The organism is Streptomyces sp. NPDC111606 (assembly GCF_055656945.1).
Genome location: NZ_JBVKBY010000025.1, coordinates 1 through 53,057, shown reverse-complemented (window position 1 = coordinate 53,057; position 53,057 = coordinate 1). Strand labels below are relative to the sequence as shown.

40 protein-coding genes and 3 pseudogenes are annotated in these 53,057 nt (G+C 68.0%); 19 read left to right on the top strand and 24 right to left on the bottom strand.

Going from position 1 to position 53,057, the window contains the following annotated elements:
• Positions 1 to 91: 91 nt before the first annotated feature.
• A complete protein-coding gene (locus ACZ7M7_RS44115; RefSeq protein ID WP_472127401.1) occupies positions 92 to 502 on the bottom strand; it encodes a VOC family protein in 411 nt (136 codons plus the stop codon).
• Between the two features lie 175 nt (positions 503 to 677).
• Between ACZ7M7_RS44115 and ACZ7M7_RS44110 the strand changes: the two genes are divergently transcribed.
• Positions 678 to 1,262: a GNAT family N-acetyltransferase gene (locus tag ACZ7M7_RS44110; protein WP_472127399.1), complete on the top strand. Its 585-nt coding sequence runs from the start codon at positions 678 to 680 to the stop codon at positions 1,260 to 1,262.
• A 194-nt stretch (positions 1,263 to 1,456) separates the two neighbouring features.
• Here the strand turns inward: ACZ7M7_RS44110 and ACZ7M7_RS44105 are convergent, their stop codons facing one another.
• From ACZ7M7_RS44105 to ACZ7M7_RS44095, 3 genes and pseudogenes are all read right to left on the bottom strand, one after another.
• The gene (locus ACZ7M7_RS44105; protein WP_472127397.1) at positions 1,457 to 1,744 is read right to left on the bottom strand and encodes a hypothetical protein; all 288 of its coding nucleotides are present in this window, start codon (positions 1,742 to 1,744) and stop codon (positions 1,457 to 1,459) included.
• A 61-nt stretch (positions 1,745 to 1,805) separates the two neighbouring features.
• Entirely contained in the window at positions 1,806 to 2,252 is a 447-nt protein-coding gene (locus tag ACZ7M7_RS44100; protein WP_472127396.1) for an ATP-binding protein, read from the bottom strand.
• A gap of 220 nt (positions 2,253 to 2,472) precedes the next feature.
• Positions 2,473 to 2,607, bottom strand: a pseudogene (locus tag ACZ7M7_RS44095) (CsbD family protein); the annotation flags it as partial.
• A gap of 97 nt (positions 2,608 to 2,704) precedes the next feature.
• Between ACZ7M7_RS44095 and ACZ7M7_RS44090 the strand changes: the two are divergent.
• Complete coding sequence (locus ACZ7M7_RS44090) at positions 2,705 to 2,875, top strand: hydrophobic protein (protein WP_383614707.1); 171 nt, start codon at positions 2,705 to 2,707, stop codon at positions 2,873 to 2,875.
• Between the two features lie 58 nt (positions 2,876 to 2,933).
• Here the strand turns inward: ACZ7M7_RS44090 and ACZ7M7_RS44085 are convergent.
• Positions 2,934 to 3,597, bottom strand: a pseudogene (locus tag ACZ7M7_RS44085) (GNAT family N-acetyltransferase).
• Positions 3,590 to 3,949, bottom strand: coding sequence for a hypothetical protein (locus ACZ7M7_RS44080; RefSeq protein ID WP_472127394.1), 360 nt, complete (start codon positions 3,947 to 3,949; stop codon positions 3,590 to 3,592). The pseudogene ACZ7M7_RS44085 and the gene ACZ7M7_RS44080 overlap by 8 nt, the downstream one beginning before the upstream one ends.
• A 343-nt stretch (positions 3,950 to 4,292) precedes the next feature.
• Here ACZ7M7_RS44080 and ACZ7M7_RS44075 point away from each other — a divergent pair, with 343 nt between their 5' ends.
• On the top strand, positions 4,293 to 5,801 hold the full coding sequence (locus ACZ7M7_RS44075; protein WP_472127392.1) for a DUF4246 domain-containing protein: 1,509 nt from the start codon (positions 4,293 to 4,295) through the stop codon (positions 5,799 to 5,801).
• 272 nt (positions 5,802 to 6,073) lie between these two features.
• On the opposite strand, the gene ACZ7M7_RS44070 is transcribed toward ACZ7M7_RS44075, so the two are convergent.
• Together ACZ7M7_RS44070 and ACZ7M7_RS44065 are read right to left on the bottom strand one after the other, a co-directional pair.
• Positions 6,074 to 7,003: an ADP-ribosylglycohydrolase family protein gene (locus ACZ7M7_RS44070; protein ID WP_472127390.1), complete on the bottom strand. Its 930-nt coding sequence runs from the start codon at positions 7,001 to 7,003 to the stop codon at positions 6,074 to 6,076.
• A gap of 69 nt (positions 7,004 to 7,072) precedes the next feature.
• Positions 7,073 to 9,823: an AAA family ATPase gene (locus ACZ7M7_RS44065; RefSeq protein ID WP_472127388.1), complete on the bottom strand. Its 2,751-nt coding sequence runs from the start codon at positions 9,821 to 9,823 to the stop codon at positions 7,073 to 7,075.
• Positions 9,824 to 10,441: 618 nt separating this feature from the next.
• Here ACZ7M7_RS44065 and ACZ7M7_RS44060 point away from each other — a divergent pair.
• Together ACZ7M7_RS44060 and ACZ7M7_RS44055 are read left to right on the top strand one after the other, a co-directional pair.
• Positions 10,442 to 11,410: a GlxA family transcriptional regulator gene (locus ACZ7M7_RS44060; protein WP_451175660.1), complete on the top strand. Its 969-nt coding sequence runs from the start codon at positions 10,442 to 10,444 to the stop codon at positions 11,408 to 11,410.
• 382 nt (positions 11,411 to 11,792) lie between these two features.
• Positions 11,793 to 14,753: an AfsR/SARP family transcriptional regulator gene (locus tag ACZ7M7_RS44055; protein ID WP_472127386.1), complete on the top strand. Its 2,961-nt coding sequence runs from the start codon at positions 11,793 to 11,795 to the stop codon at positions 14,751 to 14,753.
• Between the two features lie 532 nt (positions 14,754 to 15,285).
• Here ACZ7M7_RS44055 and ACZ7M7_RS44050 read toward each other — a convergent pair.
• Complete coding sequence (locus tag ACZ7M7_RS44050; RefSeq protein WP_472127384.1) at positions 15,286 to 15,429, bottom strand: hypothetical protein; 144 nt, start codon at positions 15,427 to 15,429, stop codon at positions 15,286 to 15,288.
• A gap of 412 nt (positions 15,430 to 15,841) precedes the next feature.
• On the opposite strand from ACZ7M7_RS44050, the gene ACZ7M7_RS44045 reads away from it, so the two are divergent.
• The 8 genes from ACZ7M7_RS44045 (at position 15,842) to ACZ7M7_RS44010 (ending at position 23,257) form a co-directional block, all read left to right on the top strand.
• Positions 15,842 to 16,624 (top strand): class I SAM-dependent methyltransferase, encoded by a 783-nt coding sequence (locus ACZ7M7_RS44045; protein WP_451175669.1) that lies wholly within the window; start codon positions 15,842 to 15,844, stop codon positions 16,622 to 16,624.
• A 12-nt stretch (positions 16,625 to 16,636) separates the two neighbouring features.
• Entirely contained in the window at positions 16,637 to 17,350 is a 714-nt protein-coding gene (locus tag ACZ7M7_RS44040; protein ID WP_427844509.1) for a 7-carboxy-7-deazaguanine synthase QueE, read from the top strand.
• A 35-nt stretch (positions 17,351 to 17,385) separates the two neighbouring features.
• Positions 17,386 to 17,748, top strand: a complete 363-nt coding sequence (locus ACZ7M7_RS44035) for a 6-pyruvoyl trahydropterin synthase family protein (protein WP_472127381.1) — start codon at positions 17,386 to 17,388, stop codon at positions 17,746 to 17,748.
• Between the two features lie 37 nt (positions 17,749 to 17,785).
• Positions 17,786 to 18,376 carry a GTP cyclohydrolase I gene (folE, locus tag ACZ7M7_RS44030; protein ID WP_365064283.1) on the top strand — a complete coding sequence of 197 codons (591 nt, stop codon included), beginning with the start codon at positions 17,786 to 17,788 and terminating at the stop codon, positions 18,374 to 18,376.
• Between the two features lie 213 nt (positions 18,377 to 18,589).
• Complete coding sequence (locus tag ACZ7M7_RS44025) at positions 18,590 to 19,570, top strand: aspartyl/asparaginyl beta-hydroxylase domain-containing protein (protein WP_472127379.1); 981 nt, start codon at positions 18,590 to 18,592, stop codon at positions 19,568 to 19,570.
• 32 nt (positions 19,571 to 19,602) lie between these two features.
• Positions 19,603 to 20,292, top strand: a complete 690-nt coding sequence (gene queC / locus ACZ7M7_RS44020) for a 7-cyano-7-deazaguanine synthase QueC (RefSeq protein WP_472127377.1) — start codon at positions 19,603 to 19,605, stop codon at positions 20,290 to 20,292.
• A complete protein-coding gene (locus tag ACZ7M7_RS44015) occupies positions 20,289 to 21,314 on the top strand; it encodes an isopenicillin N synthase family dioxygenase (protein ID WP_383630487.1) in 1,026 nt (341 codons plus the stop codon). The genes queC and ACZ7M7_RS44015 overlap by 4 nt, the downstream gene beginning before the upstream one ends.
• A gap of 110 nt (positions 21,315 to 21,424) precedes the next feature.
• Positions 21,425 to 23,257, top strand: coding sequence for an AfsR/SARP family transcriptional regulator (locus tag ACZ7M7_RS44010; RefSeq protein ID WP_472127376.1), 1,833 nt, complete (start codon positions 21,425 to 21,427; stop codon positions 23,255 to 23,257).
• A 37-nt stretch (positions 23,258 to 23,294) separates the two neighbouring features.
• Here the strand turns inward: ACZ7M7_RS44010 and ACZ7M7_RS44005 are convergent, their stop codons facing one another.
• Together ACZ7M7_RS44005 and ACZ7M7_RS44000 are read right to left on the bottom strand one after the other, a co-directional pair.
• Positions 23,295 to 24,476 carry a GNAT family N-acetyltransferase gene (locus ACZ7M7_RS44005; RefSeq protein ID WP_472127374.1) on the bottom strand — a complete coding sequence of 394 codons (1,182 nt, stop codon included), beginning with the start codon at positions 24,474 to 24,476 and terminating at the stop codon, positions 23,295 to 23,297.
• A 291-nt stretch (positions 24,477 to 24,767) separates the two neighbouring features.
• Complete coding sequence (locus tag ACZ7M7_RS44000; RefSeq protein WP_472127372.1) at positions 24,768 to 25,916, bottom strand: GNAT family N-acetyltransferase; 1,149 nt, start codon at positions 25,914 to 25,916, stop codon at positions 24,768 to 24,770.
• Between the two features lie 345 nt (positions 25,917 to 26,261).
• Between ACZ7M7_RS44000 and ACZ7M7_RS43995 the strand changes: the two genes are divergently transcribed.
• Positions 26,262 to 27,665 (top strand): hypothetical protein, encoded by a 1,404-nt coding sequence (locus tag ACZ7M7_RS43995; RefSeq protein ID WP_472127371.1) that lies wholly within the window; start codon positions 26,262 to 26,264, stop codon positions 27,663 to 27,665.
• Between the two features lie 9 nt (positions 27,666 to 27,674).
• Positions 27,675 to 29,045: an MFS transporter gene (locus ACZ7M7_RS43990; RefSeq protein ID WP_472127370.1), complete on the top strand. Its 1,371-nt coding sequence runs from the start codon at positions 27,675 to 27,677 to the stop codon at positions 29,043 to 29,045.
• A 5-nt stretch (positions 29,046 to 29,050) separates the two neighbouring features.
• On the opposite strand, the gene ACZ7M7_RS43985 is transcribed toward ACZ7M7_RS43990, so the two are convergent.
• The 8 genes from ACZ7M7_RS43985 to sbnA form a co-directional block, all read right to left on the bottom strand.
• Positions 29,051 to 29,824: a class I SAM-dependent methyltransferase gene (locus ACZ7M7_RS43985; protein ID WP_472127368.1), complete on the bottom strand. Its 774-nt coding sequence runs from the start codon at positions 29,822 to 29,824 to the stop codon at positions 29,051 to 29,053.
• A 267-nt stretch (positions 29,825 to 30,091) separates the two neighbouring features.
• Positions 30,092 to 30,811, bottom strand: coding sequence for an alpha/beta fold hydrolase (locus ACZ7M7_RS43980; protein ID WP_472127405.1), 720 nt, complete (start codon positions 30,809 to 30,811; stop codon positions 30,092 to 30,094).
• Positions 30,812 to 30,903: 92 nt separating this feature from the next.
• Complete coding sequence (locus ACZ7M7_RS43975) at positions 30,904 to 34,161, bottom strand: amino acid adenylation domain-containing protein (RefSeq protein WP_472127366.1); 3,258 nt, start codon at positions 34,159 to 34,161, stop codon at positions 30,904 to 30,906.
• A gap of 116 nt (positions 34,162 to 34,277) precedes the next feature.
• Entirely contained in the window at positions 34,278 to 39,251 is a 4,974-nt protein-coding gene (locus ACZ7M7_RS43970; RefSeq protein WP_472127365.1) for an amino acid adenylation domain-containing protein, read from the bottom strand.
• A 13-nt stretch (positions 39,252 to 39,264) separates the two neighbouring features.
• The gene (locus tag ACZ7M7_RS43965) at positions 39,265 to 40,005 is read right to left on the bottom strand and encodes a thioesterase II family protein (RefSeq protein ID WP_472127363.1); all 741 of its coding nucleotides are present in this window, start codon (positions 40,003 to 40,005) and stop codon (positions 39,265 to 39,267) included.
• The gene (locus tag ACZ7M7_RS43960; protein ID WP_472127362.1) at positions 40,002 to 40,214 is read right to left on the bottom strand and encodes an MbtH family protein; all 213 of its coding nucleotides are present in this window, start codon (positions 40,212 to 40,214) and stop codon (positions 40,002 to 40,004) included. Before ACZ7M7_RS43960 ends, ACZ7M7_RS43965 begins: the two co-directional genes overlap by 4 nt.
• A 3-nt stretch (positions 40,215 to 40,217) precedes the next feature.
• Entirely contained in the window at positions 40,218 to 41,213 is a 996-nt protein-coding gene (gene sbnB, locus ACZ7M7_RS43955) for a 2,3-diaminopropionate biosynthesis protein SbnB (protein ID WP_472127403.1), read from the bottom strand.
• A 37-nt stretch (positions 41,214 to 41,250) separates the two neighbouring features.
• On the bottom strand, positions 41,251 to 42,321 hold the full coding sequence (sbnA, locus tag ACZ7M7_RS43950) for a 2,3-diaminopropionate biosynthesis protein SbnA (protein WP_472127360.1): 1,071 nt from the start codon (positions 42,319 to 42,321) through the stop codon (positions 41,251 to 41,253).
• Between the two features lie 450 nt (positions 42,322 to 42,771).
• On the opposite strand from sbnA, the pseudogene ACZ7M7_RS43945 reads away from it, so the two are divergent.
• Positions 42,772 to 43,480: pseudogene (locus tag ACZ7M7_RS43945) on the top strand (phosphotransferase family protein).
• A gap of 964 nt (positions 43,481 to 44,444) precedes the next feature.
• Here ACZ7M7_RS43945 and ACZ7M7_RS43940 read toward each other — a convergent pair.
• Positions 44,445 to 45,875, bottom strand: coding sequence for a serine hydrolase domain-containing protein (locus ACZ7M7_RS43940; RefSeq protein ID WP_472127358.1), 1,431 nt, complete (start codon positions 45,873 to 45,875; stop codon positions 44,445 to 44,447).
• A 112-nt stretch (positions 45,876 to 45,987) separates the two neighbouring features.
• Between ACZ7M7_RS43940 and ACZ7M7_RS43935 the strand changes: the two genes are divergently transcribed.
• Positions 45,988 to 46,796, top strand: a protein-coding gene (locus tag ACZ7M7_RS43935) for an IS5 family transposase (RefSeq protein ID WP_472127356.1) whose coding sequence is annotated in 2 segments (ribosomal slippage) — positions 45,988 to 46,327 and positions 46,327 to 46,796 — 810 coding nt in all. Because the reading frame shifts where the segments join, the coding sequence is not laid out codon by codon here.
• 5 nt (positions 46,797 to 46,801) lie between these two features.
• Here the strand turns inward: ACZ7M7_RS43935 and ACZ7M7_RS43930 are convergent.
• Together ACZ7M7_RS43930 and ACZ7M7_RS43925 are read right to left on the bottom strand one after the other, a co-directional pair.
• Positions 46,802 to 47,410: an AAA family ATPase gene (locus tag ACZ7M7_RS43930; protein ID WP_472127354.1), complete on the bottom strand. Its 609-nt coding sequence runs from the start codon at positions 47,408 to 47,410 to the stop codon at positions 46,802 to 46,804.
• A gap of 1,069 nt (positions 47,411 to 48,479) precedes the next feature.
• Positions 48,480 to 48,986, bottom strand: a complete 507-nt coding sequence (locus tag ACZ7M7_RS43925) for a hypothetical protein (protein WP_472127353.1) — start codon at positions 48,984 to 48,986, stop codon at positions 48,480 to 48,482.
• Between the two features lie 164 nt (positions 48,987 to 49,150).
• Here ACZ7M7_RS43925 and ACZ7M7_RS43920 point away from each other — a divergent pair, with 164 nt between their 5' ends.
• The gene (locus ACZ7M7_RS43920) at positions 49,151 to 49,975 is read left to right on the top strand and encodes a hypothetical protein (RefSeq protein WP_472127351.1); all 825 of its coding nucleotides are present in this window, start codon (positions 49,151 to 49,153) and stop codon (positions 49,973 to 49,975) included.
• 150 nt (positions 49,976 to 50,125) lie between these two features.
• Here the strand turns inward: ACZ7M7_RS43920 and ACZ7M7_RS43915 are convergent, their stop codons facing one another.
• Positions 50,126 to 51,058, bottom strand: a complete 933-nt coding sequence (locus tag ACZ7M7_RS43915; protein WP_472127349.1) for a hypothetical protein — start codon at positions 51,056 to 51,058, stop codon at positions 50,126 to 50,128.
• 39 nt (positions 51,059 to 51,097) lie between these two features.
• Complete coding sequence (locus ACZ7M7_RS43910) at positions 51,098 to 51,982, bottom strand: PIN domain-containing protein (protein ID WP_472127347.1); 885 nt, start codon at positions 51,980 to 51,982, stop codon at positions 51,098 to 51,100.
• Positions 51,983 to 52,526: 544 nt separating this feature from the next.
• Between ACZ7M7_RS43910 and ACZ7M7_RS43905 the strand changes: the two genes are divergently transcribed.
• Positions 52,527 to 52,757: a hypothetical protein gene (locus ACZ7M7_RS43905; RefSeq protein ID WP_472127345.1), complete on the top strand. Its 231-nt coding sequence runs from the start codon at positions 52,527 to 52,529 to the stop codon at positions 52,755 to 52,757.
• The last annotated feature ends 300 nt before the right edge of the window (positions 52,758 to 53,057 follow it).

Genomic DNA, 53,057 nt, shown 5'->3' with positions numbered 1-53,057 from the left:
GACGCACTCCAAGACTTGCTGAGGTGCTGGACCGGCACCTGCAGCACCTGCGGCCGCCCCCTCGCCAGAAGCAGAACCTAACGAAGCACTACTAGTCGCGCTTGGGCCAGATCGGTCCCTGGTCGGTCCAGATGACGCCCTTGTTGCGGCACAGGCAGAAGGGGTGGCCGATCGGGTCGGTGTAGACCTGCCAGCCGTAGCCGTCGGGGCCGATGAAGTCCTGCCTCAGCGTCGCGCCGAGGTCGAGGACGCGGCGCTGCTCGGACTCGATCTCGTCCACTTCGAAGTCGAGGTGGAACTGCTTGGGGTGCTCGCTGTCGGGCCACTGCGGAGCGCGGTAGTCGTCCACCCGGATGAATGCCAGCTCGATCTCGCCGAACTGGATGCCGGCCCAGTTCTCGGAGCTGCCTTCCTTGATCGGACGGCCCGTCACCTCGGAGTAGAAAGCCGCCAGCTTCATCGTGTCCGGGCAGTCGACAATGAAATCGGTGAGTCGCAGCATCCCGCGATCTTGTCACAAGCTCACACCCGACTTCTGGACAGGCCCTAAGCAACTCCGCTGAGGTGTGGGAACAGAAAATTCCTGAGGGCTTCGCCCCCAGACCCCGTTCACCAGGGGCGGCCCGGCATCGGATATTCGGTGTTCTGTCGGCCCATGGGGACTCAAGATGGTGCGCATGACTTTGGCCACCCCCATATTGCACACCGCTCGCCTGCGACTGCGCCCCTTCACCGAAGCCGACGCGGACCCCCTGTTCGCGCTGCACAGCAGCGCCCACGTGCTGCGTTATTGGGACTCCCCGCCGTGGACCGAGCGGGCCCGGGCCGATCGCTTCATCGCGATGTGCCGGAAGTTGGAGGATGAAGGGACCGGGGCGCGGGTGGCCATCGACCGTGCTTCTGACGGGGCCTTCGTCGGCTGGTGCGGTCTGACCGGATGGAACCCGGACTACCGCAGCGCGTCGTTGGGCTACGTCCTCGGCGATGCGATGTGGGGCCACGGCTACGCGACGGAGGCCGCGCACGCCCTGCTGCAGTGGGCATTCGACACACTGGACCTGAATCGAGTTCAGGCCGAGACCGATACGCGCAACGTGGCATCTGCCCGGGTCCTGGAGAAGATCGGATTCGTGCGTGAAGGAACGTTGCGGGAAGACTGCGTCGTGAACGGCGAGGTATCCGACTCGTGGGTGTTCGGGCTGATCAGGCGAGAGTGGCGGCCGTCGGCCGTGCCGATTCCAACCCGTGAAGAGCGGCGTTAGTCCGTTTCCGGTAGAGGCCGCGTCCTGGTTGAGTGAGGAAGTCTTGACGGGTGAGGCGTCCAAGGCGGCTGCGGGTGACGTTGATGGCCGGGTCGTCGGTGGGCATGCTGAGGTGTCCGTGTAGATCGCGGACCCGGAGCGCCTGATCGGAGTGGGTGTGTTGAAGGCGTTCAGGATGACCTGGTAGGCGGTGGTCAACTCGGGCGGTTCGGATTCGATCCCTGTCGGGGCGAGTCCCACAGTGGCCTTCCGGTCGTGACGAGTTCCGTCAGACGCGCCTCGGTCTCGGCCTGAGTGGCATTCAAGTGCTGCATCTGGTCGCGCAGTTCGCTGGCACCCGGCGCCGCCGCGGCCTCGTCCTGCCGGGCCTGGAGATCTGCCAGCGTTCGACGACGCCACGCGGTCGCCACACCGCCCTGGAACGTACGCGGCGAAGAACGGGGCAGGCGGTGATCGTCGGCCCGGGCCGACGCCCCGGGCATGCGGGCACGCTCACGCCTATCGACGGACCAGCGGGGGCGCTTCTGTTACCGCAGATGTGCACTAGTTGGCGAGCTTGCGCAGGTAGAAGTGAGCGGCGACTTGCTTGCCGGTGTCCAGGGCGATCGTGTGCAGCCGGTCGCACAGCCGGGTCACCAGGCGCAGGCCGTGCCCTCCGACGTGGCGGGCGTCGTGCGTTCGCAGTTCGGGCGGGCGCGGGGAAGTGTCGCTTACGGTGATGCGCAGCAAGGCGGCGTCGGGTGTGACTTCGAGCGTCAGGCGACCCGGGCCGGGTGCGTGGCGCAACGCATTGGTGAGCAGTTCGCTGACGATGAGTTGGGCGTCCTGGCCAGACTGGTGGTCGGGGTCGTAGCCGGCCCGGGTCAGCAGCGAGCGTACGGCCGCGCGGGCTTCGGCCAGCGATGTGTCCGTGTGCCAGGCGGTGCTGTATCGCAGGGGCGTCGCAGGGTCTCGTTCGTCCGCTGCCCGATTGTCTAGCGGGGTGACCATAGAGCTCTTCCCGTGGGTCGTTCCTTGTCGTTATCGAGGTTGTAGCTATCGCCTAATTACGCGTACCCGCTGTCGCCTTGTTCATGACGCGCCCTCGGTAAACGGGCGCGATGCCGACTAGGTCTTCGGAACCTTCCGACGACGCGGTTGCTTGCTGCATTGAGAAGGGCCTTCCTGGATTGTTTCCGGAAAGCCCCTTCTGCATGGGAAGGGGCGTACGTCAGGGCTTGAAGGCGTCCTTGGCCCTATCTTTGGCCTTATGGGCGTCGCCCGTGCTCTTCTCTGCCTGCCCCTCGGCGGCCATGCGGTCGTTGCCGATGGCGTTTCCCAGGGCCTCCTTAATCTTGCCCTTGGCCTACACTCGTGCCCCGGCCTCCCCTTCATAAACGAGGCGCTACGCGGGAATGAGCGGTGAATGTCGGGGCAGTCGGAGGGGCAGGAGGTCGTTAACTATGGTTCCTCTGCTTCTTGTTCTGCTTCTCGCGGTAATCCTTTTCGGCGCCGGCTTCGCCGTCAAGATCCTCTGGTGGGTGGCCCTTGCCATCCTGGTGGTGTGGCTGCTCGGCTTCGTCATGCGCTCCACCAGCGCCGGCGGTGGCCGCGGCCGCTGGTATCGATGGTGACCTGACTTCGTGCACACCCCTTCGTGGGACCGGCCGTCTTGACGGCCGGTCTCTACGGTTATGCCAGACGAACGCGGGAACGGGGCGCATCAGCCCAGGGCGAATGCCGTCGGCCTCGACCAGCTCTTCCCTCTTCTTCCTGACAGCCACGCCGCACCCAGCCCTGACCACCAGAGCGCAGCGCACTCAAACGAAATGAGAAAGGTGCGGGGTCTCCTGCGAGTCGCAGCAGCGGCTTGCCCGCCTTGTGACCGACGACCCCGTAACCGGCGTTGAGGTAGTAGGCGTTCAGGGCGGCGTTGCCGGCCAGGCAGTCCAGACGCACGAATTCCCGCCCGCCGCGGCAACGCGGCTCTCCGCAGCCCGTAGCAGAAACGGCCCCATCCCCGGCTGGGCGCTGCTGCGGTCCCCCATCAGTCGACGCACAAAGCCCGCCACCGGCGGCTGCGGTCCCCAGGCGTCCCTGTCCTCCCGCCACAGCTCCCATGCCCGTCCATGCGGCCGTCGGCCTGGGCGAGCCAGACCTCGCCACTCGCCATGGTCTGGCGGAAATGATCCTCGTTCAGCTGGCCGGGCTGCCACTGGCCAGTGATGCCCCGGGCGGGCATCCACCGGGCAGCGTCGTCGCGCAGACGAACGAGACTGGCGAGCGGAAAGCCCGCTCCTGCGACGCGCAACGAGACTGATCCTTCGTCAGCAGTGGTAACTGTCAGGTCACTCAGCGAGCAGCACGCCGAAAACCCAGAAGAAGAGCAGCGGCACGCTGGTCACCACTCCCATCATGACGAAACGCCCGCGAGCCCTGCGCCGGCGCGCGACCAGCGCCACCATGAACCCCGCAACCGGCGCTGCCACCGCACTGATCACCGCAGTCAGCGCGAACACGAGGCCGAACTGGTCCCGCACCACCGGAAACCCCAGCCTATGGGCGATCGGGGGAGTCACCAGGATGAAAGGCGCGGTCACCCACCACCATGACAACACTGTGATCACCCGATCCACCGGAGAGCGCGCGTGCTCATCCGGAGGCACATCACTGGAACGTTGGTCCGGAGCGGCAGTGGCAGGTGGCATGCTCAAATCATAGGTAGCCCTGGAATGCGGCAGCGGGCAGCGAGCACGAGATCTGGAACATGCCTCCAGCCGACCGGCTCCGGACGCAGATGGGCTCGAACCCACATCGGCTCGGGGCTCACCTCGTGTGGCCGGTGGTTAATCGGCGGTGGCCTGCCTCTCGCGCCAATGCTGACGAGGAGCCCGGGTTTGGACAGGTGTGTTTCCTGGATCGGGTCCATGCCTGTCAGCACCTGGCTCCAGGCCCTCCCTGGCTGCCGGGCCATCGATGACAGGAGCTGCTGTGTCAGTGCGCTGACGTATCCTTCCGGCTGCTGTACACCGACTGGGAGGATCAAGAGAGTTGACTGGCCTGTCTGCTTTCCCGCTGCCTTTTCATGCTTCCCGTTCCATAGCGTTCGCGACACCGCGAACGCTGCGGGAGCTTCAGATGATGCAGTGCAGCGCCCACATTCGGGCGAAGCCGGGGTGGTTCGACAAGATGAACGACGCCGAGATCGTCGCCAGGTGGACCAAAGAAGCGGTCGCCCAGGGTCTTACCGAAGCCCAGGTTCGTTACGTGCTTGCCGAACTCGCGCATTACGCCGCACTGCGGGACGAACGAACCGGTGTCGAGGTCTCCGCCGTCGACGGGGTGTGGCAGTCGGACACGCTGGTCGACAACGAGCTCAGAACCCGGCTGCGCGAAGCGGTTCGGGTTCTGGAAGAGGTCCCCGAAGCGGAACGTGACTGGCATCCCGGATCTGATGGACAGGTGCTGGATCTGGTTCATCCCTCACTGTTCTGCCTTGTGCGCGCGGTGAGTGGCGCGCCCGAGCGGGCTTGGCAGAACCCGACGGACCGCTATTCGCGGTACGAATTCTCGGAGAAATTCCAGTGGTTGCCCACTGACGTCGACGTCAGTGACGACGGCGATGTCGTCTTCCGTTCGTACGTCAACAACGTCCACCCCGAATCGCATCGTGAACTGGTCTCCGTCCTACCGGACTTGTTCGCGCGCGTGCGCCCGTTGCTGGAGAACGTGCTCACCGACCTGCGCCATCCACGGCTCCTGCGGATCGAGGCCGATCCCTACGGATGGTACGACTCGAAGCCGGAGTACCCGGACAAATCGACCTACAGTGATGATGGTGCCTATTACGAAGCTGTCCATGCTTGGGGAGAGGCGCAGGACGACTGGTGGGAAAACCGCCGCCCGGTCATCCCGGACGCCCCGGCTTTCACCTCGCCCGAGTTGCCCGATGACTCTGCCCGAGTCGACCTGCGCGGCCGCCGCCTTCAGGTAATTGTCAAGCTGGCCACCATTCATCTCACCCCGGACAAGCCCGAGTACCCCGGCGGTTCCTGGCATGTCGAGGGGATGATGAACGAACGGATCGTCTCGACCGGCATCTACTACTGGGACAGCGAGAACATCACCGAAAGCCGGCTGAGTTTCAGGGCGGCTCTCGACGACCCGGCCTATGAACAGAACGACGACAACGGTCTGCGTGAGGTCTACGGCCTGGAGGACGAGGACGAACTGAATCAGACGCTGGGATCGTCATCGACCCCAGCGGGCCGCTGCCTGGCGTTCCCGAACATCCTGCAACACCGCGTCGGCTCGTTCCGCCTCGCGGACCCGACCCGCCCGGGACATCGTAAAATTCTCGCGTTCTTTCTGGTAGACCCGTCGGAAAAGATCGTTTCGACCTCGGATGTGCCACCGCAACAGCCATGGTCGCCCACCTCGACCATGACGCTGGAACAGGCCGAGAGCTACCGCGAACAACTCATGCAGGAACGGAAGTTCTTCGTCGACGAGCACAACGAGCAGCTCTACGAACGAGAGTTCTCCCTCTGCGAGCACTGAGGAGCTTCGCCGCACGCCGCGCTCTCTGACCCGCACCGCCCCCGGTCAGAGATGAGCCGCTGATGTCCGGGGCGGGGAGAGCGCCGGGCGGGGGTCCGTGTACGCGACGGGCTGATGAACAGGGTGGTGTCGGCGGCGCAGCCGGGCGCGTAGCGGTTCAGCGCACCGGTTGATCGCCGCCGACGCGCACGCCGAGTACAGGGGTGGGGTTCTCGGCGAGGCGCAGCCCTCGGCGGTGCCGGACCGCGTCTCGTATGCCATCAAGACCCGGTTCAGCCTCCGAGGCAGTGTGCGAGGTGGAGCAGGTCCGTCAGGTGCAGCACCCGCCCATCGAATCCTGGGAGGGGTATGTGGAGCGGCTGGGTCCAGTGGGCGGGGATCGCATCCAGTCCGTAGTACGCCCCCGCGAGGCCTCCGGTCACCGCGGCGACGGTGTCCGTGTCACCGCCGAGGTCGATTGCCGCACGTACGGCGTCTTCGAAGCTGGTGGTGCTGCGCAAAGCCCAGACGGCGGAGCCGAGACAGGGCCAGACGGCCCCGTTGAACTCCGTGGCCTGATCGGGGTGCCAGTCGGGCGCGAGGACGGTGGTGTAGCGGGCGCGGTGGTCGGGGTGGACGAGGGCCACGACGTCCGGGAGCGCGGTGAGGGGGTCGGTGTCCTCGAAGGTGACGCGGATGAGTTCGTGGAAGATCGCGGTGCCTTCCCATGCCGCGCGGTCCCCGTGGGTGAGGGCAGCGATACGGCGGGCCGCGTCCATGGTGGCTTCCTGGCCGGCGGCCGCGAAGTGGACCGCGGAGGTCGATGCCCGCATCAAGGAGCCATTTCCCGCTGCCCGTTGGTTGACCTGGAAGTGGATCGCGGCGGCGAGGTCCCAGGGCATGCCGTTGGTCAGGACGTCCTCGGTCTGCAGGCCGATGTCTTTCGGTTCTGATGCTGCCCACCGCTGGAAGCGGGTGAAGATGTCCGGCAGATCCAGTCCGCTCTGTTCCAGCAGGGACTCAGCGATCAGGATGGCCATCTGTGTGTCGTCAGTCGCCTCGCCGGGGTCCCAGCCACCGCCTCCACACATCTCGCTACCGGCACCAGGCGTGGGAAACCGTGCGGAGAAAGCTCCCTGGGGGCCGAACTCGAAGGGGCCGCCCAGCGCGTCGCCCACCGCTGAGCCGACGATCGCGCCGGCGGCCCGCTGAATCCGCTGCATCGGCGCAGGTTATCTGTGCCGCGCCGACGGCCGCGCGGCCCTATTCCTTTTCGGTGATGGCGCTGGCCTTTACACCACGTCGCCCCCGGACAGGGCCGCGCTCAGCGCGCTGCGCCGGTGGATGCCCAACTTGCGGTAGCAGTGCGTCAGGTGGGTCTCCACGGTACGGCGGGCCAGATGCAGCAGATCCGCGATCTCCGCGTTGGTGCGTCCTCCTACGGCCAGTTCGGCGATACGGCGCTCGCTGTCGGTGAGCGAAGCAGCACCGGTTCGCGTCGTCGGACGACGCGCGCCGCCCGCCCGCAGCGCCTCCTCCGCCAGAGCCCGTAGCCGTATCGCGCCAAGGCGTTCGGCCAGCCTGGCCGCCTCACGCAGGACGTCGCGGGCGCGGGACGACTCGCCCGACGCGGTCAGCTGACGGCCCAGTGCCAGCAGCGCCGCCACGAGTTCCGGTCCTGCCGGGCCGCCGCGCAGTAGCCGTACCGCCTCCTGGGTGAGGTCCATGCCCCGGCGCCCGCCGGTCGCGGTGCCGAGGACCCGCAGTGCCCGGCCCACCGTGCGGGGCGTGTTCCACACTCGGGCCAGGCGCAGCTCCTCCTCGGCCAGGGCGAGCGCCTCGCGTGGGACACCCAGGGCCAGATGGCACTCGGCGGCGGCCGTGCGCCAGGGGGTGACGACCGGGCTGAACTCCTCCCGTGCCGACTGGCGGCGCCCGCACTCCAGGAAGTCGTGCAGGGCTCCCGCCAGGTCACCGTTCGCGGCGCGCTGTTCCCCGCGCGCGTACAGGAATCGGTTCAGCTCCGAGGACTCCGGCGCCGTCCGCAAGTCGAAGCCGTCGGCGAGGCGTTCGGCCTCGGCGAGGCGGCCCGTCTCCACGAGTGCCGACAGGGCATGGGCATGGGCGTGGGTCGGGCCCGCGGCGGCGGGCGGCGGGTCGGCCAGTAGGTGCGTGTAGTCGGCCCGTGCCGCGACGATGTCCATACGGGCATTGAGCAGCGCCTCGTGCATGGGGTGCAGGATGTCGGGCCGTTGCCCGGTCAGACCGCGCTCCACCAGCCGTTCGGCCTCGTCGAGTTCGTCGGCCCACTGTGCGACCACGGCGGCCGTCCCCAGCAGGTACGGCTCGGACAGCGGGTCGGCCGGTTCCGACAGCAGCCCGCGCAGGCGCAACATCGCTTCCGTCGCCGAGCTCCGACCTGCCGTGACCGCGTATTTCACCAGGAACGCGTGACCGGCCGTGCTGATCGTCTCCGGCGAGTGCTCGGCCACCTCGGCCAGCCGCTTGTACGCCTCCTGCCGCACCAGTTGTTCCTTGTCGGACAGTTGTAAGAACGCCTGCCGCAGGATGCGTATCAGGTCGGGACGGTCGGCGAGCGAGTCGTACAGCGAGCGCAGCACCTCGACCCCCTCGCGAGTCCGGCCACGGCCGGTCAGCGCCGTCCCCAGGGCGACCGCGGCGCGCACCCGTTCCTGCGGTGGCCCGGGCAGCCGCAGCGCCTCGGTGAGCCTGAGGATCGCGGCCGAGGAGCCGGGCACCGCGTACTCCAGTGAGCCCAGATCGGTCAGCAGGCGTTGTCTGTCCTCATCGCAGAGGGGTTCGTCCAGAGCGCGGCGCAGGAAGGCCACCGCGTCCTCGATCTGCCCCTCACGCAACGCCAGTGAAGCGGCGTCCTGAAGCACCGGCAGTGTCCAGGGCGCGCCCACCACGTCGGTGAGCAGCAGTTGACGGGCGACCAGCTCGCTACAGACACCGCGGTGCAGCATCGCCTCGGCGGTCGTCCGGTGCGCGGCACGCCGCCGGTCCGCGGGCACGCCGGTGAGCACCGCGTCCCGCAGCAGCGGATGGGCGTAGCGGGCGCGGCCCATGGCGTCGAGGCACAGGAGTCCGAGGCCGGTCATCGCGGTGATCCAGCCCGCGACGCGGGCTGGGTCGGCGCCGGAGAGTTCGGCGAGGAGCGACGGGATGTGGAGGACGGGGACCCCTCGGCTGAGGGCGGGTCCGTGGTCCCAGCCCTCGTCCAGGATCGCCAGCGTCCGCGCTACCTCCGCGGTACCCGGCCCGGCACAGTCGAGCCACCACTGCACGGCCGCCGGAAACCCGCCCGGATACAACGCCGCCGAGGTGTCCGGCACGACCGGGTGAGTGCCGTCGGAGAGATCGTCCAGCAGGGCCCGCAGCAGCAGCGGGTTGCGCGCGCCTGCCCGTACGCAGTCCTCGATCCAGGAGTCGTCGGCGTCCGGGAAGGCCGAACGCACCTCTGCGGCGGCCGAGTTGTCGGACAGCGGGGTCAGGGTGTGGGTGGTGACCAGGGCAGGGGAGAGGCTGTGGGCGAGGCCCGGTGCGGGCGGGTCGACGTCGTACTGGCTGCGCTCGGTGGCCGCCAGGACGATCGGCACCTGGTCCATGAGCCGTGCGGACTCCACCAGCCAGCGGCGGGACGCCGGGTCAGCCAGGTGCACATCGTCCACGGTGACCAGCACCGGCGACTGCTCCGCGTAAGAGCGCAGCACCCGTCGCAGCTCGGCGCCGATCGCCCGTTCATCGCCGCCCCGGGCAGGAGCGAGGAACTCGGATGCGGGGCACAGGAGTTGACGGACCGTGACGAAGGGGATCCCGGAGTCGCCGGCGGAGCAGCGAGCGCGCAGCACCTGCATGCCGTGGGCGGCGGCTTCCTCGGCGGCGGCCTCCAGGACCGTGGTGCGGCCCGTGCCGGTGGCACCGCGCACGAGAACCAGACGACCGGTTCCCGCATGAGCGCGCTCGGTTGCGGCGGCCAGCAGCTGTGCTGCTTCCCGTAGTGCACATGCCGGTCGGGACATCCCTGCCTCCTCGTGAGGACGTGAGCGTCCTCACTCACGAGGACGGAGTGCGCCGGACATCGGTGGCGTGACCCCCACCGTGAGAAGAACCACCATGATCGCGCACGTGTGCGAGGGAACCGGGATGTCGCTTCCGCCATCACGTTCCCACTGTCGTGGTTCCGGGCCGGACGATCTCGTGGTCCGTGTCGTGGTGGTCCACGATTGCGCTGGTCACGAGGGTCACATGAGGGTGAACAGCCTCCACCCGCCTCTGACCCACAGAAGTGGCGGGGGCCGCGGACAGGAGACAGGATGCTCAGCTCAATCCGGACGCCACAGGCCGGTACCGCAGACGGCGCCGCCGTGCCGTCGGGGCAGGTTCCCGTGGCGGTGCACGCCCGCGTGCTGAAACCGCGTCAGCCGAGGTGCTGGTTACGTCGGTCGTACCACGCGACGGCGTGGACGAAGCTCCCCGAGGACGAACACCGTCTCGCCGTCGCGGTGTTGGTCGAGCGGGAACCGGAAGTGCGACCACCCGCCGTGCCACCGCGGGCGAAACCTGGCGCCAAGCCCATGGCGGAGATCGTCATGTTTGTGTCCTTGCTGCCAAATGGCACGGCGGGCCAGGATGATCAGGTGACTCAACGGCGCGTCGTCTTCCTTGTCTATCCGCGGTTTCAGGTGCTGGACCTGGCGGGACCGCATGAGGTGTTCGGGCAGGCGGAAAAGTGGGTGCCCGAGGGTGAGGGCTATTCCGTAGAGATCGTCGCAGGCCGGGCCGGATCGGTGCCCGCCTGGCACGGGATCGATGTCACGGCCGGCAGCAGCGTCCAGGACTGTGACGGACCACTGGACACGCTGGTGGTCGTCGGTGGACCGGGCGATCGGGAGGTGGTGGATGACGAAGAGCTCGTCGGCTGGCTCAAGGCTGCGGCCGGGCGCGCCCGGCGGGTCGCTTCCGTGTGTACGGGCGCGTTCCTACTTGCACGCGCCGGACTGCTCGACGGACGGCGCGCGGTGACACACTGGGCGGCCTGCGAGCGGCTGGCCCGCGACCACCCGGACGTCACGGTCACCCCGGACCAGATCTTCGTACACGATGGCGCGGTGTGGACCTCCGCCGGAATCACGGCCGGGATGGACCTGGCGCTCGCCATGGTCGAGGAGGACCACGGGCCCGAGGTCTCCCGGGCCGTCGCGCGGATGCTGGTGATGTTCGTCCAACGCCCGGGCGGACAAGCCCAGTTCAGCACCCAGCTCGCGGCGCAGCGGCCCACGCGTGAACCGCTGCGGGACGTTCAGGCATGGGTCACCGACCACATCGCCGACGACCTGACCGTCCGGGTGCTCGCCGAACGGGCCAATATGAGTGAGCGCAACTTCACCCGGGTCTTCCGCGCCGAGACCGGACTCACCCCGGCGGCCTACGTGGAGACCGTCCGCCTCGAGGCTGCCCGCGCTCTCCTGGAGACGACGGACACCACCATCGACGCGATCGCTCGAGCCTGCGGCTTCGGCTTCGCCGAGACCCTGCACCGCCGCTTCAAGCGGACCCTGGGCGTCACACCGGGCCAGTATCGCCACCACTTTTCCAGAGCCGGGTGAAGGAGCGGCCGGCCTGGCCCTCGCGGTGAGAAGCCCGAGTGTCACCGGCATGTCTCCTTCGGCGCCTGCGGGCACCGCGGGTTGTGGAGCGACGTCAGCCCTCCGCCGACCGGACGCCGACCCGGCCGGTGGGGCTGCACTCCAACGCCCGGACCTGGCACGGACAGCGCATGCAGCGCACGTGCCGGTCACCGAGGCGGTACACCCACGCCCCTTCGGTCTCACGCAGCCGCGCACACCGCACCCTCCTTCCCGCCGAGCTAGTGAAGGTGCTCGGCGACGGGGCAACCACTACGGATGAGCAGCCAGGTCGGCATGAGTTCCGTCCAACTTTGCAAGCCGGCCCACATCGCCTGGCTCATACGACAGAAGCAGGTCATGCATGGCAGTCTCGTTAGGCCACGACGGCAGCGGCGTAGCGGCAGCTCCTTTTCGGGTGCTCGGGCCACTTGAGGTGAGCGGCGAGCTGGGGGCCGTATCCGTGGCCCCGGGGCGTCAAGAGATCGTCCTCGGGGCGCTGGTGCTCGACCTGAACCGGGTGGTGGAGACGACCCGTCTGGTGGATGTCATCTGGGCTCACGATCCACCGAAGACCGCACGCGCCCAAGTGCAGATCTGCATCTCCCGGCTCCGAAAGGCACTTTCGGCCGGGGGAGTCGACGCCACCATCGAGACCCGCGCACGCGGGTACGTCCTGAGGGCACCGGAGGATTCCACCGACGTCGGCAATTTCCGTCGCCTGGTGGCCGAGGCGAATGCCCTGGCCCGTGATGGTCTGAAGATGCCTGCGGTGGAGGCGCTTCGCTCGGCGATAGGCCTGTGGCGGGGTCGGTGTTTGGCCGGACTACCCAGCGAAGTCCTGGCCGGTACGGCGGCGCAGTGGGACGAGAGCCGCCTGGAGGCGGTGGAGACCTGCATGCGGCTGTTGCTTGAGCTGGGCCGTCACGAGCACCTGGTTTGCGAGCTGATGCAGCTGGTCGCCGAGCATCCTCTGCGTGAGCGGCTGCGGGGGCACCTCATGGTGGCGTTGTACCGTTCGGGTCGACAGGCGGAGGCGCTGGATGCCTACCACCAGGGCCGCCTGATGCTCACCGAAGAACTGGGCCTGGACCCAGGAAGGGAACTGCGCGACCTGGCGCAGGCAATCCTGACCGACGACGCCGAGCTGGCACTGGCCGAGCAGGCTGAACCGGCCGAGGCGGCCGAACCACGGTCTTTCGTGGAGACGTCGCTCCCTGAGGCGGTGCATGAGCGTATTGCCGATCCCGACCCGGTCGTCACCCCAAGGCAACTTCCCGCCGACATCAGCGACCTCGTAGCCGACGACACCACCGTTTCAGCGGTCTGCGACGTCGTCACCGGGGGACAGGAACTGGGGCAACTGAACGTGGTCCTGGTGCTGGGCAGACCTGGAGTCGGCAAAAGCACGTTGGCCAGGCACGTGGCGCACCGACTCGCAGCCGAGTACTTCCCGGACGGACAGCTCTACTGCGACCTTCGAGGGCCGGGCGGCCAACCGGTGGGCCCCGCCGAGGCGTTGGGGCGGTTCCTCCGGGCGCTGGGCGTACCGGGCCATGCCATACCCGATGCGCTTGATGAGCGCGCGGAGATGTACCGCAGTCTGCTGGCCCATCGCCGGATCCTGGTGTTGCTGGACGACGCGGTGAGCGAGTCGCAGGTGATGCCGCTGCTGCCCGGTACCGGCAGCAGCGGCGTGCTGGTCACCAGCCGCGGCCAGCTCACGGCGTTGCCGGGCACATGCCGGTTCGACTTGGAGCCGCTGAGCCCGGAACTGGCCGTCCAGCTCCTGGGGCGGATCATTGGAGAGGGCCGTGTGGAGAGCGAGTGGGAGGCAGCGCGGGCCCTTGTTCACTTGGTGGGCGGGCTGCCCCTCGCACTGCGCATCATCGGCGCGCGCCTGGCCGCGCGCCCGCACTGGTCACTGACCTCCATGTGGCAGCGGCTTGAGAACGAGCAGCGCTGGTTGGACGAACTGACACACGGCGAGCTGTCGATACGGGCAAGTCTTTCGCTCAGCTACGACGGCCTGGCGGCGGCCGACCGTCGCCTGTTGTGCCTGCTCAGCCTGGTCGAAGGGACGGAGATTCCGAGCTGGCTGGGTGCCGCCCTCATCGACGACCGCACGCAGCACGCCACTGACCTGCTGGAACCGCTCATCGACATGCGGCTCCTCGACATCACCGCCACGGACCAGGGCGGGGGGTTCCGATGCGGCCTGTCGCAGATCGTGCGGATGTTCGCGCATGAACGACTGCCCGCGGAGATTTGGGAGGCGGAACGCGTCGGGGCGGTGCAGCGTGTGATCGGTGGCTGGATGGCACTTGCGGAGAGGGCGCACAAAGAGATCTATGGCGGTACGTACACCATCGTGGCGGGCCGGGGCGAGCGGTGGCATCCGCCGGAGGACCACGTCAAGCGGTGCCTGAGCGACCCGCTCGGGTGGCTGGAGAGCGAGCAGACCAACCTGTTGAACGCGGTCGAGTTGGCGGCCCGTTCCGGGCTGGACGAGCTGTGCTGGGAGCTGGCCACGACTCTGGTGACGCTCTTCGAGGCCCGCGGTTGTACCGAGCTGTGGGAGCGCACACATCAGGTGGCGCTGACCGCCGTACAGGAAGCCGGCAACGAACGGGGCCATGCGGCGGTACTCGGCTCGTTGGGGACCCTGCACCTGTACCGGGGCGAGTATGAGGCGGCAGCCCCTTACCTCAGCGCTGCTCTGGAGATATTCGAGCGGCTCGGTGAGGTGCGTGGTCAGGCGCTGTGTCTGCGTGACCTGGCGCGCATCGAGCGGCACTATGGTGACGACGATCGGGCACTGGTCTTCTACAAGTGCGCCGAGCTCAACTTCGTGGGGGCGCAGGACGTCATTGGCCGGGCGTACGTGCTTGGCGAGATGGCGCATATCACGATGAGGCGAGCGGACTTCACGCGAACCCGTTCGTATCTCGATGAGGCTCTCGGGATCTGCCGGGCAGCCGGCTTCGACCGGGGCCAAGCCCTCGCATTGCGACGGCTTGGCCAGATGCTGATGCACCAGGAGCAGTACGAGGCGGCGGAACGGACCCTGCTTGAGGTCCTCGCCATGGTCGGAGCGAGCGGTGATCTTGTCGGAGAGGGGTATGTGCTTCACGACCTCGGACGGGTCAATGCCCACCTGCGTCGCGTGGATCAGGCGGTCCAGTACTACTCGCGGTCGGCCAGGATTCGGGAGCGGCTCTTGGACCACAGCGGGGCCGCTGCGGTTCGGGCCGACATCGTTGTCGCGCTTGGTAGTGCGACAGGACCATTGCGTGAGCGACATCTGTCCGGGTTCGTCAGGTGAGGCCGAGGGCCTGTAGGCGCCGGTGGCAGTGGTGGACGGCGGCCACGATGTTGGTCGGCCGTCCTGGCACAAGACGATGATGGCGAGGTTGCGCGGAAGGTGCGGTTGGTCGCGTACGTGGTGCAGGAGGTTCTCGATGCCTCGGTGGCCTCTGGTCCAGGTGGCGAGCTCGGCGCCGGTGGCATCGAAGACCGTCACGCTGGTGATCAGGTAGCGCGCTCGACGGTCAGTTGCCCGGTGCTCATCTCGCGCCGCCACCGCACGACTTGGACCATCGCGGCCGGCGACCGGACTGGTCCAGTACTTGTCGCGGGGCATTCGTGATCCGCAGGAGGATCGCGATGAGTGAGCGGGCCCCGGTCAGTAGCGCCGCGATGGCCGCGCACAACGACGCGCCGGGTTCCCTCTGCTCGCACCGGACGTGACGTCACGTCACGCATGAACCGGCGAACCGGACCGACCTCGACCACGCAATGGCCCTGGGTAGGGGCGATGATGTCGGTCGGCTGACCCCAGGGTGCATGCCTGTCTGTCACGTCCACGGCGTGTTGCCGGATGTTTCGGCGGCCGGCGTCATGGCGACCGGGCCCTGCCTCACGCCGTGCTGGTGTCCAAGAGCGCCCAGGTCCAGCACGACGGCGCTCTCCGCGGCAGCCAACTGCTTCTTGATGGTCATCTCAGTGTTCCCTCTCTCCATAACCTGCGTAAGGGCGTTGCTGAAGCCAGCGTGAGCCAGGTGCTTATTGCGGCCACATGCTCACGCTATCGCCGCCCTATCTCGGCCTCGTCCCACCGTGGATGCGCGGTGATGCCGGGCCGATAGGGCGACACCGGAGATTGGGTTCTGCCGACCTCGGCGCCCCTTCGGGGGATAACCCTCAAGGAGTGGTCCGAATGACCGAAGCGACCCGGGACGCAGTCACGCCCGCCGCGTTCGGCGTCCCGGAAACCAAAGCGCAGCGAACCAAAAAGGAACCCGCCACAGCAGCGGTAGACCACGTCAGGGCTTTCCTACGGAAGGGGAAGGAACCGGCGCGTGCGCTCCAGGGCCTCCCTTTGACCCTGGCTCAGGGGAAGGTGCACGGTCGATGACGATGGACGCGGAGTTCTACTCCCGGGTGGCCGAGCGGTTCGGCGGGTACTTCAGCGATGCGCGGAGCACCGACGTATTCGCCGACGGCCGCCCGGACGCCGTCTTCGATGAACTGGTGAATGCGCTGGGAACGTCGGACGCCCGACTGCTGGATGTCGGCTGCGCCGACGGGCGTAGTCTGCTGCGCATCTCTCGTGCGTACGGCGCCGTAACCGGTATAGATCTGTCGCCGTCGATGCTGGAATGCGCCGCGCGCTATCTGGCGGAGTCAGGTCTGTCGCATGTCACGTTCGAGCTGTGCGATGCCGCCCACACCGGCCTGCCTGATGGGTACGCCGATGTGGTCACTTCCCGTCGAGGCCCGCTGATAGCCCGTGAGTTCGAGCGGGTGCTGCGCCCAGGTGGGGTCGTGGTGTACATGGGGATCGGCGAGCAGGATGCGCGCGAGCTGAAGGAAACGTTCGGCCGCGGCCAGAACTTCGAAAGCTGGAACGCCAAGCCCTTGTCGGAGGAGATTGCTCAAGAACTCTCCGACGCAGGCTTCGTTGTGACGCGAAACCAAGCGTTCCGGTTCGAGGAGTTCTACCACTCGGCGAGCGATCTGGATACGTTTTTGCATCAAGTGCCGATCGTCGAGAACTACGATTCTGAGGCGGACAAGGAGGCATTCGATGGATATGTCACCGCGGTGACCGCCAGTCAGGGCATCCGGCTGAGTCGGCATTGGTTCGTACTGCAGGCGCAGAAGCCGGCTCGCGTCGATTCGTCCCACTCATAGGAACGGTGCACCATGGCGCAGGAGCTCGTAGTCAACGAAATCTTCGGTCCTACCGTCCAGGGCGAAGGTCAGTCCCTGGGACGCAGGTGCGCGTTCCTGCGACTCGGCGGGTGCAACCTGTCGTGCTCGTGGTGCGATACGCCATATACGTGGGACTGGACCGGAGCCGGGGACAGCGGCGTCGCGCACGATCCGCGCAAGGAGCTGCACCGCCGCCCCGTCGAAGATGTCGTCGCTGAGTTGCTCGAATTCAACACCGGTCTGATCGTGATCTCCGGTGGTGAGCCCCTGGGGCAACAGGAGCGACTGATTCCGCTGGTGAAAGCGCTGACGGAACGCGGTAGAGAGATTGAGATCGAGACGAACGGGACGCACGCTGCGCACCCCGAACTCATTGCCGCCGGCGTCAGGTTCAATGTCTCGCCGAAGCTTTCGCACTCTGGTGACACCTTGCAGCGCAGGATCGTCCCTGATGCACTGACAAGCCTCTCGGCAGTGCCTGGAAGCACGTTCAAGTTCGTCTGCCAGAACATTCGCGATCTCGACGAGGTGGCGGAAATAGTTGCCGCCTTCAACCTGGCCTCTGTGTGGATCATGCCGATCGGGCGTTCCGCCGACGATGTCACAAAACACATGACCGAGTTGGCTGATGCAGTGGTGGAGCGCGGCTGGAATCTCACAACCAGACTGCACACCCTGCTATGGGGCGACAAGCGTGCCGTTTGAGTAACGGCAAATGCAAGAAGAGGGGATGCACATCGATGGCATTTCGCATCACGAAGAAGTTTGAATTCTCGGCCAGTCATCAGCTCTCTGGCCTGGCTCCTGAACACCAGTGTGCCCGAATGCACGGGCACAACTATGTGATCGAGCTGGAGCTTGAAGCGGATGACAAGGCTCTGTTGCCCGTAGGCTTCGTTCGAGACTACGGAGATTTGTCCGCATTCAAGGTCTGGCTCGACAAACACCTTGATCATCGGCACCTGAACGATGTGATGGACGAAAATCCGACGGCTGAGAATATGGCGGTCTGGGTTTACAGGACTTGGTCGATGGAGTTCTCCGAGTTGACCTGCGTGCGCGTCTCGGAAACTCCCAAAACGTGGGCCGAGTACCGGCCGTGAGGCCCGAAACATCAGAGCCCGGACGAAAGGTGGCCGCATGTCGGTGACGAAAATAGACCTTGATGGTGACCCCTCGGCGTCGAGGACGACTGAGGACCCGCTGGTCGAGCTCGCCCGCCAACTCCTGAAGGAGATCGGCGAGGACCCGAATCGCGACGGACTGCGCGACACACCTGCGCGGTTCGCCCGCTGGTGGCGCGAGTTCATCAACTACGACCCGGGCTCACTGGGAACGCTTTTCGAGTCCGTCGGCACGAGCCAGATGGTGGTCGTCTCGGACATTCGAGTCTGGTCGCTCTGTGAACATCACCTTCTGCCGTTCAACTGCTCTGTGACCATCGCGTACCGCCCGACGGGGCAGCTGCTCGGCCTGTCGAAGTTCGCCAGGGTCGCCCATCAGTACGCGCACAAGCTGCAGGTCCAGGAGCGCCTCGTGGACCAGATCGCGCTCGAGATCAGCACCCTCAGCGGCACCCCGGACGTGGCGGTCATAGCGAAGGGCGAGCACCTTTGCATGTCGATGCGCGGCATCAAGGCTCCTGCGCAGATGACATCGACCGCATACCGCGGGGAGTTCGGCACGGATGCAGGGCTTCGGGGCGAGCTGTTCGACCTGCTCCGGGCGTGACGAGCCATCCGCCTCCGAAAGCCAAAGCAGTGAGCGATCCAGGCGGTGCGGCGACGGGATCGCACAGCTCGTGAGCGCTGCAGGGCTGTCGCGAACTCCTGGCCCTGCCGGGTGCCGGCGGGGCCGTCGCGGTCCCACTGCTGGGACCGGTCGATCGCGGCCGACGAGGTCAACTCACCTGCGATCCGGCCCGCTCGACATGAAAGGACAACGATGGACGTAAATGATTCTTCGACGCCTGCGGAAGCGGTCCGGCTGCTTCCCGTGCTGGACGCCGACCGGCTGGTGGCCGACCTCATGACCGCGCGTGACCACCTGTGGAATGAGCAGAGCTCGTACACCAACGGGCGAGTGTCCCGGTGGGCCGGACAGGACTGGCGCTGCCTCTCGGTGCGCAGCCCCGGTGGTGACAAGACACGCACCGACCCCGGGGGCCCAGGCGGGGCGGAGTTCGCCGACACCGAGTGGCTCGACCACATGCCGTACGTGCGGGAGGTCCTGCGCTCGATTCCCGGGCCCCTCTACGCAGCCCGATTCATGGACCTTGGACCCGGCGTCGTCGGATACCCCCATTCCGATCCCAAGTTCGCCCCGGACTGGGGTATGGCCCGGCTGCACATTCCGGTCATCACCCACGAGGAAGCGTCGCTGGACCTTGATGGTGGGATCTATCGCTGGCAGCCCGGCGAGTTCTGGTTCGGCGACTTCAGCCGCAAGCACCAGATCCAGAACCTCGGTCCCGAGCATCGGGTCCACCTCGTCGTGGATGTGCTCGTCACACCGGAGCTCGCACAACTGTTCCCGGACGGCTGGGCGGACTACTTCAACGGCTCGGATGTGCTCTACAACCGCCCGACGGTGGCCACCACCGACCAAGAACGGGAAGCTGCGCGGTGCACGTTCGACGCGCCGGCGCACCTGCTGGAGATAGAGGTGCTCGGTTCGCTCACCGGCCCGCAGCCGCAGGCCACCTTCAGCATCGTGGACACCGGCACGGGCCTTGCCATTCGATCTCCCGAGGACCACCTCTTCCCGTTGGTGGCACTCGGCGGACACGAGTATCGCCTGGTCGGGTGGAGCGAGGAGCGAACCGTCACCACGAGGCTGGACGGTCCGCGGCCTGAAGTCGAACTGACCTACCGCAAGGGCCACCGATCGACCCGGCTGGTCGTCCCGGCCACGCCGGCGCCGTGACGGACGCCCGCACGTCCGCCGGGAGGCGTCGTATGCCGAAAACTGTCGCAATCGTGTCCGGGGGTCTGGACTCGGTCACCATGGCCTACCACCTCCAGGCGCAAGGACACACACTCCACCTGCTGTCCGTGAACTACGGCCAGCGTCATCTCGTCGAGCACGAGTTCGCCGAGAAGGCGGCCCGATCGCTCGGGGTGCCGCACGACGTCGTCGATCTCAGCCCCGTCGGCAAGCTCCTCAGTGGCTCGTCGCTCACCGACCCGACCGTCGACGTGCCGGATCACCAGAGTGAGTCGTCCGGCGGGAGCCCGAACGTCGTACCCAACCGCAATGCCCTTCTGCTGTCCGTCGCCTTCGCGGTCGCCGTCGCCGAGAAGGCGCAAGCGGTGGCCGTCGGCGTGGTCGACGACCTGCAGGCCGCGCCCGACAGCAATGCCGCGTTCATCGATTCCTTCCTCGCCATGGAGCGGATCGCGACCCGTGGATACGCGCACCCCGACCTGACCCTGACAGCGCCGCTGGTGAGGCTGCGCAAGAGCGACGTGGTGTCGCTCGGTGAGGAACTCGGCGTCCCCTGGACCGAGACCTGGAGCTGCTTCCGTGGCGACGCGCTGCAGTGCGGCCGGTGCGCCGCCTGCAGGGAGCGGCAGGAAGCGTTCCGGGACGCCGGCGTGACCGACCCGACGAACTACCAGACCAGCGATTCGAAGGAGCTGCGATGACCGACACCTTTCCCGTGCTCGACCTGCGTGACGCCGCCGGCTCGGAAGAAACCCGGGCAGCGTTCCTGAACCGGTTGCGCAAGGCCATCCACGAAATCGGCTTCTTCCAGCTCGTCGGCCACGGCATCGAGGACGCCGACGACATGCTCGAGCTGGCCCGTCGGTTCTTCGCCCTGCCCGAGGCCGATCGGCTCGCGCTGAACATCCTCGACTCGCCGCTGTTCCGCGGCTATTCCGAACTCGGCCGCGAACACACCAAGGGCATCCCCGACCAGCGCCAGCAGCTGGACATCGGCCCGGAACAGCCCGCGAGGACGTCCGCGCCCGACGATCCCGCCTACCGGTGTCTGATCGGCCCGAACGAGTGGCCCGGGGCGATGCCCGAGCTGCGCCCGGCCATCGAGTCATGGATCGCCCGGCTGACCGATCTGTCCCATCGACTGCTACGGCTGATGCTCGAGTCGCTCGACGCCCCCGCCGGGTTCCTGGACGACGTGGTCGATCCGGATCCGCAGATCCACCTCAAGCTCCTGCACTACCCCGGTCCGGCGCACGCGAGCGAGGACACCGGCGAGGGCCAGGGGACCGGCATACACAACGACCTCGGGCTGCTCACCCTGCTCGTCCAGGACGGCAACGGCGGCCTCCAGGTCGCGGTCGAGGACGGCAAGTTCGCCGACGTGCCGGTGATCCCGGGGGCGTTCGTGGTCAACCTGGGAGAGCTGCTGGAGGTGGCGACGAGGGGCTACGTGCGTGCCACCCTCCATCGGGTGGTCCGGCCCGCCCCGGGCGTCAACCGTTACTCCATTCCCTTCTTCTACAACCCTCGGCTGGACGCCACGATGCAGCCATTGCCCAGCCCGTATGTCGAGGGCGCCGGGGGAGTCATCGACGTCGCCGACAACCCGTTGTTCGCCCTCTACGGCGACAACGTCATGAAGGGGCTGATCCGCTCCTTCCCCGACATCGTTGCCCGGCACCACCCGAACCTGGCCGCGGTAGCCGGGTCCAGGAGTTCCTGACACCGGGCGGCCGCGCACATGCTCACCGCCCGGCTCGAACGGTCGGGCCCGGCGGTGGCATCGCGGCCCGTCCGACGGGGACCGAACGAACATGAGACAGGGCGAATTTCATGAGAATCAACCTTCTCGGGCCGCTCCAGGCCTACGGGGACGATCACCGCGTCGAGATGGCGCCTGCCGCCCAGAAAGTACGGCAGACGCTGGCCATGCTCGTGCTGAACGCGGGCCGGGTGGTGCCCTTCGAGCAACTCATGGACGAGCTGTGGAACGACAACCCGCCGGCCAGCGCGCACACCGCGCTGCAGACGTATGTGTACCAGCTCAGGAAGCGGTTCTCCCTCGGCAACCCGAGAAGCGGCGGCGCGGTACGGGCGGCCGGGCCGCTGCTCGGCACGGTCGACGGCGGCTACCAACTGTCGCTGCCCGCCGACCACGTGGACGTCTTCCGGTGCGAGCCGTTGCTCGCCCGTGCCCGGGCGGAGTTCCATGACGAGGACTTCGCCCGGGCCCGTGACACGGCCGCCGCGGCACTGCACCTGTGGCGGGACGATGCCCTGGTGGACGTACGCAAGGGGCCCACGCTGAACGCCGAGGCGGTCCGCCTGAAGGAGTTGCGTACCAGCGCACACCACCTACGGATCGAATCCGACCTGCACCTCGGCCGGCACCACGAGGTGCTCGGCGAACTCGCCTCGATGGCCGGGCGGGAACCGACGGACGAGCGGGCCCAGGGCAATCTGATGACGGCCCTCTACCGCATGGACCGGCGGGCGGAAGCGCTCCAGGTCTACCGGCGGACACGCGAGCGGATCGCCACCGAGCTCGGTCTCGACCCATCGCCCCAACTCCAGGCCCTGCACACGGCTGTGCTCACGTCGGACGAGGCGCTGCTACGTCCTGGCGGGCGCCTCACGGCCGTGACCGCCGCCACCCGGGCGCCCTGCCATCTGCCCGCCCCGCGCGAGCGGCTGACCGGACGTGCCGGCCAGTTGGCGCGCCTCACGGCGGTGCTGGCCGGCCGGGCGCGGGAGGACCGGCCGCTCGTGATCGTGGGGGGCGCCCCCGGCACGGGGAAGAGCGAGCTGTGCCTGCACGCCGCGCATCAGGTGAGCGGTCACTACCCGGACGGACGGCTCTACGCACGTCTCCGTGACGGCGCCGGCCGGCAGGTGCGGCCCGCCGAGATCCTTCGCTCGTTCCTGCGTGGACTCGGCGCGACGGAGGAGCAGTTGCGACTGGGCACGACCGACCTGAGCCTGCTGTTCCGTACCTGGACCGCCGACCTGCGCGTCCTGGTGGTGCTCGACGACGTGTGCGACGTACGTGACTTGACGCCGCTTTTGCCGTCCGGCGCCGGCTGCGGCGTGGTGATCGGCAGCCGACGGCGGCTGTTCGTGTCCACGTCGGCTGTCCACGTCGAACTTGCCGGACTGCCCTTCGACGACTGTCTGCACCTGCTGGCATCCTCCCTGCCGGGACACCCGATCGCCACGGACCGGGAGGGGCTGCGACGGCTGGCCGGGATGTGCCGGGGGCTGCCAGGCGCGCTCTTCGCGGTCGCTTCGCAGTTGCGCCGCCGCCCGCACTGGACGGCCGGGCAGGCCACTGCCTGGGTCCTCGGGTCCGGGGGCGCCGACAGCGACCCGCTGGGCGTCCGGGCCGGATTCGACCGGACGCTCGCGACGCTGCCCGCCGAGTCGCGGTCCCTGGCGTACGCGCTGGTGTCTCCCGGCGTCCCCGATCGGCTCACGCCGGCGCTTGCCGCCGCGGCCCTGGGGATCGGTGACCAGCGAGCCGAGGACCTGCTGGAGGAGTTGGCGGAGAGCTACCTGCTGCGCGCCCGGCACCCGTGTGTGAACGGCCGGTTCTCCTACGAATGGGAGCCAGGCGTACGTCCGTTCGCGGTGCGGCCGAGCAGCGCGCCGGTGATGTGCTCCGCCTGACGGTCACACGCCAAGAAGTGACCGTGCCCGTACCAGGTCAGTCCAGTAGCCACTCGGCCGTGTTGATGCCACCCACCACGTACTTGTTGTGCTTGGCCAGGAAATCCGCCGATCGGGTCCGGTTGTACTCGCGCACAGCACTGTCCCGCGCCTCCAAAGGCCGGTCCACACCGACGAACACGCTGTAGAGCGGGGTGGGCTGGCCCCCTCGGCGCATCTTGGCCTCATAGGTGTTAATGCCCAGGTGGATGCTGGAGACCTTGCGGCCCACACCGGCAGCAATCTGGTGGTAGAACATCAAGTTGTAGTAGTCGTCGGCGTTGGGCACCGAGTAGTCGAACCCGGCAGCGCGGGCGTACAGCATGTCGCCCTGCCGGTAGCGCAGCACGAAACCGACAGTCTTTCCGTTCTCCCTGCAGAGCAGCACAGAGCTTTCATCGCCGAGGAAACGGCTCTGCCGATCGAAGATGGATACCGCGCGCTCCTCGTCGTATGCGGTGTGCCCGTACTTCTGCATGAGCGCGCTGTTCAGCGGCGCGATCTCCTTGACCACCTCTGGCAGCGGCAGCTCGGTCACCTCTCGCCCGCTCTCCCGGAATCTGCGCAGCTCGCGGCGAACGCGCTGCCCCCGGCCGGCGGGCAGCCAGTCGACGTACTCGTCGAAGTCCGCCCACAGGCCGATCGGCATCCTGGTCTCAACGTTGTGCAGGAGCATTACTGCTCCGTCCGAGGAGTGAGCCCTCGCCAACTCGCGTGCGGCCTCCAGCGGTAGGTAGCAGTAGGCCAGCACGCTCGAGTCCGCTTGCTCGGCCAACCGCAACGCTTCCGCGGTGAGTTGGCTGAGAGCCAACTCCCGCTGCTCGGCTGAGGCATTGATGTGCCCGGGCACCTGTCCGCGAAACTCGGACCAGCCCGCCGCGATGGATATCGGCCTCGTGTTCAGATGTGCTGCTCGCTCGTCACTCATCACCTCGCGCAGCAGGTCCCCAGGGGTGTAGAGATCGTGCGGTGCGGTGGTGAAGCCGTACACCTCGAGACCCGCAACCGGGGTGCCGTCGCTGGCGCGTGCCAGCAGGTAGCGGGCGTGCGCTTCGGGTGGTAGTGCCTCCTCGCGCACTCCCACGAATCCGCTGGTGGAATAGATGTTGGAACCGACCGTGAGCGTGTCCCAGTCAACGGCAGGCAACTCCGCGAAGGAGTCGTAGGCCGAGACAGACATAGGTATCTCCTGTGGCGAGGGGGATGGGGCGGGCGGCGAGTGCTGGGATGGACCTGTGGGCGCCGGCGCCAGTCAGTGACTTCAGGTTGCTGCCACCGGTGTGTACGAGTGCGAGCGTGGAACCCCGGATGGAGGGTTCGGGCAAGCCAACGCCCACAGTCGGCCTCGGCCTGAGGCGTCACTGAATGGGACGATAGGAGCTGCGCCTCAAGCGCGGTTCAAGTCGGCTTACAGCGAGAACCCATGCCGGTTCGGCTACCGGTCCGTGCACAGACCGGCCGGCAGTTGGGCTCAGCAGTACGGTTCCCAGAGCTCATACTCCAGGGCGTCGGAAACCGCGGGCGAGGAGTCGCGCAGGCGGGTGAGCAGGGCGCGGTTGTGCTCGTGGATCTCCTCGTCGTACCCGGCCAGCGGGCTGTCCTCGGACAGGTCCAGCAGCCACAGCGGCCGGAGCTTCGCACCGCGCAGTGCCTTTCCTTCCGCGGTCTCGGTGCCCGCATGAATCCGGCGCACTCCCGGGAGCCGCGCCGCCATGTAGTAGGTGAGGTTGAAGTACTCGGCGGCCGAGGCGAGTCGGTCGTGGTCGAGGCCGAGCCCTCGCAGGTACACGGTGTCGCCCCAGCGGTAGTACAGGCAGAAGCCGACCGCCGGTTCGCCGGGGCGCGAGCACAGCACCACTTCGGCGCGCGAACCGGCGAGTTCACCCTGCTGGCGGAAGGACTCGGCCATCGGGGCCACGTCGACGGTTCTTCCGTAGCGCAGCAGTGAACGGGCCAACAGCCGGGCGACGTCCTGCCAGGACTCGGCGAGCGTCCGGTGCTCCACCTCGTATCCGGCCTTCTCGAACTTCCTTATCTCGCTGCGGATACGGCGGGCCCGGTGCGCCGACAATGACTCCAGCCAGGCGTGGTAGCCGCCGGGCGGGATCTCGATCCAGGCGTCGGTCGTCAGCGCGACCGGGGCGGTCCGCACCCCCGCCGCGCGCAGTGCCCCCACGTCCTCGGTGGTGAGGTACATCGCCACGCGGGCGATCTTCGAGTCCTCGTGCAGGGGTGAGCGCAACGCGCGGACCGCGTCGAGCACCTCGGCGGCGGCCTCGGTCCGATCGGCTCCCTCGCCGGCCAGCAGGTGCGCCAGGTAGCCGCGGCGCTGTCCGATGAGCAGGCCGCCCGGCTCGGGCGCCGGCAGGCCGCGCGCGGCAAGCAGGTCGTGCCACCGCAGGTCTGGGGTGGGCTCGTCGGTCACCGCCGCCACGGGGATCGCGGCCCGGCCGCCGCCCGGGGTCTCCACGTGCAATCCGCCGGAGACCGCCCCGGGTTCGAGGGCGCACACTCGCAGCCACAGCGCCGACGAGTAGAACCTGTCGCCGGCGAGGCGGTCCCACTCGGTGTCCCCGAGCCCGCCGATGGCGTCGGTGAAAGTGTCCGTCGTGGCGGGCATTGAGCCTCCCATAATCTCTGCCTGACCATGCCCGCGAGTCCGCCTGCGCGATCCGATGCTGAGTGTGCCGAACATTGGCCGGCCGGCCATGGCGCCCGCGGCGGGGTGGCCGGGCCTACCGCGGCGTACGGACTCGCCGCGGGCCCGGCTCGCATTGCGTTCCCCCGTGGCTGCAGAACTGTTCTTCTTCCGGTGTTCGATCATTCCAGTCTTAACACAGATGTTCAGTGTCCGCGGGGGCCGTTAGCCGACAATTGAGCCGCAATTGAGTCGCACCGCGAACCGGGGTGAAATGGTGACCCCTGCGGGCCGAGGAGCCCAGTCACCATCGAGCAGGGAGACTTCATGTCGGCGGAGCGGGTAGTAGCCCAGTACAACGAGGACTTCCGCAAACCGGACAGTGACTTGCGTACGGTCGCCCAGCACATCAAGGACTTCCCGACGCTCGCATCTTGGCATGGCGAGAATTTGGCCAGACCCCTCTTTGTCGCTGAGCGCGAAATTCGCGAGTTCGCCGATGACCTGCAGCACCTCGTCGACATACTCTTTTCCTTGCCGGACCGCATGTTCGGCGGGGATCTGGACGCATTCCGGTCGGTGCTCGGCATCAGCGACGGCGGCTGGGAAGCGATACGGCGGTTCGGTGACCTACTGCCGCCGTACTATGGCCGGGCCGACATGTACCACGACGGCACGTCATTCAAACTGCTCGAGACCAATCTGGGGAGCGAGACCGGCGGTTGGGGCCTCGCGAGTGAAATGTCCGGGGCGGCGATGGAGGTAGACGCCTTCGCCGACTTCGCGCGCCGGAACCGGCTCGGTTACGTGCATCCCGTTCGCTCCGTGGTGGACGCGCTGCGCCACTTCGGAGCCCGAGTGGCACCCGGGCGCGACCCGGTGGTGGCCCTGCTGGAATGGCGCGGCGGTCTGACGGACTACGGCGAACTCTGGCTCAACTTCCAGTCCTCACTGCGCCGGGCGGGCCTCGACATCCTGGTGGCCGAGATCTCCGACGTGCACGAACGCGGCGGGGCGCTCTACCTCGGGGACACGAAGATCGACGTGGTCTACCGCTCCTTCGTCCCGGACCAAATCGCCGAGGAACCCGACGGCTGGGCCCTGGTCGCCCCCCTGCTTCGTGCGCACCGGGCGGGCGGGACGCTGCTGTGGACCCCGCTTTCCAGCACCATGTTCGCCAACAAGGCCTGTATGGCGCTGCTTTCGGACCCGGCGCGGCGGCGCGACCTCAGCGAGGACCAGTGCCGGCTCATCGACAGGGTGCTGCCCTGGACCCGGCTGATCAACACTGTCGCGCTCAAGACCGACACCGACCTCGTCGACGAATGCCTGGAGCGGCGCGAGCAGTTGATCCTGAAGGTCAACGCACGCGGGGGCGGAGTCGGCGCCGTGGTGGGCTGGGAAACCGACGACGCCACTTGGCGGCGGGCTCTGGAGAACTCCGCCGTCGAAGGATGTGTCGTACAACAGCGAGTGATCCCTCGGCCTGAGCTTGTGGTGGACCCGGTATCCGGGAAAACCGAGGAATGGCATGCGGTCTATGGCATGTTCTACACCCCGCGTGGTTGTGCAGGAGCAGACGCCAGGGTGGTACCGGCCGGTTCGGGCGGGATCATCACCGGCACGTCACATGCCAAGGCGCGCTACGCAACCGTCTTCCATCAGAGCGAGCTGTCCGCCTGGGGCGAGGTGCCTGCCGTGGGCGAATTGCCCGCCGACGCGGCGAAGTAAAGAAACTTCATGGTGCCGCAGCAGACCCCCGCGCATTCGGCGTGGCGGCGGATTCAGACGGCTTGGGGTCTGCCGGACCTCGCCGGAAAAGGCCGATTCGTCACGGCCAATCTGATCGACAGCCTGGGAAACGGGTTGGTGATGGCGTTCACCGTCGTCTTCTTCGTGAAGACGACGTCGCTGTCACTGGTCGCCGTCGGAGCCGCGCTGACCGTCGGCCACCTGCTCGCCCTGCCCGTTCCGCCGTTGATCGGGCCCCTGTTGGACAAGTACGGTCCGCGCACCGTGGTCGCTGTGGGCAACTGGGTTTCGGTGGCCGGATTCATCGGATTCCTGTTTTCGCACGCGTCCTGGCAGATCGTGCTGTGGCAGTTCGTGGTGCAACTGGGTGCCACCGCCTTCTGGATGGGCAACAGCCCGCTCATCGTGCTGGTCGCCCCCAGCGACCAGCGGGCCCGCTGGTTCGGCTTCGTTCGTGCCCTGCGCAATGTGGGCATCGGTTTCGGCGGCGCCGCGTCCGCGGTGGCTCTGAGCATCGGAACCGTCGCCGGGCTGCGGGCGGTCATGGTGATCAACGCGGTCTCCTTCGCCGTCGCAGGCTGGCTCGTGATGACCTTCCGGGGCGCGGACACGAGCGAGGCGGCCGACGCCGGGCACGCAGAGCCGAAGCCGGCTGAGCCGGAGCAGGTGCAGGTGCAGGGCGAACGCGCCGGACAGCCCTGGGGCGGCTATCGCACCGTGCTGAAGGACACCCGGTATCTGCGGCTGGTCGCGACGAACCTCGCCTTCGCCTTCTCCTCCGCGGTGATCACGGTGCTGCTCGCCGCCTACGTGGCGGACAACCTCGAAGTCGGCTCCTGGTTCGTCGGCGCGCTCGTCGTACTGAACACGGCAATGGTCGCGCTGCTCCAGACGCTCGCCAGCCGGTGGATCGAGGCCCGCAGGCCGGTGACGGTTCTGGTGCTGGCCCTGCTGTTGAACGCGGCGGCGTTCGTCGTCTTCGGCACGCTCCTCGTGCTGCCCGGCTGGGCGGTGATCGCTGGGCTGCTGATCGCGATGGTGCTCTACACCGTGGCCGAGATCCTCGGCTCGCCGCCGACCAGCGAACTGAGCGTGGTGATGGCGCCCGAGCATCTGCGGGGCCGCTATCTGGGCGTCTACCAGATGTCCTGGTCGGTCGGCGGTGCCCTCGCCCCGGCGCTGCTCACAGCGCTGCTGGAGGGCGGTGCGGCGCTGCCCTGGGTGTTCCTCACCGCGATCAGTGTGCTGGCCGTACCGCTCGTGCTCGGGCTCGACGGGCGGGCCGCGGCCACGAGCAAGGCCGCACCGGTCGGGGACGCCGCCCCCGCTGAGCAGCTCGGCGGCGACGCCGTCGGCTGAGAGCGCTAGCTCGTTGCCCCGCTGGCCGCCTCACCACCCGGGAGGCGGTAGACCGAGACGTGGGATGCCGAGTCGGCGGTGAACGGACCGCCTTGCCAGTCCGCGTGCCTGGATTCGAGTTCGAACCCGGCGAGCTGCGCCATGAGGTCGAGTTCCGATGGCCAGATGTAGCGGTGTGGGCTTTGGAACAGCCTTGCAGTCCGTTTGCCTTCTTCGAAGTCGAAGTGGTGCGAGACAACGTGCTGGGTGAGCACGTCATAGGTGTCCAAACTGATGTGGCCGGACTCGGACTGGCAGACCACGGCCTTCTTGTCCGGCGGTAGCTTGTGGACGTCGGGCACCCATAGTTCGATCACGAACCGGCCACCGAGTGCGAGGTGGCGGGCTGCATTGCGAAAGCACTCGACCTGCTCGGGTTGGGTCTGCAGCACGGAGATCGCGTTGAAGACCAGGTAGACGAGCTGGAAGGAACCCGCGCCGGGAGCGGTGGTGGTGGCCATGTCGCCCAGGACCACGGGAATCGCTTCCTCGTCGGCTTTCGTGCGCAACTGCTCGACCATGGGTCGACTCAGCTCGATGCCAGTAACCGCAACGCCCTTCGCGACGAGCGGGATGGCCACCCGACCCGTGCCGATGGCGAACTCCAACGCTTTTCCATTGCCCGCGAGTTCAGCGAGGGTGGCCACGGTCGGCCCAAGGACGTCAGGTGCGAACATGCCGGTACCGGGCGTGTCATAGCTCTCGGCCGCGTCAGCATCCCAGATCTCTTCCTGCCGCATGCTTCACATGATTTAGGAGGGATGGGGCAGGCGTCGACGCTTTTCCACCCACGGGTCTTCACGATCACGCGCTACACCGCCCGGATCCTGGCCCTGCGCGCACGGCCCAGACCCAGCCGCCGCTCTCTCAGCTGTCAGAACGGACGGTGTCCGCCCTCGGCCGGATTGATCCAGGAGCGGTAGTGCCCGAGCCGTCCGGCGATGTCCGACGCATCGTCGGCACGGCTACTCCTCGGTCACCGCGGTCGTGCCTCCCCGTGCCGCTTCTCAAGCCCGCAGTGCCTGTTCGAGCTTGTCGATCAGGCGGGCGAACTCCTGGGGATGGCTGACATGGGCGGCATGTCGTGCGTCCTGGATCTCCACGAACTGCCCGTGCGGTATCAGGTCGGCGAGTCGTCGAGCGACCTCACGGTGATGGGGGGCGGACAGGGAGCCGGCGGCGACGACGGTGGGCGTGTGGACTTCCAGCGGGTCGAAGAACGGCACACTGAAGGTCGGATCCGCCATCTCGGCCAACAGCGAAGCGCCGTCGGCAGCGAGATCCGCCGGCTGCGCACGAGCGAGCACCAAGCGACCTGTCCGGCCGAGGATTTCGGTGAGCATCGCGCGAGCCGCCTGCTCGGGTCCTCCGTCGGCCGCGCCGCGGCTGACCGTTTCCTCCCAAGGGTCGGAGGCAGGCCACCAAGGCAGCCAACGCACCGGAGGTTCGAACGCGACGACGCCCACCGTCGACTCCGGCATGCGGGCAGCGGCGGCCAACGCCACCAGCGCGCCGTAGCTGTGGCCTACCACCACGGCTGGTGCGTCCAGCTCTGCCAGGACTGCACAGAGATCGTCGACATGCGTCTCCATGGACACGTTCGGACCGCCCATCGATCGTGAACGGCCCCACCCGCGCCGGTCGTAGCCGACAACCGGACGCCCCTGGAGGTAGTCCACAACCCGCCGGAAGCCGATGCTGCGGTCCATGGAACCGTGCACGAACACCACCGGACCAGCCGCCGCAGGGTCAGCGCCGCCCACCTTGCTGACGGCAGGCCTGACCCGCAGCCCACTCGGTTCCGCGCCCGAATACCCGCTCACCGCGCTTCCTTCCGTTGGCCCACCAACCGCACTACACCGGCCAGCGTGGGGTCTGCGAGCAGTTCCTCCACTCGGATCTCCATGTCATAGCGCTCTTCGGCGGACACCATGAACTCGGCCATGGCCAGCGAGTCTCCGCCTGCCGAGAAGAAGTCGGTGTCCACCTTGACGGCCGCCTGCGGCAAGCCCAGGCAGGACGAGAAGAGACGGGCAAGCTCCCACGTGATGTGTGAGGGCTCGTGGGTGCCTTGGGTGCGGTCTTCGGTGGGCTGAGAGACTCCGCAAGGGGACGCCGCGGCCGGCCCGCCCCCGTCCGGTTCGATCGCCTGGGAGCTTGCCCGCTCCGGCGCATCATGCCCCGCCTTGCCATTGCGGGTGATGGGCAGCCGTTCGGCGAGGGTGAACGTCGCGGGGACCATCCCGGTGTGCAGGTGCGCCGCGAGGTACGTACGTGCATCGGCCTCACGCCAGGGACCAGGCGCTGAGGGCACGACGATGGCCGTCAGCCGACCGTCGCGTTCCGTGACGAGGCACGCGTCCACCCCTGGCGCCCTTTCCAGGATGCGTTCCACTTCGTCCAACTCCACCCGCTGCCCTCGGATCTTGACCTGCCGGTCGCGACGGCCCACGTACTCCAGGACCCCGTCCGCGCGCCACACGCACACATCACCGGTCCGGTACAGCAGTCGTCCCGGCTCGTCGGCAAACACGTCCGGCACGAAGGAGTCGGCCATACGCTCCGGGCGGCCGAGGTATCTACCGACGCCCACCCCTCCGATGTACAGCTCGCCGGGGCAGCCGACGGGCAGCAGCTGCCTGTCGTCGTCGAGCACATAGACACGTTTTCCATGAACCGGCCGCCCGATCGGCGGAGCTTCGTCGTCCGAGCACTCGTGCCAGGTGGACCAGATCGCGGCCTCCGCGGGCCCGTAGAGGTTGAGCAACCGGCGTCCCGGCACCCGCCATCGGCGCACAAGATCGCCGCGCAACCGCTCGCCGGCGAACGCAGCGATCCGCAGGTCTGGTAGCTCCAAATGCGGAATCGCAGCCCACACCGAGGGCGTCATGGTTGCGATGGTCACCCGCCGTTCGCGCAACAGGCGCGCCAGGGACGGGCCCGGCATGAGCTCCTCAGTGCTCGCCAGAACGAGGGGCGCTCCGCACAGCAGCGCCAGCATGATCTCAAATACGCAGCCGTCGAAGTTCAGGGACAGAAACTGCAAGACCCTGTCCTGGGGACGCACCTGGAACACACGTCGCTGGGCAATGTGTAGATTCGCCAGCGACTCATGGCTGTTGATGATGGCTTTCGGCTGCCCCGTGGTGCCGCTGGTGAACACGACGTACGCGGTGTTGCCCGGCATGACACCTGTGATCGGCGGTTCGGCTGCCGGAGTGTCCCTGTCCAACAGGGTGACGGCCGCGGAGACATCGAGCCCTTCGATCCGGTCGGAGGTCAAGTCATCGGTGAGGACCACCCGCACGTGGGCCTGCTCGAGCATCGTCTTGAAGCGTTCGGTGGGGCACGCGGCGTCCGCCAACAGGAAGGCGCCGCCCGCCTTGGCGACCGCCAGGAGCGCCACGACGAGGTCCACGGATCGTCGCATGGTGATGGCGACGACAGACTCGGGTTCGATACCGAGCGCGCGCAGGCGGTGTGCATTGCCGTTCGCGAGCGCGTCGATCCTGGCGTACGAGTAGGGCACGCCTTGGTCTTCGACCGCCGTGGCGTCCGGTGTCAGACGGGCTCGTTCCTCGAACAGCAGATGCCAGCAGACCGAGGCGGAGGTGCCGGCCAGGGCGCTGGTGTCGTTCCATTCCGTGATCAGCTGGTGCCGTTCGAGTTCGGTGAGCGTCTTCGGCTCCTGGGGGACATCCTGCGCCCTGGCCGGTGGGTCGATGCCGGGTGCGTTCTCCCTGGGGTCGCGTTGCACCGTCATCCCGGCGTGGGCCCGGGACCGCGTGTTGCCATGCGGCCCCCACTGGACGGCGTCTGACGGCCCGTCGAGCGGTGTGAACTCCTGGTACTGCTCGATGAAGCCCTGAATCGCCCATCCGGCCAGTCGTTCCGCGAAGGGCGCGCCGAGGCAGTAGTGCGCTCCCGCTCCGAAGCCCAGGTGACGCCCCTCCCTGCGGCCTATGTCGAAGACGAGCGGTTCCGTGAACTTCCGCGGGTCGAGGTTGGCAGCACCAAGGAGCACGATCACACTCGCTCCGGCCTTGAGCTGCGTTCCCCCGACCTCGACATCGCGCAGCACATGGCGTCCCACGTACTGACTCGACCCGTCGATGCGCATCAGCTCGTCCACCGCGGAGCCGATGAGGGACGGCTCGGCGCGCAGTCGCTTGAGCTGCTCGGGCTGCTCGGCGAGCAGCAGTAGGCCGGTGGATACCAGGTGAGTGAGGGTCTGATATCCGCCGGCGAGCAAAACCATGGCGTTGGCCGCGACCAACTGCAGTAGTTCCTCGGGCGGTTCTCCCGAGGGAACCGAGCCAGAGCTGAAGTCGCCCTGCAGGCCGGTCGCGAGGGCGGAGAGGAGGTCGTCACCAGGCGTGGCCAGACGCTCGGCCGTCAGCCGGCGGAGCCCAGCGAGTGCCTCGTCGATAACCGGAACGATCTCGATGTCCGTCCGGCTGGGAAACGTGGACACACTGCTCAGCAGCCGCTCGTAGGCATCCGCCCACCGGGTCAGTTCGTCGCCCCGACCGTCCATGCCCAGCAGATACGTCATCAGGCGCGTCGGCAACTGCTCGGCGAAGTCCGTTACAACGTCGACGGTCCCGTGGTCGGGCAGCGAGCGCAGCAACTCGGCGACCATGTCCCGCATCGCGGGATCGTGCCGTCGCACGCTCGCCCGGGTGAACTGTCCGCGCAGCGCGTCCCGGATTCTGGTGTGCTCTGGCGGATCGCTGAACAGGAACTGCGCCGAAAGCATTTCTGCGGTCGGCAGGAAATGTTCCATGCCGCGCTGCTGCAGATCTCCGGGGGCATGATGACGGGCAGAGGAGAAGACCCGGCCGTTGGAAAGGATCTCGGCCGCTTCGGAATAGCCGGAGCAGACCCAGACACCCCCTACTTCGTCGTAGAAGATCGACGGGAGCTCCGCAATCGCGTTCCAGTACAGTTGCGGATCGGCAATGACGTCAGCACGCCGAAGATTGTGGACTCCGTGTCGCACACGGTCATAGCCAGAAACAGGTGCGGGACTCCTGGAAACCACTATCTTTCCCGGTTCGTCTTCGCCGGCGGTCATCTTGTCACGTCCCTCGTATCTGCGTGTTCATTGCGTCAGTTCGATACAGGTCGTAGAGCCCGTATCCGCAGGGCGCCGGTGCTCGAAAAGGACGACGCTTGTGCTGTCGGTGCTGCTCATCGCTGTGTGTCCGCCTCCAGGGCCTCGGCGAGGCCCGCGACGGTGGGGTTTCTGAACACCAGAACAGGTGGGACCCGGCGCCCGAGTCGCTCGCTGAGCCGGCCCGCGACCGTGGTGATGGTCAACGAGGTACCGCCGACGTCGAAGAAGTCGTCCTGCGGCCCAAAGTCGTCGTCGACGCCCAAACACTCCCGCCACACATCGGCGACGAGGAGCTGCTGCTTGGTGACGGCCCGGCGGGTGGCGGGGGCCGGGGCGGGCACAGGGCGCGGGTCGGGCAGGGCGGTGCGGTCGACCTTGCCGTTCGGGGTGAGGGGGATCTCGTCGATCACGGTGTAGCTCTGCGGCAGCATGTACGGCGGCAGTTGCTCCGCCAGGTAGGCGCGCAGTTCCGCCGGGTCCGGGGTGGGCCGTTCGGTGTGCTCGAGGATCAGGTAGGCCGCCAGCTGGTCCACATCGGTGCTGGTTCGGCGCACGGCCACCACGCAGTCCGCCAAGGCCGGGTGGCTCTGGAGCGCGGACTCGATCTCGCCGAGCTCGATGCGGAAACCGCGCACCTTGACCTGGTGGTCGTTGCGGCCGAGGAAGACCAGATTTCCGTCGGGCAGCAGCCGGACCACGTCGCCCGTGGCGTACATACGGGCGCCGGGCTCCGCGGCGTACGGGTCGGGCAGATACGCCCCGGCCGTGCGGGCCGGCCTGCCGAGATAACCGCGGCCGACCGCGCTGCCGCCGACGTATAGCTCGCCGCGACAGCCCGGGACTACCGGGCGCAGGCGCGGGTCCAGCACGTAGAGGTGCGCGTTGTCGGTGGCCCGCCCGAACGGGACGCTCGGGCGGTGGCTGTGCCGGTCGAGCAGCTCCTCGGTGATCGGGCAGAACGCCGAGGTGACGGTCGCTTCGGTGGGCCCGTACTCGTTGAAGACCTGGCATCCCGGGGCGGTGGAGGACAGGATGCGGCGGGCCACATCGTGCGGCACGGCCTCGGCACCGGTGAACACCAGGCGTACGGTGCCGAGTCGGGGAGCGGGATCCGTGCCGGATTCCAGCAGGATCCGCATCTGCGAGGGCGTCGCGTTGAGCGTGGTGATGCCGCGCTCGGCGACCTCTCGCAGGAACTCCTCGGGGTCGTAGGCGGCGGTGGGGCTCGCCAGGTGCAGTTCGGCGCCGGAGACCAGGCACTGGAAGATCTCCCAGACCGAGTTGTCGAATGCCACCGAGTGGTTGAGCAGGGCGCGGTCCTGCCCGGTGAGCCGGCACAGCCGCTGGTTCCACTCCAGGAACCCGGTGATGTTGGCGTGGGTGATCGCGACGCCCTTGGGGTTGCCGGTCGAGCCGGACGTGTAGATCACGTAGGCGAGGTGGTGCGGTTGCGCCTCCTCGGTCGGCCCGGGCTCCGTCCCGGGTTCCTGGTCCACTGACACAAGACGCACGCCGTCGCCGAACAGGGCCGAGGCGGGGTGCTCCGGGTCCGCGACGACCAGGCGTACGCCCGAGTCGGCCAGCAGGTACCGCAGCCGGTCAGTCGGGTAGCCGGGGTCGAGCGGGACGTAGGCACCGCCCGCCTTGAGCACGCCCAGCAGGGCGACCACCAGTTCCACCGAGCGTTCCAGGCAGACGGCGACCAGGCTTTCGGGGCGCACGCCCTGGGCCCGCAGCTCCCGGGCCAGGGCCGAGGCCCGCGCGTCGGTTTCGGTGAACGTCAGCGACCGGCCGTCGCCCACGACGCAGATCGCGTTCGGGGTGGTCCGCACCTGGCGGTCCCACAGGCGGACCAGGGTGGTCGGTTCGGGCAGCGGCTCGGCCAGGTTGCCGATGGAGAGGGCACGAAGCTCATCGGCCGAGACGATCTCCAGCTCGGACAGTCGGGCCGTGGCGCCGGACACCATCTGCTCGATCACCCGCAGGAAGTGCCGGCCGAGGCCCCGGACGAAGTCCGCGTCGAACAGGTCAGTGGCGTACTCGATGGAGATGCTGAGGTCACCGGCCCCGGCGGCGTGGTCCGTCACGTCGAAGGCGAGGTCGAAGCGGGCAGTGCCGAGCCGTCCTTCCAGCTCCTTGCGGTCGGACAGCTCGGTGACGTGACCGGCCCTCGGCTCCTCGTGCAGGGCGAACAGCACCTGGAAGAGCGGGTTGCGGCTCAGGTCGCGCTCCGGGCTCAGCTCCGCCACGAGCTTCTCGAAGGGCAGCTCCTGGTGCGCGTACGCCTGCCGCGCGACCTCGCGGACGCGGCCCAGCAGCTCGTGCCAGGTCGGGTCACCGGACAGGTCGGTGCGCAGGACGACGGTGTTCACGAAGTAGCCCACCACATCGTCCAGTTCCGGGCGCGGCCGACCGCCTGTCAGGGTGCCGACGGCGACATCGCTCTCGTCGGCGTACCGGCCGAGCAGCACCTGCAACGGGGTCAGCAGCCCCATGAACAGGGTGACACCCTCGGCCCGGCACAGCGTGCGCAGCCCGTGCGCCAAGTCGGCCGGGATGCACAGCAGTTCGCGACGGCCGCGGTGGCTTGCGACGGCCGGCCGGGGTCGGCTGGTCGGCAGCTCCAGGACGGGCACGCCGGACAGCCGGGTGCGCCAGTGGTCGAGCAGCCGCTCCAGCTCGGCGCCGGTGAGTCGCTCGCGCTGCCAGGCCGCGTAGTCGGCGTACGTCACCGGCAGTGGTGCCGCGGCGGGGCGACGGCCGGCGATGAGCTCCGTGTATAGCTCGCCCAGTTCCCGCACCATCAGGTCCACCGATGTGCCGTCGCAGGCTATGTGATGAAGCGTCAGCAACGTAATGTCACGACTCGGGGTGCGCAGCACATCCGCGCGCAGCAGCGGTGGGCGGTCGAGGGCGAAGGGGGCGCGGATCCGCTCGGTCACCAGCGCGTCCAGGTCCTCTTCGGCGACCTCGGTGCAGCGCAGCGGCACCGGTCCAGGCTCGCGCAGTTCGGGACGGACCCGGCCGTCGACGTCGACGAGGGCCGTACGCAGCGCCGGGTGCCGTTGCACCAGCGCGGACAGGCAGTCCTCCAGCAACGTCAGGTCCACGCGACCGCCGGGCATGCCCAGGGCGACCGGCAGGTGGTAGGCGGGCACCGCGTCGTTCAGCTGCTCGAAGAACCAGATCCGCTCCTGGCCGAAGGAGAGTTCGGCGGTCGCCGCCGCGGGGATCGGCTCGTCGTCCGCGGGCGCCAGGCCGTCCAGGGCGGCGGTGAGTGCGGCGGGCGTCGGATGCGCGAAGACCGACTGGGCGTCGACCGGCAGGCCGAGCTCCGCACGCAGCCGGGCCACGACCCGTACCGCGGCGAGCGACTGGCCGCCCAGGCCGAAGAAGTCGTCGTACGGGGACACGTCGTCGAGCCCGAGCACCTCGGCCCACACGCGGCACACCGCCGCGGTGTGCGGCGGCAGCGAGGCGGCGTCGGGCATCGGCCCGCGCGCCCGGACCGGACTGTGCGGGATCCGCTGCACGGCGCCGCGGTCGGTCTTGCCCGCGGGGGTGCGGGGCAGCGCGTCGAGCACTGCGTAGCCCTGGGCCACCATGTGGGCGGGAAGATGCTGAGCGAGGTGGTCACGGACCTGGCGGGGCAGGTCCTCGGATACGTGCCGCTCCTCGGATACGTTCCGCGCGTCGTGCGCGGGCACGAGGTACGCCACCAACTGGTCGCCGCCGGCTGCCTCGCGGTCGACGACCACCACCGCGTCCGTGACGAGGGGGTGGCTGCGTACACAGGCCTCGATCTCGCCGAGCTCGATGCGGAAACCGCGCACCTTGACCTGGTGGTCGTTGCGTCCCAGCACCTCCAGCATGCCGTCGGCGGACCAGCGGGCGAGGTCCCCGGTCCGGTACAGCCGCCCGGCGGGGTCCCCGAACGGGTCGGGCACGAACCGGTCGGCGGTCAGCGCGGGACGGTTGAGGTAGCCGCGCGCCACACCCGCGCCGCCGATCCACAGCTCGCCGCTGACTCCTGGGCCGGCCTCCCGCCCATCCTCGTCGACGACGTGCAGTCGGGTGTTGGACAGGGACGTGCCGACCGTGACCCGGTCGGCCACGGCGTCGATACGGGCGGCGGTGGCCCACACCGTCGCCTCGGTCGGCCCGTACAGGTTCCACAGGGTGCCGCCGGTGGCGAGGAGATCGCGGGCCAGCGGCGGATCGAGAGGCTCACCGCCCGACAGCAGTACCCGGCCGTGCCCCTCCGTCCAGCCGGACGCCAGCAGCATCCGCCAGGTGGTGGGAGTCGCCTGTACGACGCTCACACCCGCCTCGGCGATGGTGGCGGCCAACAGCTCGGGGTCGGTGTTGGCGGCGCGCGGCGCCATCACCACCGTCGCTCCCCGGGTCAGCGGCAGGAACAGCTCAAGGATCGAGATGTCGAATGACAGCGGGGTCAGCGCGAGGACCCGGTCGTCCGCCCCGAGGCCGGGGCGTTCGGCCACACTCCGCAGGAACGAGGCGAGCGCCGCGTGGTCGACGGCCACGCCCTTGGGCAGGCCGGTCGAACCGGAGGTGTAGATGACGTAAGCCAGGTGGTGCGGGCGTGCCACCGGGGCCACCGGTGCGGCAGGTTCCGCGCGAAAGTCCTCACGTTCCGCGGGAACGTCCTCGACCAGCAGGACGTCGGCCACGCCGGACGCCAGAGCCTGCGCGCGGTGGTCCGCATCGCACAGCAACAGCCCGGCCCCCGAGTCGGTGGTCATGTGCCGCAGCCGGTCGGCCGGGTAGCCCGGGTCGAGCGGCAGGTACGCGGCGCCCGACTTCAGGATGCCGAGCAGGGCCACGACCATCTCGACCGAGCGCCCGAGACAGACGCCGACCAGGTCCTCCGGTCCGATGCCGCGTGCCCGCAGCTCGGCCGCGAGTGCCGTGGCCCGCCGGTCCACGTCGGCGTAGGTGACGCGGTGTGCTCCCGCGACGACGGCGACCGCGTCGGGTGTCGCGGCTGCCTGCTGCTCCCACAGTGCGACGAGGGTGGTCGGCGCCATGAACGATCCTTTCTCAGCCCCGTGCGGGGAAGGTGCGCGTAATCGTCTCTGCCAGCTGTCGTTCCGCGCCGCGCACATACAGGTGGGGGGCGCCCGGGAACAGGCGCAGTTCGAAGTCGGCAGAGGTGTGCTTGCGCCAGTCGGCGAGCTCCGTCCCGTCGACGCTGTGGTCGTCCGAGCCGGCCAGAACGGTCAGGGGACAGGGCAGGGGCGCCTCGGCCCGGTGCGTGTACGTCTCGCACAGCGTCAGGTCCGCACGCAGTAGCGGCAGCAGCAGCTCCTGCAACTCGGGATCCACGCCGTCGAATTCGGCTGTGGCGAGCAGCTTGTCGTCGGGCAGGGTGTGCCGCGGGTCGCGGTCCGGCAGACCGGGGGCGCGCATGCCCGACAGGAACAGGCGGTCGGGTAGGGGCGTGCCGAGTGCACGTAGCCGCCGGGCCGCCTCGAAGGCGATGAGGGAACCCATGCTGTGCCCGAAGAAGGCGTACGGCAGTTCCGTGTGGTCCGCGATGAGCGGCGCGAGCGCGCCCACGGCCTCGTCCAGGGACGTCAGGGCCGGTTCGGCGAACCGGGCTTCCCGGCCGGGCAACTGGACCGTACAGACTTCGACGGTGTCCGGCAGGTAGGCCGCCAGCCGGTAGGCGGAGGCGCCGGCTCCGGCATGCGGGAAGACGAACAGGCGCCGCTGCGCGCTGAGTTCACGGCTGCCGAGCCCGCGCATCCAGGTCGCCGCGAGGTCAGTGGCCGTCATCATGACGCTCGCACGGAGAGCGGGGTCAGGTCGGTCCACACCTGCTCGATGTGGTCCAGGCACTCCTGGCGGGTGCCCTGCGTGCCGGTGGCGGTCCAGCCGGCGGGCAGGGCACGGTCGGCGAACCAGACCGAGTACTGCTCCTCATGGTTCACCACCACGGCGTACCGGTCCCCGGCGTTGGCGCGGTGCGTGGCGGGGGAGGCGCTCACGTGTCAGACCCCCACCCCGGTGAAGAAGTCGCTCTCGTGGTGGCCCCGGCCCGCGGCGACGACCCGGTCGTGCACCCACTTGCCCACGGCGAGGTCGAGTACGCCGAGTCCGAACGGCGAGAAGATCGCCGGCCGTCCGTGGTCCCGGCGCAGCCGTCCGCGCAGCAGGTCGCCGAGAGTGCCATCGATGAAGTCCCGGTTACCGGTGCGCTGTTCGGTCAGGTGCAGCGAGGTGCGCTCGCGTACGGCGTGGTCGACGTCGTCGGTGAAGTTCTGGGCGGCGAGGATCATCTCGGGGGCGAGGTCGCGCAGGGACAGGTGGAGGACCACCGGGTTGTGGGCCAGCAGCCGGGGGTCGCGCAGGTGCGGTTCGCCGGCCACGGTGGTCAGCAACACCAGGTCGCAGTCGGTGAACGCGTCCTCCACCGTCTCGGCGACCACGATCTCGGCGTCGGTGTGCTCGGCCATGACGGCACCGAAGCGGTCCGCGGCCGCCGGGTCGAGGTCGAAGAGCCGGAAGCCGTCGATCTTCCAGTCGAGGTCACGCAGGAACCGCCATACGTGCTGAGCGATCAGACCCGTGCCCACGATGCCGACACGGCGGGCGCGGCGCGCGCCGAGCAGCGTCTGCGCGCCCAGCACCGCGGAGGCCGCGGTCCGCGTCGCCGAGACGATCGAGGACTCCATGCAGGCGAACGGGTAGCCGGTGACGCAGTCGTTGAGGATCAGCGTGGCCGAGGCGCGGGGTATCCCGTGCTGCGTGTTGTCCGGAAAACTGGCGATCCACTTGTTGCCGGCGACCTCGAACTCGCCTCCCAGATAGGCGGGCAGGGAGATGATGCGCGACCGGTTCTGGTGCGGGAAGCGCAGGAACGAGCTGTGCGGGTTCGAGCTCTGTCCGGCGTCGTGCGCGAGGTAGGCGGCACGGACGACCTCGAGGAGCTCCGGACGATGACGGTCCGTCTCGGCGGCGACGTCGCCCGCGCCGATCACGGTCATGGGCGGTGGGGCCAGGGTGGACACGGGTGGTTCTCCTTCAGTTGACGGCCAGGGCTTCGATACCGGCGGGCTGTACCGCTTCCGCGCGCACCTGCTGGACCCACGCGGGGTCGTAGACGGTCTGGGCGTAGGCATGGCCGCGGTCGGCTGCGATGAAGGCGACCCGGGGACGACGTGCACCGGGACGGAGTGCGCCGGGACGGTGACGAGCGAAGTAGTCCTGGACGGCGGCATAGGTGCTGCCGGTCGAACCGCCCGCGTACAAGCTGTACTTGGCGACCAGGTCGCCGCAGGCCTCGACGGCGCGCACCTCGGAGACGATCTCGACGTGATCGATCAGCGCCTCACCACACAGCGGCGGCACGATGCTGGAGCCGATGCCGGGGATCCGCCGCTTCTTCGGCGGGCCTCCGAAGATCACCGATCCCTCGGTGTCGACAGCGACGACCACACAGCCCGGGTATGCCTCCTTGACCCGGTGGGAGAGCCCGGCGATCGTGCCGCCCGTGCCCACGCCGACGAAGAGGTAGTCGAGCGGGCCGGCCTGCGCGATCAACTCGCCCGCGGTGAAGTGGTAATGCGCGTCGCGGGCGTCAGGATTGGCGTACTGGTTGGGCCAATAGGCCGAGTCGAGGTCGACCAGGAGTTCCTGCACCCGGGACAGCCGGGACTTCAGGTAGTTGTCCGACGCATCACGGATGGAAACCTTCTCCACTCGTTCGCACAGCAGCCGGAGTTGGGCCTCGGTGGCCTCGTTGCAGTTCGGATCGATGACCGGGACGAACGAGATGCCGAGCATTCGGCAGTAGAAAGCCAGGGCCAGCGCGAAATTGCCGGACGACGACTCGACCACCGTGGTGTCGCGCGCTATCTCCCCGCGACCGATTGCCTGTTCCAGAATCCACAGTGCCGAACGGTCTTTGGTGCTTCCGGCGGGATTGCAGAATTCCAGCTTGGCGACGAGGTCGCACTGCTCGTCCGCCAGGGGAATCAGCGGGGTTTCCGTGAGGCCTCTGCGGAGCTGCTTTGTCCGTTCCATCAGAGATTGATTAGCGCGCCTGTGGAGCATGGGGCCGAGTTTGGCACGGGGCCGGTTGAGGCGGCTCAACTGTGACTCAAGTGCGGTGTAGTACCAGTCTGTCAGGGGTGAAGGGGAGGCTGTTCAACCGTCCACGACGCAGGGTTGAACAGCCCTGCGCCCGTCACTTCACAGGGTGTCGGAGATCAGGGCGATTGTGTTGGAGGAATCATCGATGACGCTGTCGCCCCGTGGCTCCACGGTGAGCCCCGCTTTTGTCTCCCTGGAATGGGCTTCCCCGTGAGCCCAGGGCCCAGCATTGTTTCCATCCGGTGGGGCCCGTAGCTGCGCGCGACGTCGCTGATCTGGCGGGCGCAGGGGCGCCGATTCTTTTAGGGCTTGTAACAAAGTGGTGGGCTTGACCTGGTCAGAGGTCGGTGTCGTACACGAGGCTGCCGGGTAGCGGGACGCGGTCGGCCGGGTCATCGCACGCGACAAATCTGGCGACGTCGGCGAGCATCCCCGGGATACTGGTCGCCCATGGATGAGGTCAAAGTCGTCGTCGCCCATTCCGAGCGCGCGACTCTGCGCGTCGGTGACGTGTTCTTGAAGGTGGACGCCGATCAGGCGCGCATCGACGTCGAGGTCGAGGCGATGTCCCTCGCGCCGGTCCCGACCCCGGAGGTCCTGTGGCGCAAGCCACCCGTGCTCGCGATAGCCGCACTCCCGGGGACGACGCTTGGGCGCCTCGGCGGGCCGTCGACCGGGTCGTCGGCGGCGTGGGCAGCGGCGGGCGCCGCCATCCGGAAGCTGCACGAAGCGCCCCTGCCGCCCCTACCGGGCCGGGCCGGCAGGAGCATCGTCGCGCTGGCGGCGGAACTCGACGACGAGTGCGAGTTGCTCGTGACGAACGGTCTCCTGCCCGCTGACCTGGTCACCCGCAACCGCCAGGTCGCCGAGGCCGCGCTCCGGCCGTGGACTCCGGCGTTCACACACGGCGACCTGCAGATCGCGCACGTCTTCGTCGACGGCGACGAGGTCACCGGCATCATCGACTGGTCCGAGGCGGGCCAGGGTGATGCCCTGTACGACCTCGCCACCTGCCGGCTATGGCACCGACATCGACCTCGACGTGATCCACGCGTGGTGGTCGTTGCGAAGCCTGCTGGCAGTTCGCTGGCTGCTCGAGCACGGCTTTGACCCGTTCGCGCCGGGTTGTGAGGTCCACGTGCTGAGATCCCGGATGTGAGGCTCCGTTGGGAACCGTGGTGGTGTGGTCGATGACATCGCTGGAGTCTGGGAGGTTCTCCCCACGTGAGAAACGCTCAGAACTGTGCGATCTGACGGGTGACTTCAATGACCTGCGCGCACGCGGTCAGGGGTATCTGGAAGTTCGGTTGCCGGACAAATCATTTCCTCAATTGGCCCTGAGCTTCAGAGGTAATCAAGCGATCGTCCATCTCTTCACTAAACGAAGAGTGAGTGTCTCTTCTCGGCGGGGATGGATCGGTGCCATCAGAGACAACAGTCGAGGCCCCAGTGATGGATGAACCCACAGAGTTCACAGGTGACTTCGTCCTAAGCCTCGACCGTGCATGGGATGCTGTGCAAAGTTTTGTTCGAACCGGGACCTTTGAGGAGTTGGGGGAGTGGTTCGAGTTGTAGGAACGGCACGGCCTCCATCTCCGGATCCATGACGAAGACTGGGCCTATCCCGCGCCCGCATCACTAGACTGAAAGAAATGTAGACAGCGGTCCTGGGCGCTCGGATTCAATCGAGTACCCAGGACCGCTGTCTGGTGTTCAAAGCCATCTTCTACAGCCGAAAGAGCAGGAAGATGATCATATTCTGAGGATCGAGTTCGTAGGCGGCGGGTGGCACGCCATGACTTGACCGACCCGCGTCGATCGCTCCGCTGTCGGCACAGACGCTGTAGACGCTGCCCTGGACCGCGAACGCCGTGCGACGCCGCCACGCCCTGTGTACTCAGCTCAGACGTGCTGCATCCAGATATTGGGCTCCGTATAACTGATCGTTTCAGAATGAAGTTCTGAGGCGGCGGAGGCAGATGACAGTACAGGCCAGTTCGAGCAGGCCCCCTGCCGGAGGTCGGCGCGCTCCTAGCGGATGCGGAGGCGTTTGAACTGGTGCAGCCAGGCGAAGGCGCGCGCTCGACCACCCAGTCCGGAGCGCCGTGGACGAGGCGCATCACCTACGCGACGTCGGGTCGTGTCATCAGAGGTGACCGCACATGCAACGCCAGACTGGCGCCGGTCAGGGGCACGGTGTTCCACGCTGCCATCGCTGTTCCGGCGTCGGCGTCTATCGACAGCCGAACCCGGTGCGGCGTGGTGATGACGTACAGCTCGGCGACGAACGTGTTGCCCTGCCAGGCGCCAGCCGCGACGACAGGGCGGCCGAGCGGCCAACTTTCCCGCCATTCGCCGTGGCCGACCTCGACGTTGAGGAACGGCCCGAGACGAAGGAGCCATCCATCGTCAACGGGATCGACGATCACCGTGGTTCCCTCGGGCAGAGCCGAACCTTCAGCGGAGGCGTCGAGTCTCGCCTTGACGGAACGCCCCGGGGCGGCCGAACCCAACACCGGTGCCAATGACAGCCGCCGCAGCCGATCGGCGAGGATCTCGTCGTCCCGGGTGCTTCCCGCGTCCTCCATGCCGGGTAGCAGGCACTCCCACAAGGGGTCGAGCACTGCCTCTTCCTGCGTTACGGCGCCGGTCACGACGACCACGAGGTCGTGCGACGGGACAACGACGCACAGCTGGCCGAAGGCGCCGGCGCCGCGGTAACCGTGACGTGACATCCAGAACTGGTAACCGTAGCCGCAAAGCGCGTCGGGATTCTCCGACCAGTCCTCGATCTGCAAGGTGTCGATGTGCCGTCTGGTCGCGAGCTCCACCCATTCACGCGGGACGAGCCGCCGGTCACCCCAAAGGCCTCCTCGCAGGAGCAGTTCACCGAAGGCGGCGACGGCCTCGGTCGTGAGGTGCAGTCCGTGGAATCCGAAGGTGGCACCGCTCGCCACACGGTCCCATTCGGCGTGGTCGATGCCCATCGGCTTGAAGAGGCGCTCGTCCAGCAATTCCGGGAGGCCGCGGCCCGTCACCCGTTCCACCATCCGGGCCAGGATGAAGGTGATCGGATTGTCGTAGGCGTGCCGTGTTCCCTCGGCCTCGGAAAACGGTACGCGCAGGAAGCCCTTCACCAGGTCGCCTGGTTCCCGTTGCCAGGCCTCGGCGAGGCTGTCCGTGCGGTGGCCGGCCGTCATGGACAGCAGGTGGTGAACGGTGAGGCGGCGTCCCTGCTCCGCGATGTCGCCCGGAACGTGGTCGGGCAACACATCCACCACCCGATCGTCCAGCGAGAGCAGCCCATCGGCGATCGCGAGCCCCACGGCCACCGAGGTGAACGACTTGGTCAGCGAGTAGAGAAGGTGCGGGCGCTCGGCCGAGTACGGCGCCCAACACCCTTCGGCGACGACGTGACCGTGGCGTACGATCATGATGGAGTGACACTCGACGGATCGTGCTTCGAGCCGATCCAGCAGCGCGGCAATCGAACGGGACGACATCCCCGAGGCAGCCGGTGTCGAGCGCGGCAGCAGAACACGCTGAGAAGCCATTCGGATACCGTATGCGAAAATACTTTCGGGCCCTAATGATTAACTGAACGTTTCAAACTTGAGCCGAGCCTGCGATCTTGCGGCTGGCGATCTTGGTCGGCAGGCTGTGCGGATGCGTGCTGATTTGGTTCCGGACGACCTGTGGGAGCGCGTGGCTCCGTTGCTGCCGCCCGTTCCCGAGCGACGTCGTTGCTACCCCGGCCGCCTGCGCGTTCCGGACCGGGTGGCGCTCGCGGGCGTTCTGTACGTGCTGCGGACCGGTGTTGCCTGGCGCGACGTACCCGCGGAGACGGTGGGCTGCTCCGGCGTCACGGCCTGGCGCAGGCTGCGGGCTTGGACCGAGGCCGGCCTGTGGCCCCGTCTGCACGCCGCCCTACTGATCGAGCTGCGGCGAGCGAACCTGCTGGACCTGGATGACTGCGCTGTCGACGGCTCACATGTCCGGGCCCTGAAAGGGGGGATCACGTCGGCCCGTCGCCGGTTGACCGCGCCCGTCCTGGCTCCAAGCACCATGTGATCGTTGACCGGCACGGTACCCCGCTGGCCGTTGCGCTCACCGGCGGCAACCGCCACGACGTCACCCAGCTCCTACCGCTACTGGATGCCGTCCCGCCGATCCGGGGCCTGCGGGGACGCCCACGTCGCAAGCCCCGGCGCTTGTACGCCGACCGGGGTTACGACTTCGACAAGTACCGCCGCCTGCTATGGAAGCGCGGCATCAAACCGATGATCGCCCGACGCGGCGTCGCCCACGGCTCCGGACTGGGCAAGGTCCGCTGGGTGGCCGAGCGCGCCTTTGCCTGGCTGCACCAGTTCAAACGCCTCCGCATCCGCTACGAGCGCCGCGCCGACCTCCACCAAGGCCTGCTCGAACTGGCCTGCAGCATCATCTGCCTTCGCCGCCTCAGAACTTCATTCTGAAACGATCAGTTAGTGGTCTTGCCGCCACCCGGTGTGTCGTCGACGGCACGCAGAACCGGGGTGAGAAGTTCGTAGAAGCGCATGGCGCGCAGGCGCGCGTACAGCGCCCACGCCTCGGCGTTCTCCCGAGCGTATTTCGGGAGGAGGATGTCATCCCGCCACGCGATCCGGGAGTCCTGCGCCATCTCCGGGATGAACTGGCTTCCCTGGCGCATGCTGTTGATCAGAAGCTCTTCGCGGCGCAGCACAGGCAGAGGATCGCCCTCTGGGTGGACGCCCACTTCCAGCACGTAGAGGGCATCGAAGGCGGGCCGATTGGTTTCCGGGACGTGCGCTTCCAGACGGATGCGGAAGCGGTCCGCGTGCTGGCCCGACGCGTCACGGTGCAGGACCTCTTGGAGCCCGCCTCGCGACTCCAGTGCCTGTCCGGGCGAGACGTTGAGGGCATCGCGGATAAACCGGATCGCGTCCAGGAAGTTCGACTTCCCTGCTGCGTTCGGCCCCGCCAGGACCGTAAGGGAGCCCAGCCGCACATCACAGGAGGCGATGGAGCGGTAGTTCTCCACCTGCACACGGGTGAGGAACGGCAGGGACTGGCCGTCAGCGGAGGTCATGGCGTGGCACCTTGCAGCGCCGCGGCAGCGGTGAAGCCGCCGAACTGTCCGGTCGCGGCGGCGCAGATGGCAGAGGGCTGACGCGGCACGGCGAACGGTCCGGCAGGCGTGACGCGGCCGAGTTGCCAGCCGTCACCACGCGAGACGCCAGCGGCGGGCCGCGCAGGGTCCGCTCGCTCCGTGTGTCTGGTGATGCTCAACGCGATCCCCGGTTTCCTTCCGTCCAGCCGCCCCGATGCACAGTCCGCCACTCTATCGAGGCGATCAACCACCGTCCCAGCAGCCACTCGGCCCGGAGTCGGTGGCCGCTGGTCCGCATGTTCTGAGCACGCTGCGTACCGCTCGAGCCCATTCCACGCAGAAGGCAACTGGGTCGAGCAGGTGTCGGCTCCTCTACAGCCGACCACGCAAGGAGAGCACATTCCAACTGGCCGGTGTGGTCTGCCCTGACTGAGGGGGTCGTGGTGCGGTCGGCCAACAGATGACGGTAATCGGCCACACTTTCGCTGGCTCATGAGCGCCGGCGGGAGCGGAGGGCCACCGGCCCCATGAACTACGGCCGGTGGCCTCGAACGGTCGGTCGCGGTCGGCGAGTCACGCCCCGACCGGCGTCGGCTCCTCCTTGCCGGCTCCGCGCGGCCGCCAGCCCCCAGCGGGCGGCGCGCGCCCGGGGCAGCCGGGTGGCCGGCGCCGGCGAGCACGCCGCGGTAGCGCATCTCGTCGAGGTCGGGGAGGCGGACCCCGGGGAGGGTGTTGCAGTCGTGACCACAACGGGGTCGGCCCCGTCGCAGCGGCTGAGAGCGGCCTCCACCACGGCCTCACCCTGGACGTCCTCCGGCGCGATAACGCACAGCAGCGCGCGGGTCTCCAGGATGTGGCCCAAGTTCTCGGCAAGCGCGGAGAACGCTTCGTCGGACACGGCCGTGGCAGTCTCGCCCATGGCCCCTCCTCTGGGAGAGGCATACGGGATGCGACCAGTCCAGCACGTTCGCGGACAGCGGCGGAGGCATGGACGTCACCACGGCGCAGATTGACTGGGCCGGTTCGAGACATGAGCGGCTGTGTCGGATCAGCGAAGTTCGGGACCTGGGCGACGGTTGCCGCGACAGTCGTAGACCGCGAGTGACAGATCCTTCACCGCGGCCCGAGCACGTTCGGCGTCCAGGCCGTCGTCAAGGGCCTCCAACGCGGCGGCCGCCGACACCCGAACGGAACGGGGCAGGCCGTCATAGGCGGAGAGCCGGTACGCGACGGTACGGCGGGCCTCCTGTTCCTCATCGCTCGCCCCGTCAGAGGTCAGTGGGAAGACCGCGGCCTCGTACATCGCGATGCTCAGCAGGACCGTGTCGGCGATCCCTTCGGCATAGCCGTCGCCGCTGACGGCCTGGACGGAAGTCACTGCGGGCCGGGGTCGGGCAAGCATTCCGAATGCCGCGCCCAGGCCAGTGGTAGTCGCGCCCACCACGGCCCCCGACCAGTTATCCAGGAAGAAGCCGAAGCAGGCTCCGCTACTCACCACGCATACCAGCAACGCGACAGTCATCACGTACACACGGGTGCCGAGCGGGGACGTCATGGCCAGCAGTATGCACACGCCCTCGGGGGCTGCGGCCGGGGCCTCGTGAAACTGGGCTGGCACCGCTGACCAGGGCCCTGATGTCAGTGGCGCCCGGGACACTGGTCTCAAGCCTCAGCGCCGCAGCCTGAGGGTCAGTGTTCCCGGACTCGAAGGATTGGTACATGCTCACCGAAGCACTCATGGCCGTGGCCGGAGCAGGCGGCACCGCCGTCGTCCAAGCCGCCGGCACCGACGCATGGACCGGCCTGCGCCAACGCGTAGCCCGTCTCCTGGGGCGCGGAGACACTCAGCGCGAGCGAGCGGAGCTGGAGCGCCTGGACCGGACCGCGCAGGCGCTGGAGGAAGCCGATGCCACCGGCGAGACGGAGCGGGCGCGCCTCCGCCAGGAGGCATCGTGGCAGACCCGTTTCGAGTCGCTCCTGGAGAACCTGGAGAGCTCCGAGCAGCAGGAGGCCGCGACCGAACTTCAGGCGCTGGTGGCAGAGCAGCAGGAATTCGCGGCCCGCCAGGGCGTGGTTGGCAACACCTTCAACGGCCCCGCCGCTCTGCAGGTAGGAAACCACAACCAGCAGGAGAACCGCTTCCACATCGCGAGCTACCTGCCCGCTCCCGCAGGTCCCCGTGTGGTCCTCCAGGTCTCCAACTCCATCCCGGTGTACGACCTGCCCGACGGCAGTCAGGACCTGGGCGATCATTTCGTCAGCGTGGAGGCGGTCAACACCGGAGACCAGCCGATTGCCATCACCAGCTGGGGCATCGAGCTCCCCGGTGACCGGCGCATGTTCGTCACGCGTGGGGAGAACTGGGCAACGCCGCTCCCTCACGTGCTCGCTCCCGGCGCCCCTCCCGCACGGTTCCTGATCCGGGCTGATGAACTGCGGCGGGTGGAGCGGGAGCAGCGCATCCCGTACACGCAGATGCGGCCCTACGTGAAGCTGGCCGACGGAACAGTCGTCCACGCCGACCGCACCGTGCCGTTGGCGTGACCGGCCGGAGCAACGAAGGGGCGGTCTGCCAGTTGTCGGCAGGCCACCCCTTCGTCTGCTGCTCAAGGGCATGGCGGCTGTGCGCCTCCACGATGAGTCTCATCTGCTCGCGCGGGCGATCCGACATAGCCGGTGCTCCGTCCTGACGCGTCAGCCCCCTGTCGGCAGTCCAGGCAGCACGATTCCGAGGTATGCGGCGAGAACGCTGCCCAGGGCACCACTGGCGACGGGCGACAAGACGGCCAGCGTCTGGGCACCCCACCGCTGGAGACGGCTTGGATCGGGGTTAACGCTGGTGGCTTCCTCTTCCATGCGCGTCGCCAGTTGGGTGATCGCAGCGGCATCGTCTTCGGGCAGCCCCAGGATGGGCACGGCCTGGCGGAGTGCTCGGGCGGCCATGACGACCTGGGCGAGGTCGACGCCGCTGTGCGTGGTCGCGTTCAGCGTGAAGTCGCGGCTGTTCGCGGCGATGTTGCCCGTGTTCTGCCCGATGTGGATCGTGGTGTTCCCACCGGTGTTGCGGCGTTCGTACGCGCCGATGTCGCCCTGGTAGTTGTCCACGCAGTCTTCTCCTTCGGCGGTGATCTCGGCTTGCACGGGCCCGCCTGAGCTCGCGTTCCGGTCTCCTTTGATCAGGCCCTTGGCGCTGAGATAGGCGGAGGCCCGGTCGATGTCCCTTTCGGTGAGGCGTTCGCCCTCGAAGAGGGACAGCGGGTCGTTCACCACGTCCGCGACGGCAGGCAGCAGGATGTCGTCGTGTTTGCGGTGCCACAGCCAGACCAGCAGGCCCTTGCGTGCGGCGGCGGCCCGCGCTGCCGGGTCGGCGCGCCGGCGCCTGCGCTCCTCTATCCACTCGAGGCCGCGCGGGGTCAGGTTGGCTTCCGGGCCGTCGTGGGTCGTGTGACGGTCGTCCAGGAGCCGTTGGCCCTTGCAGAACTGCAGGAGTTGGTACGTCTGGTTCTCGGTGAGGCTGTGCGACTGCCCGAACTCGGTGATCGACACCCCGCCCAGTGGATCAGCTCTCGTGCGGTCGTAGACCCATTCCACGAGCGGTTCGTGCAGGGCGGAGAAGTCGGCGGACACAGGGTGCTCCCTTGCTCGGTACGACGGGCTTGCTGGTGCTCATGGCTTTTCGATGAAGGGCAGTCCGACGGCGGCGAGTTTTGTCTGCAGGTTGATGTCCCTGGTGGCCACGTAGACGGCGGAGCCGGGGTGCCGGGACTGCAGCAGCAGGGTGGAGGCCACGAAGCGGTCGTCGGGCACGTCGAGGTCGAGCCAGTTCGGCAGCCCGTCGCCTTTGGGTTCGATGTGCTCGAAGATGGCGTGCACATCGCCGGCCACTCGTACGCCGCGCAGGACGTCGCCGTTGGTTCGCAGCCCTTTCAGGCGGCGGTCGGCCTTCTTCGCCGCATCGCGGATGTCGGGGTTGCGGCCGGCGAGCTTGTGCTCGTCCAGCTCCCGCAGGACAACGGGCAGCAGGTGGACCATGTACCGATTCCCGAGCAGCGGCGTGTAGATCGCCACGTCGGGGTCATCGAGGAGCATGTTCGTATCGACCGCCACACGCACCGCCCAGGCGTCATCCGGCAGGAGCTCGCCCAGCTTCCGGAGCGTGGCCACGGCCGCCTTGACCTTGTCGACGGCCTTGTCGATGCTGGCCGGCACGGTGGTGTCCCGGGGGCGTACAAGCCAGCGCTGCAGCAGGGCAAGGCTCCCGTCGAGGCGCTTGGTGACCTCCGGAGTCGGATGCGGGAACAGCAGCCGGAACAACGGTTCCCATTCCCGTACGCGCCCCAGCAGTTCCATCCTTCGCGTCTCGAGTTCGGGGCCGCTGGGTACCCAGCCCCACCTCGCGGCGCCGACGAACAAGATGCCGCTGGACGGGCGGTTTGGGTCGATGTTTCGGATCTGCGAATCCGCGAGGACCATCAGAAGATCCGCTTCGATCAGGTCCAGATCTGACCGAAGGCGTTCCAAGTACGTCGGCGGGGCTTGTGTGGCGGCCATCTGCCGATGATGCCTCACGCCTCGCAGCCGGGAGACGCTGAACGTCACGCTGATGAGCTCCCGCTCGGGCACGAGAAGACACCGCGCGAGAAGCAGTACCTGCGTGTACTGCACTCGTAACCCTATTTAGGCCTAGGAGGGCCGATGCTCAGCACTCCGAACGCGGACAAGGCCTGGAAGGCATGACGAGCTCCTTCCCGACCCCGGAGGCTCCAGGCCAGTATGCCGACCCGGGCAAGGCGGAGAGGACGGCTTACGCCGTGCTGCTGCATGGACCGGCTGCGCGCTCAGGCAGCGCCGACGCGAGTCAGTGGCTGCTGCTGCGCGACCGCACAGCGAAGCGCCTGTAACCGACGCACCAGAGCAGCCACACCTCAGGGATGCTTCTCGGAAGGTGAGCCCGGTACAACGGCCACGGGTGCCGATCTGGGTCGGTGGGGAGTGGCCGCACAAGGCTCCCGCCAGACGCGCCGCCCACTGGGACGGAGCAGTTTTCACCACTGGCCCTTGGGAACAGCCGCCCGACCCCGGCATCGTCGCCGAGATGCAGTCCTACATCGATGCCCAAGGTCGCGCGGCCGGTCTGGGCGTTGAACCGTTCGATCTGGTCATCGGCGGATCGACTCCCGGGGACGGGGTCGGGGCGCGCGACATCCTCGGCCCCCTCACAGACGCCGGCGCCACGTGGTGGGATGAGCGCTTCCCCATCGACGAGCTCGGCAAATTCGACGCGGTGCGCGCTCGCATCGAGGCAGGGCCGCCCACGCCCCGCTGACGGGCCTCGCGGTGTGAGCAGCACACGGACCGACCATGCGACCGAGTCAAACCTCATCGGCGAGCCGGATGGCGGAACGCGGGTGATCCAGCAGACCACCCGCCTCCCCCTCCGGCGTAAGGGCGAGCACGTCTGAGAAGCTACTGATGGCGTCCAGGCCCACCGTCAAGCATCAGCTGGGATCCGACACTTGATGGCTCGGCGTCTAGTAGTGCTTCGTTAGGTCTTTCCGTTGGTGCTGATCAAGAGCATGTTGGTCTGGTGGATGCGCATGAAGTGAACCGATTACGGGCGGCGTTG

Bases quoted from the DNA above. Each gene is read 5' to 3' on its own strand.
- ACZ7M7_RS44035 (WP_472127381.1), top strand. From the start codon at position 17,386: ATGGCATTTCGCATCACGAAGAAGTTTGAATTCTCGGCCAGTCATCAG.
- ACZ7M7_RS44000 (WP_472127372.1), bottom strand. From the start codon at position 25,916: ATGCCCGCCACGACGGACACTTTCACCGACGCCATCGGCGGGCTCGGG.
- ACZ7M7_RS43930 (WP_472127354.1), bottom strand. From the start codon at position 47,410: ATGACCTCCGCTGACGGCCAGTCCCTGCCGTTCCTCACCCGTGTGCAG.
- ACZ7M7_RS44050 (WP_472127384.1), bottom strand. From the start codon at position 15,429: ATGACCATCAAGAAGCAGTTGGCTGCCGCGGAGAGCGCCGTCGTGCTG.
- ACZ7M7_RS44055 (WP_472127386.1), top strand. From the start codon at position 11,793: ATGGCAGTCTCGTTAGGCCACGACGGCAGCGGCGTAGCGGCAGCTCCT.
- ACZ7M7_RS44070 (WP_472127390.1), bottom strand. From the start codon at position 7,003: ATGCAGCGGATTCAGCGGGCCGCCGGCGCGATCGTCGGCTCAGCGGTG.
- ACZ7M7_RS44110 (WP_472127399.1), top strand. From the start codon at position 678: ATGACTTTGGCCACCCCCATATTGCACACCGCTCGCCTGCGACTGCGC.
- ACZ7M7_RS44105 (WP_472127397.1), bottom strand. From the start codon at position 1,744: ATGCCCGGGGCGTCGGCCCGGGCCGACGATCACCGCCTGCCCCGTTCT.
- ACZ7M7_RS43910 (WP_472127347.1), bottom strand. From the start codon at position 51,982: ATGGCCGCCACACAAGCCCCGCCGACGTACTTGGAACGCCTTCGGTCA.
- ACZ7M7_RS43985 (WP_472127368.1), bottom strand. From the start codon at position 29,824: ATGCGGCAGGAAGAGATCTGGGATGCTGACGCGGCCGAGAGCTATGAC.
- ACZ7M7_RS44045 (WP_451175669.1), top strand. From the start codon at position 15,842: ATGACGATGGACGCGGAGTTCTACTCCCGGGTGGCCGAGCGGTTCGGC.
- ACZ7M7_RS43920 (WP_472127351.1), top strand. From the start codon at position 49,151: ATGCTCACCGAAGCACTCATGGCCGTGGCCGGAGCAGGCGGCACCGCC.
- queC (WP_472127377.1), top strand. From the start codon at position 19,603: ATGCCGAAAACTGTCGCAATCGTGTCCGGGGGTCTGGACTCGGTCACC.
- ACZ7M7_RS44100 (WP_472127396.1), bottom strand. From the start codon at position 2,252: ATGGTCACCCCGCTAGACAATCGGGCAGCGGACGAACGAGACCCTGCG.
- ACZ7M7_RS44065 (WP_472127388.1), bottom strand. From the start codon at position 9,823: ATGTCCCGACCGGCATGTGCACTACGGGAAGCAGCACAGCTGCTGGCC.
- ACZ7M7_RS43965 (WP_472127363.1), bottom strand. From the start codon at position 40,005: ATGATGACGGCCACTGACCTCGCGGCGACCTGGATGCGCGGGCTCGGC.
- ACZ7M7_RS43940 (WP_472127358.1), bottom strand. From the start codon at position 45,875: ATGGCTTCTCAGCGTGTTCTGCTGCCGCGCTCGACACCGGCTGCCTCG.
- ACZ7M7_RS43925 (WP_472127353.1), bottom strand. From the start codon at position 48,986: ATGACGTCCCCGCTCGGCACCCGTGTGTACGTGATGACTGTCGCGTTG.
- ACZ7M7_RS43995 (WP_472127371.1), top strand. From the start codon at position 26,262: ATGTCGGCGGAGCGGGTAGTAGCCCAGTACAACGAGGACTTCCGCAAA.
- ACZ7M7_RS43970 (WP_472127365.1), bottom strand. From the start codon at position 39,251: ATGGCGCCGACCACCCTCGTCGCACTGTGGGAGCAGCAGGCAGCCGCG.
- ACZ7M7_RS44015 (WP_383630487.1), top strand. From the start codon at position 20,289: ATGACCGACACCTTTCCCGTGCTCGACCTGCGTGACGCCGCCGGCTCG.
- ACZ7M7_RS44115 (WP_472127401.1), bottom strand. From the start codon at position 502: ATGCTGCGACTCACCGATTTCATTGTCGACTGCCCGGACACGATGAAG.
- ACZ7M7_RS43975 (WP_472127366.1), bottom strand. From the start codon at position 34,161: ATGACCGCCGGCGAAGACGAACCGGGAAAGATAGTGGTTTCCAGGAGT.
- ACZ7M7_RS44090 (WP_383614707.1), top strand. From the start codon at position 2,705: ATGGTTCCTCTGCTTCTTGTTCTGCTTCTCGCGGTAATCCTTTTCGGC.
- ACZ7M7_RS44040 (WP_427844509.1), top strand. From the start codon at position 16,637: ATGGCGCAGGAGCTCGTAGTCAACGAAATCTTCGGTCCTACCGTCCAG.
- sbnB (WP_472127403.1), bottom strand. From the start codon at position 41,213: ATGACCGTGATCGGCGCGGGCGACGTCGCCGCCGAGACGGACCGTCAT.
- ACZ7M7_RS43990 (WP_472127370.1), top strand. From the start codon at position 27,675: ATGGTGCCGCAGCAGACCCCCGCGCATTCGGCGTGGCGGCGGATTCAG.
- ACZ7M7_RS44025 (WP_472127379.1), top strand. From the start codon at position 18,590: ATGGACGTAAATGATTCTTCGACGCCTGCGGAAGCGGTCCGGCTGCTT.
- ACZ7M7_RS44005 (WP_472127374.1), bottom strand. From the start codon at position 24,476: ATGTCTGTCTCGGCCTACGACTCCTTCGCGGAGTTGCCTGCCGTTGAC.
- ACZ7M7_RS43905 (WP_472127345.1), top strand. From the start codon at position 52,527: ATGCAGTCCTACATCGATGCCCAAGGTCGCGCGGCCGGTCTGGGCGTT.
- folE (WP_365064283.1), top strand. From the start codon at position 17,786: ATGTCGGTGACGAAAATAGACCTTGATGGTGACCCCTCGGCGTCGAGG.
- ACZ7M7_RS44080 (WP_472127394.1), bottom strand. From the start codon at position 3,949: ATGCCACCTGCCACTGCCGCTCCGGACCAACGTTCCAGTGATGTGCCT.
- ACZ7M7_RS44010 (WP_472127376.1), top strand. From the start codon at position 21,425: ATGAGAATCAACCTTCTCGGGCCGCTCCAGGCCTACGGGGACGATCAC.